The organism is Bradyrhizobium ganzhouense, from assembly GCF_049949285.1.
GTDB lineage: Bacteria > Pseudomonadota > Alphaproteobacteria > Rhizobiales > Xanthobacteraceae > Bradyrhizobium > Bradyrhizobium ganzhouense.
Map to the genome: position 1 here is coordinate 57,672 of NZ_CP181318.1, position 55,587 is coordinate 113,258.

Annotated in this window: 54 protein-coding genes and 1 tRNA gene (2 of these 55 running past the window's edge); 26 read left to right on the top strand and 29 right to left on the bottom strand. The window is 63.8% G+C overall.

What is annotated here, in order from left to right; translation table 11 throughout:
• The 3 genes in view from ACLFLU_RS00225 to ACLFLU_RS00235 are tightly spaced (at most 8 nt apart) and all read right to left on the bottom strand, a layout consistent with a single transcriptional unit that may run on beyond the window.
• Positions 1-21, bottom strand: partial view of a restriction endonuclease subunit S gene (locus ACLFLU_RS00225; RefSeq protein WP_426410387.1) — the 5' portion only. It extends 1,260 nt beyond the left edge of the window; only the first 21 of its 1,281 coding nucleotides appear in the window; the start codon lies at positions 19-21; its stop codon lies off the left edge, out of view.
• The gene (locus ACLFLU_RS00230; protein WP_426410388.1) at positions 11-1,537 is read right to left on the bottom strand and encodes an N-6 DNA methylase; all 1,527 of its coding nucleotides are present in this window, start codon (positions 1,535-1,537) and stop codon (positions 11-13) included. Before ACLFLU_RS00230 ends, ACLFLU_RS00225 begins: the two co-directional genes overlap by 11 nt.
• 8 nt (positions 1,538-1,545) lie before the next feature.
• Positions 1,546-2,175, bottom strand: a complete 630-nt coding sequence (locus tag ACLFLU_RS00235; RefSeq protein WP_426410389.1) for a restriction endonuclease subunit S — start codon at positions 2,173-2,175, stop codon at positions 1,546-1,548.
• A 231-nt stretch (positions 2,176-2,406) separates the two neighbouring features.
• Here ACLFLU_RS00235 and ACLFLU_RS00240 point away from each other — a divergent pair, with 231 nt between their 5' ends.
• Positions 2,407-2,592 carry a hypothetical protein gene (locus ACLFLU_RS00240; protein WP_426414234.1) on the top strand — a complete coding sequence of 62 codons (186 nt, stop codon included), beginning with the start codon at positions 2,407-2,409 and terminating at the stop codon, positions 2,590-2,592.
• A gap of 140 nt (positions 2,593-2,732) precedes the next feature.
• Positions 2,733-3,020 carry a DUF3892 domain-containing protein gene (locus tag ACLFLU_RS00245; protein ID WP_426410390.1) on the top strand — a complete coding sequence of 96 codons (288 nt, stop codon included), beginning with the start codon at positions 2,733-2,735 and terminating at the stop codon, positions 3,018-3,020.
• A gap of 139 nt (positions 3,021-3,159) precedes the next feature.
• Here the strand turns inward: ACLFLU_RS00245 and ACLFLU_RS00250 are convergent.
• Positions 3,160-3,249: transfer RNA gene (locus tag ACLFLU_RS00250), tRNA-Ser, on the bottom strand.
• A 198-nt stretch (positions 3,250-3,447) separates the two neighbouring features.
• On the opposite strand from ACLFLU_RS00250, the gene ACLFLU_RS00255 reads away from it, so the two are divergent.
• A complete protein-coding gene (locus ACLFLU_RS00255) occupies positions 3,448-4,311 on the top strand; it encodes an alpha/beta fold hydrolase (protein WP_426410391.1) in 864 nt (287 codons plus the stop codon).
• Between the two features lie 188 nt (positions 4,312-4,499).
• Here the strand turns inward: ACLFLU_RS00255 and ACLFLU_RS00260 are convergent, their stop codons facing one another.
• Complete coding sequence (locus ACLFLU_RS00260; protein ID WP_426410392.1) at positions 4,500-5,651, bottom strand: ROK family protein; 1,152 nt, start codon at positions 5,649-5,651, stop codon at positions 4,500-4,502.
• Between the two features lie 332 nt (positions 5,652-5,983).
• Here ACLFLU_RS00260 and rplU point away from each other — a divergent pair, with 332 nt between their 5' ends.
• The 3 genes from rplU (at position 5,984) to ACLFLU_RS00275 (ending at position 7,480) form a co-directional block, all read left to right on the top strand.
• Complete coding sequence (rplU, locus tag ACLFLU_RS00265) at positions 5,984-6,364, top strand: 50S ribosomal protein L21 (RefSeq protein WP_234684355.1); 381 nt, start codon at positions 5,984-5,986, stop codon at positions 6,362-6,364.
• A gap of 98 nt (positions 6,365-6,462) precedes the next feature.
• The gene (gene rpmA, locus ACLFLU_RS00270; protein WP_027533352.1) at positions 6,463-6,732 is read left to right on the top strand and encodes a 50S ribosomal protein L27; all 270 of its coding nucleotides are present in this window, start codon (positions 6,463-6,465) and stop codon (positions 6,730-6,732) included.
• 154 nt (positions 6,733-6,886) lie between these two features.
• A complete protein-coding gene (locus ACLFLU_RS00275) occupies positions 6,887-7,480 on the top strand; it encodes a GNAT family N-acetyltransferase (RefSeq protein ID WP_426410393.1) in 594 nt (197 codons plus the stop codon).
• Between the two features lie 193 nt (positions 7,481-7,673).
• Here ACLFLU_RS00275 and ACLFLU_RS00280 read toward each other — a convergent pair whose 3' ends face one another.
• The gene (locus ACLFLU_RS00280; RefSeq protein WP_426410394.1) at positions 7,674-8,588 is read right to left on the bottom strand and encodes a DMT family transporter; all 915 of its coding nucleotides are present in this window, start codon (positions 8,586-8,588) and stop codon (positions 7,674-7,676) included.
• Between the two features lie 118 nt (positions 8,589-8,706).
• On the opposite strand from ACLFLU_RS00280, the gene ACLFLU_RS00285 reads away from it, so the two are divergent.
• The 3 genes from ACLFLU_RS00285 (at position 8,707) to ACLFLU_RS00295 (ending at position 12,181) form a co-directional block, all read left to right on the top strand.
• Positions 8,707-9,189: a MaoC family dehydratase gene (locus tag ACLFLU_RS00285; protein WP_426410395.1), complete on the top strand. Its 483-nt coding sequence runs from the start codon at positions 8,707-8,709 to the stop codon at positions 9,187-9,189.
• Positions 9,190-9,274: 85 nt separating this feature from the next.
• Positions 9,275-10,315 carry a GTPase ObgE gene (gene obgE / locus ACLFLU_RS00290; RefSeq protein WP_426410396.1) on the top strand — a complete coding sequence of 347 codons (1,041 nt, stop codon included), beginning with the start codon at positions 9,275-9,277 and terminating at the stop codon, positions 10,313-10,315.
• A gap of 231 nt (positions 10,316-10,546) precedes the next feature.
• A complete protein-coding gene (locus ACLFLU_RS00295) occupies positions 10,547-12,181 on the top strand; it encodes an alkaline phosphatase family protein (RefSeq protein WP_426410397.1) in 1,635 nt (544 codons plus the stop codon).
• Between the two features lie 130 nt (positions 12,182-12,311).
• On the opposite strand, the gene ACLFLU_RS00300 is transcribed toward ACLFLU_RS00295, so the two are convergent.
• Positions 12,312-12,821, bottom strand: a complete 510-nt coding sequence (locus tag ACLFLU_RS00300) for a hypothetical protein (RefSeq protein ID WP_426410398.1) — start codon at positions 12,819-12,821, stop codon at positions 12,312-12,314.
• A gap of 27 nt (positions 12,822-12,848) precedes the next feature.
• A complete protein-coding gene (locus ACLFLU_RS00305) occupies positions 12,849-13,826 on the bottom strand; it encodes a Bug family tripartite tricarboxylate transporter substrate binding protein (RefSeq protein ID WP_426410399.1) in 978 nt (325 codons plus the stop codon).
• Positions 13,827-14,014: 188 nt separating this feature from the next.
• Here ACLFLU_RS00305 and proB point away from each other — a divergent pair, with 188 nt between their 5' ends.
• On the top strand, positions 14,015-15,136 hold the full coding sequence (gene proB / locus ACLFLU_RS00310; protein ID WP_426410400.1) for a glutamate 5-kinase: 1,122 nt from the start codon (positions 14,015-14,017) through the stop codon (positions 15,134-15,136).
• Positions 15,137-15,142: 6 nt separating this feature from the next.
• Here proB and ACLFLU_RS00315 read toward each other — a convergent pair whose 3' ends face one another.
• A complete protein-coding gene (locus tag ACLFLU_RS00315) occupies positions 15,143-15,439 on the bottom strand; it encodes a type II toxin-antitoxin system RelE/ParE family toxin (RefSeq protein WP_426410401.1) in 297 nt (98 codons plus the stop codon).
• Entirely contained in the window at positions 15,429-15,707 is a 279-nt protein-coding gene (locus tag ACLFLU_RS00320; RefSeq protein WP_426410402.1) for a type II toxin-antitoxin system ParD family antitoxin, read from the bottom strand. The genes ACLFLU_RS00315 and ACLFLU_RS00320 overlap by 11 nt, the downstream gene beginning before the upstream one ends.
• A gap of 194 nt (positions 15,708-15,901) precedes the next feature.
• On the opposite strand from ACLFLU_RS00320, the gene ACLFLU_RS00325 reads away from it, so the two are divergent.
• The 9 genes from ACLFLU_RS00325 (at position 15,902) to ACLFLU_RS00365 (ending at position 24,261) form a co-directional block, all read left to right on the top strand.
• The gene (locus tag ACLFLU_RS00325) at positions 15,902-17,197 is read left to right on the top strand and encodes a glutamate-5-semialdehyde dehydrogenase (protein ID WP_426410403.1); all 1,296 of its coding nucleotides are present in this window, start codon (positions 15,902-15,904) and stop codon (positions 17,195-17,197) included.
• 23 nt (positions 17,198-17,220) lie between these two features.
• Positions 17,221-17,865 carry a nicotinate-nucleotide adenylyltransferase gene (locus ACLFLU_RS00330; RefSeq protein WP_426410404.1) on the top strand — a complete coding sequence of 215 codons (645 nt, stop codon included), beginning with the start codon at positions 17,221-17,223 and terminating at the stop codon, positions 17,863-17,865.
• 198 nt (positions 17,866-18,063) lie between these two features.
• Positions 18,064-18,420 (top strand): ribosome silencing factor, encoded by a 357-nt coding sequence (gene rsfS, locus ACLFLU_RS00335; RefSeq protein ID WP_426410405.1) that lies wholly within the window; start codon positions 18,064-18,066, stop codon positions 18,418-18,420.
• Between the two features lie 91 nt (positions 18,421-18,511).
• Positions 18,512-18,994, top strand: coding sequence for a 23S rRNA (pseudouridine(1915)-N(3))-methyltransferase RlmH (gene rlmH, locus ACLFLU_RS00340; protein WP_426410406.1), 483 nt, complete (start codon positions 18,512-18,514; stop codon positions 18,992-18,994).
• A gap of 44 nt (positions 18,995-19,038) precedes the next feature.
• Positions 19,039-20,403, top strand: a complete 1,365-nt coding sequence (locus ACLFLU_RS00345) for a murein hydrolase activator EnvC family protein (RefSeq protein WP_426410407.1) — start codon at positions 19,039-19,041, stop codon at positions 20,401-20,403.
• The gene (locus tag ACLFLU_RS00350) at positions 20,400-21,761 is read left to right on the top strand and encodes a S41 family peptidase (RefSeq protein WP_426410408.1); all 1,362 of its coding nucleotides are present in this window, start codon (positions 20,400-20,402) and stop codon (positions 21,759-21,761) included. The genes ACLFLU_RS00345 and ACLFLU_RS00350 overlap by 4 nt, the downstream gene beginning before the upstream one ends.
• A gap of 141 nt (positions 21,762-21,902) precedes the next feature.
• Complete coding sequence (locus ACLFLU_RS00355) at positions 21,903-23,126, top strand: divergent polysaccharide deacetylase family protein (protein WP_426410409.1); 1,224 nt, start codon at positions 21,903-21,905, stop codon at positions 23,124-23,126.
• A gap of 64 nt (positions 23,127-23,190) precedes the next feature.
• Positions 23,191-23,697 carry an RNA pyrophosphohydrolase gene (locus ACLFLU_RS00360; protein ID WP_426410410.1) on the top strand — a complete coding sequence of 169 codons (507 nt, stop codon included), beginning with the start codon at positions 23,191-23,193 and terminating at the stop codon, positions 23,695-23,697.
• A gap of 63 nt (positions 23,698-23,760) precedes the next feature.
• Positions 23,761-24,261, top strand: a complete 501-nt coding sequence (locus ACLFLU_RS00365; protein ID WP_426410411.1) for an RNA pyrophosphohydrolase — start codon at positions 23,761-23,763, stop codon at positions 24,259-24,261.
• Positions 24,262-24,377: 116 nt separating this feature from the next.
• Here ACLFLU_RS00365 and ACLFLU_RS00370 read toward each other — a convergent pair whose 3' ends face one another.
• The 6 genes from ACLFLU_RS00370 to ACLFLU_RS00395 all read right to left on the bottom strand — a co-directional run bounded on the left by ACLFLU_RS00370 (position 24,378) and on the right by ACLFLU_RS00395 (position 31,287).
• Positions 24,378-26,027, bottom strand: coding sequence for an adenylate/guanylate cyclase domain-containing protein (locus tag ACLFLU_RS00370; RefSeq protein WP_426410412.1), 1,650 nt, complete (start codon positions 26,025-26,027; stop codon positions 24,378-24,380).
• 148 nt (positions 26,028-26,175) lie between these two features.
• Positions 26,176-26,583 (bottom strand): F0F1 ATP synthase subunit epsilon, encoded by a 408-nt coding sequence (locus tag ACLFLU_RS00375; RefSeq protein ID WP_426410413.1) that lies wholly within the window; start codon positions 26,581-26,583, stop codon positions 26,176-26,178.
• Between the two features lie 72 nt (positions 26,584-26,655).
• Positions 26,656-28,089: a F0F1 ATP synthase subunit beta gene (gene atpD, locus ACLFLU_RS00380; RefSeq protein ID WP_426410414.1), complete on the bottom strand. Its 1,434-nt coding sequence runs from the start codon at positions 28,087-28,089 to the stop codon at positions 26,656-26,658.
• An 86-nt stretch (positions 28,090-28,175) separates the two neighbouring features.
• On the bottom strand, positions 28,176-29,048 hold the full coding sequence (locus ACLFLU_RS00385; RefSeq protein ID WP_426410415.1) for a F0F1 ATP synthase subunit gamma: 873 nt from the start codon (positions 29,046-29,048) through the stop codon (positions 28,176-28,178).
• A 149-nt stretch (positions 29,049-29,197) separates the two neighbouring features.
• Positions 29,198-30,727, bottom strand: a complete 1,530-nt coding sequence (gene atpA, locus ACLFLU_RS00390) for a F0F1 ATP synthase subunit alpha (RefSeq protein ID WP_426410416.1) — start codon at positions 30,725-30,727, stop codon at positions 29,198-29,200.
• Complete coding sequence (locus ACLFLU_RS00395) at positions 30,727-31,287, bottom strand: F0F1 ATP synthase subunit delta (RefSeq protein WP_426410417.1); 561 nt, start codon at positions 31,285-31,287, stop codon at positions 30,727-30,729. The genes atpA and ACLFLU_RS00395 overlap by 1 nt, the downstream gene beginning before the upstream one ends.
• A gap of 655 nt (positions 31,288-31,942) precedes the next feature.
• Here ACLFLU_RS00395 and ACLFLU_RS00400 point away from each other — a divergent pair.
• Positions 31,943-32,428 (top strand): septal ring lytic transglycosylase RlpA family protein, encoded by a 486-nt coding sequence (locus ACLFLU_RS00400; protein ID WP_426410418.1) that lies wholly within the window; start codon positions 31,943-31,945, stop codon positions 32,426-32,428.
• A 314-nt stretch (positions 32,429-32,742) separates the two neighbouring features.
• Here the strand turns inward: ACLFLU_RS00400 and ACLFLU_RS00405 are convergent, their stop codons facing one another.
• A complete protein-coding gene (locus ACLFLU_RS00405) occupies positions 32,743-34,956 on the bottom strand; it encodes a primosomal protein N' (RefSeq protein WP_426410419.1) in 2,214 nt (737 codons plus the stop codon).
• Positions 34,957-35,079: 123 nt separating this feature from the next.
• Between ACLFLU_RS00405 and ACLFLU_RS00410 the strand changes: the two genes are divergently transcribed.
• Complete coding sequence (locus ACLFLU_RS00410) at positions 35,080-36,045, top strand: tyrosine recombinase XerC (protein ID WP_426410420.1); 966 nt, start codon at positions 35,080-35,082, stop codon at positions 36,043-36,045.
• Between the two features lie 102 nt (positions 36,046-36,147).
• The gene (locus ACLFLU_RS00415) at positions 36,148-36,741 is read left to right on the top strand and encodes a DUF4337 domain-containing protein (protein WP_426410421.1); all 594 of its coding nucleotides are present in this window, start codon (positions 36,148-36,150) and stop codon (positions 36,739-36,741) included.
• A 185-nt stretch (positions 36,742-36,926) separates the two neighbouring features.
• Here the strand turns inward: ACLFLU_RS00415 and ACLFLU_RS00420 are convergent, their stop codons facing one another.
• From ACLFLU_RS00420 to zapE, 10 genes are all read right to left on the bottom strand, one after another.
• Positions 36,927-37,457, bottom strand: a complete 531-nt coding sequence (locus tag ACLFLU_RS00420; RefSeq protein WP_426410422.1) for a hypothetical protein — start codon at positions 37,455-37,457, stop codon at positions 36,927-36,929.
• 34 nt (positions 37,458-37,491) lie between these two features.
• Complete coding sequence (lpdA, locus tag ACLFLU_RS00425; RefSeq protein ID WP_426410423.1) at positions 37,492-38,892, bottom strand: dihydrolipoyl dehydrogenase; 1,401 nt, start codon at positions 38,890-38,892, stop codon at positions 37,492-37,494.
• A 57-nt stretch (positions 38,893-38,949) separates the two neighbouring features.
• Positions 38,950-39,699: an SDR family oxidoreductase gene (locus ACLFLU_RS00430; protein ID WP_426410424.1), complete on the bottom strand. Its 750-nt coding sequence runs from the start codon at positions 39,697-39,699 to the stop codon at positions 38,950-38,952.
• A 67-nt stretch (positions 39,700-39,766) separates the two neighbouring features.
• A complete protein-coding gene (odhB, locus tag ACLFLU_RS00435) occupies positions 39,767-41,008 on the bottom strand; it encodes a 2-oxoglutarate dehydrogenase complex dihydrolipoyllysine-residue succinyltransferase (RefSeq protein ID WP_426410425.1) in 1,242 nt (413 codons plus the stop codon).
• A 181-nt stretch (positions 41,009-41,189) separates the two neighbouring features.
• On the bottom strand, positions 41,190-44,147 hold the full coding sequence (locus ACLFLU_RS00440) for a 2-oxoglutarate dehydrogenase E1 component (protein ID WP_426410426.1): 2,958 nt from the start codon (positions 44,145-44,147) through the stop codon (positions 41,190-41,192).
• Between the two features lie 136 nt (positions 44,148-44,283).
• Entirely contained in the window at positions 44,284-45,168 is an 885-nt protein-coding gene (gene sucD / locus ACLFLU_RS00445; RefSeq protein WP_426410427.1) for a succinate--CoA ligase subunit alpha, read from the bottom strand.
• A gap of 35 nt (positions 45,169-45,203) precedes the next feature.
• Entirely contained in the window at positions 45,204-45,683 is a 480-nt protein-coding gene (locus tag ACLFLU_RS00450; RefSeq protein ID WP_426410428.1) for a DUF1579 family protein, read from the bottom strand.
• Between the two features lie 4 nt (positions 45,684-45,687).
• Positions 45,688-46,884: an ADP-forming succinate--CoA ligase subunit beta gene (gene sucC / locus ACLFLU_RS00455; protein ID WP_426410429.1), complete on the bottom strand. Its 1,197-nt coding sequence runs from the start codon at positions 46,882-46,884 to the stop codon at positions 45,688-45,690.
• Between the two features lie 207 nt (positions 46,885-47,091).
• The gene (gene mdh, locus ACLFLU_RS00460; RefSeq protein WP_426410430.1) at positions 47,092-48,060 is read right to left on the bottom strand and encodes a malate dehydrogenase; all 969 of its coding nucleotides are present in this window, start codon (positions 48,058-48,060) and stop codon (positions 47,092-47,094) included.
• A gap of 262 nt (positions 48,061-48,322) precedes the next feature.
• On the bottom strand, positions 48,323-49,510 hold the full coding sequence (zapE, locus tag ACLFLU_RS00465) for a cell division protein ZapE (RefSeq protein WP_426410431.1): 1,188 nt from the start codon (positions 49,508-49,510) through the stop codon (positions 48,323-48,325).
• A 135-nt stretch (positions 49,511-49,645) separates the two neighbouring features.
• Here zapE and ACLFLU_RS00470 point away from each other — a divergent pair, with 135 nt between their 5' ends.
• Positions 49,646-49,900, top strand: coding sequence for a type II toxin-antitoxin system VapB family antitoxin (locus ACLFLU_RS00470; RefSeq protein WP_426410432.1), 255 nt, complete (start codon positions 49,646-49,648; stop codon positions 49,898-49,900).
• Between the two features lie 58 nt (positions 49,901-49,958).
• Here the strand turns inward: ACLFLU_RS00470 and thpR are convergent, their stop codons facing one another.
• The gene (gene thpR / locus ACLFLU_RS00475) at positions 49,959-50,495 is read right to left on the bottom strand and encodes an RNA 2',3'-cyclic phosphodiesterase (protein WP_426410433.1); all 537 of its coding nucleotides are present in this window, start codon (positions 50,493-50,495) and stop codon (positions 49,959-49,961) included.
• A 174-nt stretch (positions 50,496-50,669) separates the two neighbouring features.
• Complete coding sequence (locus ACLFLU_RS00480) at positions 50,670-51,305, bottom strand: arylesterase (protein WP_426410434.1); 636 nt, start codon at positions 51,303-51,305, stop codon at positions 50,670-50,672.
• A 55-nt stretch (positions 51,306-51,360) separates the two neighbouring features.
• Between ACLFLU_RS00480 and ACLFLU_RS00485 the strand changes: the two genes are divergently transcribed.
• From ACLFLU_RS00485 to ACLFLU_RS00495, 3 genes are all read left to right on the top strand, one after another.
• Positions 51,361-52,083 carry an ABC transporter ATP-binding protein gene (locus ACLFLU_RS00485; protein WP_426410435.1) on the top strand — a complete coding sequence of 241 codons (723 nt, stop codon included), beginning with the start codon at positions 51,361-51,363 and terminating at the stop codon, positions 52,081-52,083.
• Entirely contained in the window at positions 52,080-54,650 is a 2,571-nt protein-coding gene (locus ACLFLU_RS00490) for an ABC transporter permease (RefSeq protein ID WP_426410436.1), read from the top strand. The genes ACLFLU_RS00485 and ACLFLU_RS00490 overlap by 4 nt, the downstream gene beginning before the upstream one ends.
• A 271-nt stretch (positions 54,651-54,921) precedes the next feature.
• Positions 54,922-55,587, top strand: partial view of a Bax inhibitor-1/YccA family protein gene (locus tag ACLFLU_RS00495; RefSeq protein ID WP_092233985.1) — the 5' portion only. It continues 126 nt past the right edge of the window; only the first 666 of its 792 coding nucleotides appear in the window; the start codon lies at positions 54,922-54,924; its stop codon lies off the right edge, out of view.

Here is a 55,587-nt window from a genome sequence, read left to right on the forward strand (position 1 = left end):
CCATTGGCCGTTAGCCGACATAGCCCATCTCCTTGAGAAGGGCGTTCATGCGCGCGGCAGCATCGTCCCGCACCTTTTCAGCTGCCCAAAGCTTTCCAAGTTCCGTTTTTACGTCGATCGGCTTTTCGGGCTCCAGCGTGTCAATGTACCGAGAGATGTTGAGGTTGAAATCATTCTCCTCAATCTCTCGTATGTCGACGACGCGGCAGAACCGATCTTCGTCTTTCCACGCCTGAAAGGCATCGACGATGCGTGTAATGTTGTTCCCGCTCAAGATGTTCTTTTTCGGTCGCTCCTCGAATTCCTTCGCACCGTGGACGAACAGCACTTTGCCCTTGCGTTCAGGTGCTTTCGCCTTGTTGAGGATCAGCACCGTCGCAGGAATTCCAGTGCCAGCGAAGAGGTTTTCCGGCAGACCAATAATTGCCTCGAACAAATCTGTCTTCAGCATTCCCTCACGAATACGTCCGTCTCCAGATCCGCGAAACAGCACGCCATGCGGCATGACTACACCGCATACCCCCTTCGCGTTGAGCGTCGCTACCATATGCTGAACGAAAGCAAGGTCCCCCATGTTCTTGGGCGGAATACCGTAGATGAAGCGATTGTAACCCTTTTTCTCATTCTCACCGGACACATCCTCCGCACCCCAGGCATCGAGCGAGAATGGCGGATTGGCTATGACGCGATCATAAAGGATCAAGTTACCATCCGTATCGAGTAGACGCGGATTGCGGATCGTGTCGCCCTTTTCAATCCGGGCGTCGCTTAGCCCGTGCAGCAACAGGTTCATCTTTGCGATGGCCCAAGTGCCCAGGTTTTTTTCTTGTCCGTGGAGGGTGATGTTGATCGGCTGGCCGAGCCGTTTCCCTTCTAGCTGAGCTACGTGGTCTGCACTCTGGATCAACATGCCACCCGAGCCGCACGTGGGATCGCTGATGCGCATGCCGGGCTTTGGGTCCAGCAAATCGACGATCAGGCGCACGACATGGTAGGGCGTATAAAACTCCCCACCCTTCTTGCCGGCGTCATCGGCGAATTTGTCGATCAGATATTCGTACGCGCGCCCGAGCATGTCCGGCTCCGACAGCGCTGTATTAGAAAGATCGATCCTGGAAAAGTGATCGATCAGTCGCGCAAGCACACCCTCTCGGTTCTTCGCGTCGCCGAGACGCGATTCAGAATTGAAATCAATATTGGCAAGCACGCCCTCGATTGAGGGGTTGGCGTCTTCAATCGCCGCGCAAGCCTTGTTGAGCTGGTCGCCGATCCCAGTCGTCAGTTTTTTCAGTTCCGACCACCGGGCGCGTTCAGCAAGAAAGAACTCGTGCTCATCCGGGTCATTATAGGCAACGTCCGCCGGGAGCCCTGTGCGGATGCACTCTTGGGCCTCCTCCTCAAAGCGATCCGAAAGACGCTTCAAGAACAGGAAGCCAAAGATGTAGATCTTGTAGTCAGAGCTATCGATGGAGCCTCGCAAAATGTCGGCGGACCTCCAGAGATGGCTTTCGAGTTCAGCGCGTGTGAGCTTGGCCATTTTTTTCCTCAATGTTGTTGGTTGTCACCGAATAGGCGCGCATCGATCAGCCGCCGCACGAGGGTGCGTCGGATTTCAGCGGCTTCGATGGCGCTGCGGTATGCGGTCTGGGCGTCGCTGACGAGCGCGGCGATGCGTCGCTGCTCATCAAGAGGTGGCAAATCGATTTCGAGTTTCGCGAAATCCTTCGGGGATAGCGACAACAGCGTAGTCGCCCCTCGGCGTAGCATCTCGATCTTGGGACGAAACACCTCGCTCGATAGAATTGCGAAAAGCGCCCCACCAGTCGCGTCTGGCCCGGGACGGACGACGATGACATTGCCACTCGCGATCGCTCCGGCTGTAGCCTCGCCTACGAGACCAAACTTGAGCGCTGTGCCTCGGCCCGTGACAAGGACGTCGTCGATACGCACCGCGTAGGTATCGACCCGCCGCAGGTCTGCGAAAGTGACCCGGTCCAATCGATCAAGGGACGTGACATCGCCATCCAGAAGATCGCGAACGCCGATAACAGGCGATGTTTCGCCGGAGCGGCCCTTTGTCTCCTCACGAGAGACCCCGATCCCGGCAAAAACCTCTGCAACGTCGCCGAGGCGACGGCCAAACCCTGTTTTCCCTTGCAATCTGTGGTCCAGCATGGTCCTTTTGTGCGTACTTTTTCTACTGAAGTCAATACGAAATTGAAACGTAATAGACTACGACTTATAATTTCTAGATTTTCTATTGAAATTACCGAAATCTCTACCATCTTGTGCCAACCAGACCCTGAGTCTGGCTTTTGCAACCGGCCACAGGAGTGATTGATGGCTACACGAGCGGAGCCCAGCGGGCTCACACTGACGGCAGCGGATGCCGCGTTGATCAGAGGCATGATTGAGCGCGGCGACCGGCACCACGATATCGCAGCGTTTTTCGGTGTGAATCAGGGGCGGATCGCTGAAGTAAAAGGCGGCTCGCGGTTTCCGGGAGTTCCGGCTGCCGCCGCCAAGGACTTGCCGCCGAAGGGGCCCTACTTGGTTCCGAAGGTCGCATGGAAGGAAAACCGGCTGCGCTAACAGCCGGTTTTCCTAAACCTCGGGGCCGAAGCCCCGCTAGTCGTGTCTTGAACACCACGAATCTAGCTGGCCCCTTCCCAAAGATCAATGACCCGGCAGCTTCGGACGGGTCATCCTTATCTGATGAAAGGTGGCAGCCCATGGCTGACTACAGGATCGACTGCGTCAATAAACCGAACCGTAATAGCCCTCACGAGCACATTACTCATGTTGGCGGACCTAATCCGGATGGCTCAGGACAGTGGAAGGAAACTGTTCCGAACGTGGTCCGCTTCATCGAGCAGAAAACCCATCGCTTCTACACCGCCGAGGGCGGCGCGACAGCCTGGGTCGGCGTCCGGACGAGCGCCGCCGGAAATAAATTCCTCCAGACCTACGCTGACGGGATTTGGAAGGACAACCTGCTCGCTCTGAAAGAGTGCAGCTAACGGCAGCGGCACAGTAATTGAGCGAAAGGATCCGCGAGAAATCTCGCGGATCCTTTCGCTCGTCAGAGGAACCGTCACCTGTCCACTCGGAGAATTTTGGTGGCTCGCACCGGAGATCTCTAAGGAGAGCTGAATGTAATGGCGGAGAGGGAGGGATTCGAACCCCCGATAGGCTTGCACCTATGCCGCATTTCGAGTGCGGTGCATTCAACCACTCTGCCACCTCTCCTGAAGGCGCCATAGTAGGAGCAGGGCCCCTGTGGTTGGGGGCGTTAATAGGCGAGGATGGCGGGCCAGACAAGGCGCGAAAGGGGAAAATCCGCTGCCTCTTTCAGCCCCACACCAGCTCAATTCTTGCTTGACGCGTTTTCTTGACGCGAACCGGGGTCCACTTCGCTTGAAAACGCTTTGGACGGGAGGAACTGCCATGGAGCACCTGACGATCTCCGCCAATGGCGCCGAATTCCACGTGGTTCGCGCCGGACAGGGCAAACCGCTGCTTTTGCTGCATGGTTGGCCGGAATTCTGGCTGACCTGGGAGCCGGTGATATCCAGGCTTTCGGACCGTTTTGCGCTGATAGCGCCCGATCTGCGCGGCTTTGGCGACAGCGACAAGCCGGACGGGCCCTTTGGGCCGGAAGGCCATGCGGCCGACATGCAGGCGCTGATGGACGGACTCGGCATCGAGCGATTCGGGGTGGTCGGCCATGATGTCGGGGGCGCCGTGATGCAGCCGCTCGCGCGCCAGGCGCCCGAGCGGCTCGCCGGGTTGTTCTTCTTCGATTTCGTCTATCCCGGCATCGGGCCGCGCATGGCCGCGCCCGACCGGCTCAATCACATCTGGTACCAGTCCTTCCACCAGATGGAGATGGCGCCGGCGCTCGTCGGGGCGAGCCGCGAGAGCTGCCGACTCTATATTGCGCACTTCCTGCGGAATTGGGCCCATCGCAAGGACGCGTTCGACGACGTCCTCGACATCTTCGGCGACAAATTCTTTGAGGACGGCAATCTTGCCGGCGGATTTGCGCATTATCGCGCGTCGCATGCAGGCCGCGTCGCGATGATGAAGGGCGAAGCGCCGCAGCTGCCGCCGATCAACGTGCCAACCTGCGTGCGCTGGGCCGAGCACGATCCGCTGTTTCCCTATGCCTGGACCGACCGGCTGGGAGAGACGTTTGCCGAGCTCGATCTCGCGATGTTTCCGGGTGTCGGACACTTCCCGCATCGCGAGAATCCGGATCGCGCAGCGGCGGAAATCGCGGCGTTCTTTCAGCGGATCGGATGGAGCTGAATGACAGCAGGACAGTGGGAAGAACGGGTGGGACCGCCAGACGCGGTAAACACTGGCGGTCCCGTGCCGCTCATCGAAATGCTGGCCAGGAAGGGCGGCTTCGCAGGCCCGCTTGAGGCGACGATTCGACCCTAGCGGGCAGGCGGCTTCCCGCAACGCAATCCGTCCCTTAACCTAACCAGTCAAGGTTACTCCTTGTCGGCCTTGCTGTTTTCCTTATTGTTTTCCTTCGCCTTTTTCCCGTTCTCCTTGGAATCCCGGTCCTTGCCGTTGCCACCTTCCTTGCGGCGGTTGGTGAAGCGCGCATTGCCAAGGCCGGTGCCGATGGTGAGCACGCCCCAGCGGTCGACATCCTGCATGAACGGGACTTCGGAGAGGCCCTGAACCACGCCGTCATTGTGCATCAGGATCGCGGTGTCGTGCTCGCCGATCTGCGGAATGCCGTCGATCAAGCTCGCCGGCAGGTTGAATTTGCTGCTCTCCCAATTGCCGGGCAGGTTCTGCGCGCCCTTCTCGATCGAACCGTCCTCATTGATCACGCCGGGACAGGCGATGCCGATGAAGGGCGCGAGCTTGAGGCCTTCGGTCTCGGCTTCCGTGATCAGCCCCTTCAGCATTTTGATAAGACGCTTCACCGCGCCTTCGCGCGTCGGCTCGTCATCGGCATGGCGCCACAGCTCGGATTTGACGACCTTCGCCTTCGACAGATCCTTGGCCTTCTTCCAGCTCGTCTCCACCAGGCCGCAGCGGATGTTGGTGCCGCCGATATCGACGGCAAGGATGCTGTCGTGGGCCTCGAAAATCCAGGACGGCGCCAGATGCAGCGCACCGATCAGACCGGCCTCATCGGGATGGGCGCGGATCGGCACCAGGTCGATCTTGAAATCCTCGGATTTCAGGATGATTTCCGTGCGCGCGATCGCGAGCTCGCCGAGGCGGGAATCGCGAAAGCCGCCGCCGACCACGATGCGCTCGGTCTTGGCCCAGGCCTTGGTCTTGAGGAAGCGCCGCGTGACATAGGCGAGCTGCTGGGCAAATTCCTCGATGGCGCTGTGCACGATCGCGGACGCCTCGGTGTCGTCGCCGATCAGGATCGCATCCAGGGTCTTCTTGCTGATCTGGTCCGAGGGCTCGTCGCCGAACGGGTCTTCGCCGGATTTGCCCAAGGGCTTGCGCCAGCGGTCGAGCATCTCCCGGAACGCGCCCTTGCTGGCGCGGTCGCCGAGGAAGCCGTCCTCGTCCTTGATTTCGATGTTGAAGCTGTCGACATCGACCGACGGCAGCCGGCCCGCGCCGTGCTGCGCGATGCCCGTCGTCGCGACCAGTTCGTCCGTTGCCATGAGAGCCCTTGCCCGTGTCCAAATTCGCGGGGACAACGGCGCGGGAACCCGTTGGTTGCAGCGCGGGCCGAGATTCGCTTCCGGAGGTGGAAACGGCCCAAATCCTTCTAATCCGGGCGTTTTCCGGCGGTTTTCCTTGACTCTTCGGGCCTGGCGGCTATAAGTCCCACAACCGGCGCGGGGCGTTTCTCGCGCCGCTTGTTTTTGCGTGGGTTTTCAAAGGGATAACTCCCGCCCGCACAAAACTCGCATAAACCCATAGCGACTGACAAAAAGCCGGCCCCTGACGATCTTCGTCGTGAGGCCGGGATTGAACACGAAGGAAAACAACGATGTTCGCAGTCATCAAAACCGGCGGCCGGCAGTACCGCGTCGTTCCGGATGATGTCCTGGAAATTGGCAAGATCGAAGGCGAAGTCGGCACGATCGTGCAGCTGAGCGAAGTTCTGGTGGTCGGCGGCGACACGCCGGTGCTGGGCCTGCCGACGGTGGCCGGTGCGACCGTGGCCGTCGAGGTGCTCGACCACAAGCGCGGGCCGAAGGTCATCGCGTTCAAGAAGCGCCGCCGCAAGAATTCGCGCCGCAAGCGTGGCTACCGCGACGAGATCACGGTGGTGCGCATCAGCGAGATCCTGACGGACAATGCGAAGCCCACCAAGGGCCCGCGTCCGAAGCGGGAAAAGGTCGCGAAAGAAGAAGCAGCCGCCGCATAAAATCGATCACGCCAATTCACGAATTGATGCGTGAGAAGTTTTGAAATGATTCCGTCAAGGAATTGACCTAGACATACGCAGGATTTCGGAGACGAGCCATGGCTCACAAAAAAGCAGGCGGTTCATCGCGCAACGGTCGCGATTCAAAGGGTAAGCGCCTTGGCGTCAAGGTGTTCGGCGGGGAGCGCGTGATTCCCGGCAACATCATTGCACGTCAGCGCGGTACCACCTGGCATCCCGGCCTTAATGTCGGCATGGGCACCGACCACACTCTGTTCGCCAAGATCGAGGGCCGTGTTGAATTCCAGGCCAAAGCCAACGGCCGCACTTTCGTAGCGGTACTCCCGCTCGCAGAGGCTGCTGAATAGACGGTGGATCAATTTGGAGTCCGCCGGGTCCTTGACCGAACCGGCGGAGTCCTAGAGATCGAAAGATCAAAGGCTCCAGGGGAGGCAGGGAAACCGGCCTCCCCTTTCGTTTGACCAGTTCACTTTTCACTTAGTGACTTTGACGGAGCCGGACATGTTGCAGGACTTCTCGAGCGTGACCTTGCGTGAGGCGAGACCGAGCGTCGTCGCCACCGAACGGCTGACCTTGCGGCGGCCGACCCTCGCCGACGTCAGGACCATCGCCCGCCTCGCCAACGACCGCCGTGTCGCGGAAAACACCCGCCGTCTCCCCCATCCCTATTCGCAGGACGACGCCGTCGAATTCATCCGCGCCACCGCCGCGCTCGGCAGCGAGACCGTGTTCCTGATCGAGCACGACAGCGGACCGGTCGGCATGGTCGGTATCGACCGCTCCACGCCTGATAATGCCGAGCTCGGCTATTGGCTCGGCGTCGAGCATTGGGGCCGGGGCTTTGCCACCGAGGCCGCGCGCGGCGCGATCGACTTCTTCTTCGAGGAATTCGAGGATGACCATCTCTATGCGGGTGCGCGCGTCACCAATCCGGCCTCGCGCAACGTGCTGGAGAAGTGCGGCTTCCAGTGGAGCGGCGTGCAACTGCACCGTTTCCTGGCGCTGGGCTCGTCGACGCCCGTCGACTGCTTCCGCCTCTCGCGCGGGGTGTGGTCGTCGCTGAAGAGCTGGAGCAGCGCGCGCAGGATGAGGTAGGCCCAGCTCTCACCGCGTGTCGTCCCGGGGCGCGACGAAGTCGCGAGCCCGGGACCCATAACCACAGGAAGGAGTTGTCGGGCGAAGCTCCCACTCCGAGTCTTCGCCAAACTTCTCCCTGTGGGTATGGGTCCCGGATCTGCGCTCGCTTTGCTCGCTTGTCCGGGACGACGACCTTCTTGTGTCTTCCGCGTCAAACAGGCGGATTCACGTCCGCGCTCTCGCGCCCCAGATCGCGCTCACGCAAGTAGATGTAGAAACCGGCGCCGATGATGATCGCGGCGCCGACAATCGTGGCTATCGACGGCACATCGCCGAACACGACGAAGCCGAAGATCACCGCCCAGACGATCATCGAATACTGATACGGCACCACCACGCTCGCCGGTGCGAGCTTCAGCGACCGGTTGACGCAGAACAGCGCCGTCACCGAAATGACCCCCGCCAGCGCGAAGAACACGAGGCTGCCTGGGGTCGGCGGCACCCAGTGGAATGCCGACAGCACAGCGCCCAGCGAGAACGTGCCGATGAATTGCGAGGATGCCATCACGATATCGGGCGTCTTGCGCAGGCTGCGGGTGATCAGCATCAGCGTTGCAAACGAAAGACTGCCGCCGAGCGCGATCAGCGCCGGCAGGCTCACCGTTTGCGCCGACGGCCGCAGCGCGATCAACACGCCGCAGAAGCCGATCAGAATCGCCGTCCAGCGCCGCCAGCCGACCTTCTCGCCCAGGAAGATCGCCGACATCGCGGTGACGAAGATGGGACCGGCGAGATAATAGGTGATGACGTCGGCGAGCGGCAGATAGACGGTGGCGAGGAAGAAGGCGGCCACCTCGAGCGTTGACAGCACGACGCGAAACAGCTGCAGGCGCGGCCGCTCCAGTTGCAGGAACTGATGACGCTGCCGCCAGATCATCGGCGACAGCAGCAGCAGCGCCGCGCAGGCGCGCAGGAACAAGAGCTGCCCCACCGAATACGTCCCGACCAGGAACTTGCCCATGGCGTCGCCGAACGAGAACATGAAGATCGACAGCACCATGAGGGCGATGCCGGCCAGCCGTGCCGAGCGGTCGTCATAGGCGGAGAGATTTTTGAAGAAGGGCATTGGCGCCGTTTTAATCAAGCAGGCGCGCGCGACAAGCCCGCGCAAGCCGAATTGAACGGATTGTCGCACTCTTCGCGCCGCGGTAGCGATAGGGCGCCCACGAACAGAGAGCATTGAAATGACCGACTTCGACCCGGCCCAGCACCGCATGATCACCGCGCAACGCTGGTTTGAGGATTTCGTGGTCGGCGAGCGCTTCGTGCTGCCGAGCCGCACCCAGACCTCCGCGGTGTTCGCGGCCTTCCAGACCGCGAGCGGCGACACCCATCCGGTGCATTATGACGTGGAATATTGCCGCGCCCGCGGCATGCCGCATCTGCTCGCCCACGGCTTTCAGACGCTGATCCATACCGCGCCCGGCGCAGGCCTGTTTCCATTCATGGTCGAGGAATCCCTGGTCGGCTTTCTCGAGCAGTCGAGCCGGTTCCTTAAGCCCGTCTTCGCCGACGACACGATCTATCCGGCGCTTGAGGTCACCGAGCTCGTGCCGGGACGCACGACCGGTGCGGTGACGCTCAAGAGCACCGTGTTCAACCAGCGCAAGGAGCTGGTGCTTGAAGGCATGCAGAAATTCCTGATCCGCCGCCGCCCGAAGGGTTAAGCAAGGGGCCAAAATCGCGGAAATTCGGCCGATTTGCGGGTAAGTCCGGGTTGCCGCGGGGGACCGGCTGGCCTACCTATGGCCGATGAAATTCCTCGACGAAGCAAAGGTCTATATCCGCTCCGGTGACGGCGGGAACGGCTGCGTGGCGTTCCGCCGCGAGAAGTTCATCGAATTCGGCGGTCCCTCCGGCGGCAATGGCGGCCGCGGCGGCAGCGTCGTCCTCGAGGTCGCCGATGGCCTCAACACGCTGATCGACTACCGCTACCAGCAGCACTTCAAGGCCCAGAAGGGCGAGAACGGTTCTGGCTCGGACCGCCATGGCGCCAACGGCAAGAACATCGTGCTGAAGGTCCCCGTGGGCACGCAGATTTTCGACGAAGACCGCGAGACCCTGATCCACGACTTCACCAATGTCGGCGAAAAGTTCGTGCTGGCCGAGGGTGGCAATGGCGGCTTCGGCAACGCGCATTTCAAATCATCGACCAACCGCGCGCCGCGCAACGCCAATCCGGGCCAACCCGGCGAAGAGCGCTGGATCTGGCTGCGGCTAAAGCTGATCGCGGATGCCGGTCTCGTCGGCATGCCCAACGCCGGCAAGTCGACCTTCCTCTCCAAGGTCAGCGCGGCCAAGCCGAAGATCGCCGACTATCCCTTCACCACGCTGCATCCGCAGCTCGGCGTCGTGAACGCCGACGGCCGCGAATTCGTGCTCGCCGACATTCCCGGCCTGATCGAAGGCGCGCATGAAGGCACCGGCCTCGGCGACCGTTTCCTCGGCCATGTCGAGCGCTGTCGCGTGCTGCTGCATCTGGTCGACGCAACCTGCGAGCATGCCGGCAAAGCCTACAAGACGGTGCGCAAGGAGCTCGACGCCTATGGCGGGTTGCTCACCGACAAGATCGAGATCGTCGCGCTGAACAAGATCGACGCGGTCGAGCCGGATGAGCTGAAGAAGCAGAAGGACCGGCTGAAGCGCGCGGCCAAGAAGACGCCGCTGCTGCTCTCGGGCATCACCGGCGACGGCGTCAAGGAAGCGCTCCGCGCGCTGGTGGATGTGATCGGCGAGGCCCCGGTCTCGGCCAAGGCCAAGAGCGCAGCCGAAGCGGAGCCGTGGTCGGCGTGATCTCCGCTGTCGTCCCCGCGAACGCGGGGACCCATACCGCGTGATTTATCGGTTGGGGACGGTCGTGCTACCGAACAACGAGTCTTCGTCAAACCTCTCCCTGTGGTTATGGGTCCCTGCGTTCGCAGGGACGACAGCGGAGTGTGAGACCACGGGCGCGCGCATCACTGGCTTGTCTTCGCGCCCTCGATAGCGCAGCATCCATCAATCAAGAAACGACAGGGGCGAAGCATGGCGCGCGCGAAGAACGTTCTCTGGATCATGTGCGACCAACTTCGCTATGATTATCTCGGCTGCACCGGCCATCCCACGCTGAAGACGCCGAACATCGACGCCATGGCCAAGCGCGGCGTGCTGTTCTCGAAGGCCTATGTGCAGTCACCGATCTGCGGCCCGTCTCGGATGTCGTTCTACACGGGACGCTACATGCGCTCGCACGGCTCGCACTGGAACGGCTGGCCCTTACGCGTCGGCGAGCCGACGCTCGGCGATCACCTCAAGACAATCGGCGTGCGCAACGTGCTGGTCGGCAAGACCCACATGGCGCCTGACCTCGAAGGCATGAAGGCGCTCGGCATCCCGCCGGAATCGATGATCGGCGTGCACGTCGCCGAGTGCGGTTTTGAGCCTTATGAGCGCGACGACGGCCTGCACCCGACGGGCCGGCCGCGCCCGAAATACGACGAGTATCTGCGCCAGCAGGGATTTGAAGCGACGAACCCGTGGGAGCATTGGGCCAATTCAGGCGCCGCGGAAGATGGCTCGTTGCAGAACGGCTGGCTGCTGGTGCACGCCGACAAGGCCGCGCGCGTGCCGGACGAGCATTCCGAGACGCCCTACATGACGCGGCGCGCGATGGACTTCATCAGCGAGGCCGAGACCGACGGCCGGCCGTGGTGCCTGCATCTGTCCTACATCAAGCCGCACTGGCCCTACATCGCACCAGAGCCTTACGCGAGCATGTATTCGACCGATGACATGATCCCGGTGATCCGCTCCGAGCGCGAGCGGCAAAATCCGCATCCGGTGTTCGGCGCCTATATGGACATGCGCTACTCCCGCAACATGGCGCGCGACGATGCCCGCGAGAAGGTGATCCCGACCTATATGGGCCTGATCACCCAGATCGACGACCAGATGGGCGTGCTGATGAAGTTTCTGGAGGAACGCGACCTCCTGGAAACCACCATGATCGTGTTCACCTCCGATCATGGCGATTATCTCGGCGACCACTGGATGGGCGAGAAGGATCTATTCCATGAGCAGTCCGCAAAGATTCCGCTGATCATCATCGACCCCTCGAAGGAAGCCGACGCCACGCGCGGCACGCGCAGCGATGCGCTGGTGGAGGGAATCGACCTCGCGCCAACCTTCGTCGACTATTTCGGCGGCAAGGTGCCCGGCCACATCCTCGAAGGACGCTCGCTGCTGCCGCTTCTTCGCGGTCCGACGCCGGGCGATTGGCGCAAGGTAGCGTTCTCCGAATACGATTACGCCATGCAGGACGTGCGGCTGAAGCTCAACCAGCCGATCGAGCGCTGCCGCCTGTTCATGGTGTTCGACGGCCGCTGGAAGTACATCCACGCCTCCGGCTTCCGCCCGATGTTGTACGATCTCGAAACCGATCCGCAGGAATACGTCGATCGCGGCGATGATCCCGAATGCGCCGGCATCATCGCGCGGTTGCAGGCCGAGCTGTTCGACTGGGCGCTGCATCCCAACGACCACATCACCACGCCGCGCCAGAAGATCGCGAACTATGCCGACAACCAGCTCCAGGTGAGGGGCGGGATTTTGATCGGGATCTGGGATGAAGCCGAGCTTGCGGCCATCAAGGACGGGATCGCGCAGCGCGCGAAGATGTAGACTTCATGGTGAGGAGGCGCGACAGCGCCGTCTCGAATCATGCAGGCCCCGCTGCCACAGCCGGGCCTTCCATCCTTCGAGACGCGCGCAGGAGCGCGCTCCTCAGGATAAGAGATAGAGCACCGGCTAGCTAGCGATCAAGCACGCGCCCTTCAAATTCCGGCTTACCCCGCACCAGAAAGAGTCGGTACCACTCGATATCCTTTCGCTCGGCTATTTCGGCATCCGAGAATTTCGTCTTCTCGCCGAGACTCAACTGATCGATTCCAAGATTTTGCCCTGCCATATAGATTGCGTAATCGCCCCGCTCGACATCCGCGGTGATTGCCGCATTATTGTCGATCACCGACATGACGTGGATCCGTCCGCTTCCGGAATGGAAATGCACGCAGGTAATCCGCTGCCATTCGTCCGGCGAAGGCGGCTGATCGCTTGATATCAGCTCAATCCAATGATCATTGAGGTCCGCTTCCGTGCCGATCATCCGGAACGCGGGGACGCCGGCAAAACCGCGTTTGGATTTCGCAGCATCCCAGTTCCAGTCATCCTCGCTGCCAAGCGAGCTCAATGGATCGTCGCACACGACGAGCTGATAATTGCTGGCAAATAACCGGGCAGCACCGAGTAAGCGCTGCGTCATGTCCAGCACCTCAGTTAAGATCAGGCTTTAATTCTCGATCTTGTAACCCGTTGCCTTCACGATCGGCTGCCAGAACGCCGTGTTCGCTGCGAGCTCCCTGGTCAGCCCATCCGCGTTGCTGCCGACCGGGATCAATCCGATCGCCGTCAGCTTCTCCTTCACCTCGGGCTTGGCGAGCGCCGCACTTGCGGCCGCGCCAAGCTTGGTCGCAAACTCCGGCGGGCTGCCGGCGGGAAGCCACATGCCGTACCAGGCATCGGCGACGAGATCGATGCCGCTCTCCTTCAGCGTCGGAACATCAGGCGCGAACGGCGACCGCTCCGCGCTCGACACCGCAATGATGGTCACGCCCTTGGCGCGATACTGCGGCAGCGCGTCTGCCAGCGTGGTGATCCCAAAGGAAATGTGGCCGCCGATGATGTCGTTGAGGATCGGCGCGCTACCACGATAAGGCACACGCGTCAGCGGAATGCCGAGATCCTTCTCGAGCTTGGAGCCCATGAAATGCGGAATGGTGCCGTTGCTCGGGACGCCAAACGACGTCTTGTCAGGATGCGCTTTCAGCCACGCGACGAATCCCTTGAAATCGGAGGCATCGATCCCGGGGCCGATCACGACGGCGAACTCGAACCGCGCAAGCAGGGACACCGGCATGAAATCCTTCGCCGTATCGAAGCTCGGTGTCGTCTCCACCATCGGCAGCAGGTACATGGTCGGCCCTGTCGTCACCAGCACCATGCTGCCGTCGGGGCTTGCACCCTTCACGGATTTGATACCGATCAGCCCATCACCGCCGGTGCGGTTCTCGACCACGATGGTCCGTTGCAGCACCGGGGAGATTTCCTGCGCGATCAGCCGACACAGCGTGTCGCCGCCAGCCCCCGCCGCAAACGGGAAGATGATCTTTGTCAGCCCGGCCTGCGCTTGCGCCTCACCCGCCTGCGCCAGCAGCGGCAGGCCAAGATATCCCCCGAGACATCCGGCCATGAATTTGCGGCGATCCATACGCTTCCTCTTTCCAGCCCATTATGGTTGGGGCCATTAGAGCCAGCCCAGCCCGCGAGACAAGGCCGACGTTCGCCGTTTACCATCCAGGCCGCCTTGCGCCGGCCATCGTCCTGCTGCAAAAGCAGCCTCATCGGCGCCGCCCCTTTCGCTCCGCCGTTTTCCGAGCAATTCCGTCCCGTAGCGCCATGGCCAGCCCTGAACTCAGTCAATTCCGCCGCATCGTCGTCAAGGTCGGCTCCGCGCTGCTGGTCGATTCCGACAGGGGCGAGGTGCGGGCGTCCTGGCTCGCCGCGCTCGCCGACGACATGGCGAAGCTGCACAAGGAGGGACGCGACGTCCTCGTCGTCTCCTCCGGCTCGATCGCGCTCGGCCGCAGCCGGCTCAAGCTGCCGCGCGGGCCGCTGAAGCTGGAGGAGAGCCAGGCTGCCGCCGCCGTCGGCCAGATCGCGCTGGCGCGGATCTGGTCGGAGGTGCTCGGGGCTCACGGCATCGACGCCGGACAGATTTTGGTGACGCTGCAGGACACCGAAGAACGCCGCCGCTATCTCAACGCCCGCTCCACCATCGGCAAGCTGCTGGAATGGCGCGCGATCCCTGTCATCAACGAGAACGACACGGTCGCGACCAACGAGATCCGCTACGGCGACAATGACCGCCTCGCCGCGCGCGTCGCCACCATGGCGAGCGCCGACCTGCTCGTCCTGCTCTCGGACATCGACGGGCTTTACGACGCGCCGCCGAAGAACAATCCGAACGCCAAGCTCATTCCGGTCGTCGACAGCATCTCCTCCGAGATCGAGGCAGTGGCGGGAGACGCCGAGTCCGAACTATCGCGCGGCGGCATGCGCACCAAGGTCGAGGCGGCCAAGATCGCCACCACCGGCGGCACGCACATGCTGATCGCGTCCGGCAAGATCGAGCATCCCCTGCAGGCGATCGCCAATGGCGGCCGCTGCACTTGGTTCCTGACGCCCGCCAATCCCATCACCTCGCGAAAACGCTGGATCGCGGGCACGCTGGAGCCGAAGGGCACGCTGACCATCGACGCCGGCGCCGTGACGGCGCTCCGCGCGGGCGCTAGCCTGCTGCCGGCCGGCGTGATCAAGGTCGAGGGCCAGTTCGCCCGCGGCGACGCCGTGATCGTCCGCGGCCCCGACACCAGCGAGGTCGGCCGCGGCCTGATCGCCTACGACGCCGAGGTCGCCGAGCGGATCAAGGGCCGCTCGTCCCCAGATGTAATGACCATCCTCGGCATCAGCGGCCGGTCCGAGATGATCCACCGCGACGATCTGGTGGTGGGCGGGTAACGCCGGCTATTGCATGTCGTCGGCGCCGATATCCTGGCGGCCGTGCATCACGCGGATGATCTCGACACCATCGGGTAACGGGATATAGAAGATCACGTAGTTGCCGGCGGGAAAGCTGCGCAGGTTTGCTCGCAATTCTCGACGTTCGCGCCCAGCCAGCGGATTCTCCACAAGCATTTCGAATATCTCTCCGATGCGCGCGATCTGCTTGTCGGCGGCCCGAACGCTGTCGGCGGAAATGAAGTCCCAGATCGAATCGAGATCTTGGTCGGCTTGTGGAGCCTTGCGAAATCTATTCGCCACGTTTGCGCGCGGCCAGTCGCTGCCGTCCCCGCGCCTTGATGTCGTTCATCCATTCCTGGACATCGACCTCTTCCATCGGCCCGCTGTCAAAACCCTTCTGGATTTCCTCCCGTAGCGCCTCCAGCTTGACCTTGCGCCGTTCTTCACGCTCCTCGACGAGGCGCAGACCTTCGCGCATCACCTCGCTCGCGGTGGCGTACCGGCCGCTATCGACCAGATTGTCGATCAGCTCCTCGAAATGCTTTCCGATGCTGTAGCTGCTCGCCATTGGGAAGCTCCGTTATCAGATAATGATATTTATTGATATTTGAGCATCCCGCAAGGATCCGTCCGGCCTCCCAAACAACCAGGCCATTGGCCGACCCAGCGGCGCCAGCCGGGCCCCTGCCATACCTGTCCCGCCCTTCGCAAAAGCGGGATTTCCGTGCTAGGACACTGCCTTAGCAAAAGGTTGAACTCCCCATGGCCGCCCCCCTTAAAGCCGTTGACGGCAATGCCGATCTCCAGGCCCTGATGTCCGATCTCGCCACCCGTGCCCGCGCCGCCGCGCGCGTGCTGGCGCTGGCGCCGCCGGAGCAGAAGAACCGGGCGCTGGACGCCATGGAGCGGGCAATCCGCGGCAATGCTGCGGCGATCCTTGCCGCCAATGCCGAGGACGTCGCCGAGGCTCGCGCCTCCGGCAACGCCACCTCCTCCTTCATCGACCGCCTGACGCTGACGCCGGCGCGTGTCGAAGGCATGGCCGAAGGCATCGCCGTCGTGCGCGGCATCGCCGATCCCGTCGGCATCGTCACCGAGAGCTGGCAGCGGCCGAACGGCATGACCATCGAGCGCGTGCGCGTGCCGCTCGGCGTCGTCGGCGTGATCTTTGAGAGCCGGCCGAATGTTGCGGCCGATGCCGGCGTGCTGTGCCTGAAATCAGGCAATGCGGTGATCCTGCGCGGCGGCTCCGACAGTTTCCGCTCCTGCCGCGCCATCCATGAATGCCTGGTGCAAGGCCTGCGCGAAGCCGGCCTGCCCGAAGCTGCGATCACGCTGGTGCCGACGCGCGACCGCGCGGCGGTCGGCATGATGCTGTCCGGCCTCAATGGCGCCGTTGACGTGATCGTGCCGCGCGGCGGCAAGAGCCTCGTCGCGCGCGTCGAGCAGGAAGCGCGCGTGCCGGTGTTCGCGCATCTCGAAGGCGTCAATCACGTTTACATCGATGGCAGCGCCGATCTCGCCATGGCGAAGTCGATCGTCCTCAATGCCAAGATGCGCCGCACCGGTGTCTGCGGCGCGGCCGAAACCTTGCTGGTCGATCGCGCAGCGGCTGCAAAGACCCTGAAGCCGCTGGTCGAGATGTTGCTCGAGGCCGGCTGCGAGGTGCGCGGCGACGACGCCGTGCAAAAAGCCGACGCGCGCGTAAAACCTGCTAGCGAAGACGATTGGGACACCGAATATCTCGACGCGATCATCGCGGCGAAGGTGGTCGACGGCGTCGACGGCGCGATCGCGCACATCCAGGATCACGGCTCGCACCATACCGATGCGATCGTCAGCGAGAACGACGTGGCTGCGAAGAAATTCCTCAGCGAAGTCGATTCCGCGATCGTGCTGCACAACGCCTCGACGCAGTTCGCTGATGGCGGCGAGTTCGGCTTCGGCGCCGAGATCGGCATCGCCACCGGCCGCTTCCATGCGCGCGGTCCGGTTGGTGCCGAACAGCTGACGAGCTTCAAATATCGCGTTCACGGCACAGGGCAGACGCGGCCGTAAGGCATGGCGCGAGGCGTGGGGCATTGAGTAACAATTTCGTCGCGCCACGTTTCTTCGCGCAGGCCATCCCGCCCTACACTGAAGGCATGCGTATCGGCCTGCTCGGCGGCTCGTTCAATCCGCCGCACCAGGCCCATCGCGCGATCAGCCAGTTCGCGCTGAAGCGCCTTCAGCTCGATCGCGTCTGGTGGCTGGTGACGCCGGGCAACCCGCTGAAGGAGAACGGCAATCTGCATGAGCTCGGCGAGCGCATGCAGGCGGCGCGCGACGTTGCCAACGATGCCAGGATCGAGGTGAGCTGTCTCGAATCCGTCATTCGTACGCGCTACACTATCGACACGATCAACACGTTGCGCCGCCGTCTCAGTGGCTTGCGCTTTGTCTGGATTATGGGCGCCGACAACCTCGCTCAATTCCATCGTTGGCAGCACTGGCGGCGCATCGCCGACCAGGTGCCGATGGCGATCATCGATCGCCCGCCGCAGAGTTTTCGTGCCCTCGCCTCCCCCGCCGCCCAGGCGCTTGCGCGCTACCGCCTCCCCGAGAATAAGGCAGCATTACTTGCGGATCAGCCGGCGCCGGCCTGGGTCTTCCTGACCGGATTGAAACTCAACCTCTCCTCAACCCGGTTACGGAACCCGGACGGGAGCTGGAAAGGTACGAAGTGAGACAGAGTGTGGGGATTTACGGGCTCTCTGGCATATTGAAACCCTTAACCCCACATGATGTAGTGTAACCAGCGAGGACAGGATTCGGTCTTCGCGATACAGTGAAAGGAATGGTCCCTGGCCACGTCTGTATTGTCCAAGTCTGTTTTACCCAAGGCTACGAAACCGACGCGTAAAACATCGACCAAAGCTGCGGCCTTGAAGGCGCAACCCGACGCCGACAAGACGCTGAGCCTGATCCTCTCCCGCCTCGAGGACATGAAGGCGGAAGAGACGGTCATCATCGACCTTCGCGGCAAATCGGCATACTCCGACTACATGATCGTTACCACCGGCCGGGTTAACCGGCACGTTGGCGCGATCGCGGAGAACGTCAGCAAAAGCCTCAAGGAAAACGGCATCAAGAACATCCACGTCGAGGGCTTGCCCAATTGCGACTGGGTGCTGATCGATTCCGGCGATGTGATCGTGCACGTGTTCAGACCCGAGGTCCGTGAGTTCTACAATCTCGAGAGATTGTACACGCAGGGCCCAGGCGCGGCGAAGGCGATCTGACGACCTAGCCGATTTCGAATCGGCTGACGCGCATGCTAGCGTCGTGCGCGCGCGGATTGCGCGCGGTCTGGAAACGCGACCCTAAAACCTCATGCGTGTTGCTGTCATTGCGGTGGGCCGGCTGAAGCAGGGCCCCGAACGGGAGCTTGCCGACCGCTATTTCGAGCGGTTCGACGAGGCCGGCCGCAAGCTCGGATTCCGCGAGCTCACCATCCACGAAATCCCTGAAAGTCGCGCGCGCGACGCCGCGACGCGAATGACTGAGGAGGCCGCGGCGATCTCCGCGCATATTCCCGAAAAATCGGTTCTGGTGGCGATGGACGAGCGCGGCCAAAACCTCGATTCCACCGTATTCGCACGGAATCTCGGGCGCTGGCGCGACGAGGGCGCCGGTCATACTATCTTCGTGATCGGAGGGGCGGACGGACTTTCGCCCGAATTGCGCCGTAAGGCCAAGCTCGCGATCGCGTTCGGCTCCGCGACCTGGCCGCATCAAATGGTTCGCGTCATGCTTCTGGAACAGCTGTATCGGGCCGCCACCATTCTGGCCGGCCATCCCTATCATCGCGCGTGATTCGCGCCACAACGAGCACCTTGCCCAAGAACCTTGCCCGACAGATGCGAGCGCCGATCCTCAATTTGCTGCTGATTGCGAGCTGCGCCGGCGCAAGCCTCTTCGCTGAAGAAAGCCTCGCGCAAGCTCAGACGGCGGCACCGGCGCCGCAGACCGCGGCGATCTCGCCCGACGCCATCAAGCAGCGCGAGCAGGAGCTGGAAGCCGCGCGCGCAAGCAAGAAGAGCGCGGAGGAGGCGCAGGCCAAGCTGAAGGCCGAGATCACGTCGCTCGGCCAGGACCGCACCCAGCTCAATCAGCAGTTGATCGACACCGCCGCCAATGTCCGCGCCGTCGAGACCAAGATCGACGAGGCCGAAGCGCGGCTGAAAACTTTGAACGGCCGCGAGCAGGAGGCGCGCGCCTCGCTCGATTCACGCCGCGCCGACATCGTCGAGGTGCTGGCGGCCTTGCAGCGTGCCGGCCGGCGCACGCCGCCGGCGCTTTTGGTCCGGCCCGAGGATGCGCTGCAATCGCTGCGCACCGCGATGCTGCTCGGCGCCGTCGTGCCGGAATTGCGAGGCCGCGCCGAGAAGATTGCCAGCGAGCTCGGCGAGCTCGTGACCCTGCGCAAGAGCATCGCCGCCGAGCGCGACCAGCTCGCCTCCGACCGCGACAAAGTCCGCAGCGACCAGACCCGGCTCACCGCGCTCGTCGACGAACGGCAGCGGCAGCAGTCCTCGCGCGAAAAGGACCTCGACGCCGAGAATTCGCGCGCCATCGCACTGTCAAGGCAAGTCGGCGATCTCCAGGGGCTGATCGCCAAGATGGAGCAGGACCTGCAAAGCGCGGCCAAGGCGGCCGAGAAGGCGGCCGAGGCCGCAAAGCAGGCCGAGGCCAAGGAGGCCAAGGCAGCGGCAGACGCGGCCGCCAATGCCAAGCCCGGCCCGGCCGTGTTCAAGGACCGCTCCCGGACCAGCCCGGCGATTCTCTTTGCCTCAGCCAAGGGGCTCCTGCCGCTACCGGTTAACGGTAACAAGATCAGGGACTTTGGCGGTTCCGACGGGGTCGGCGGGGTCCAGAAGGGTATTTCGCTGGCAACCAAGCCCGGTTCGCAGGTCACAACGCCGTGCGACGGCTGGGTGGTCTATGCTGGCCCGTTCCGCAGCTATGGACAACTCTTGATCCTCAATGCCGGGGGCGGGTATCATGTCCTGATCGCCGGGATGGAGCGCATTTCGGTAAACATCGGACAGTTTGTGCTCACGGGGGAGCCGGTCGCGACCATGGGGTCGACATCTCAAGTCGCCTCCATTCTCGCCACCAACGCGAGTCAACCTGTGCTGTATGTCGAGTTCCGCAAAGACGGCACTCCAATCGATCCAGGCCCATGGTGGGCCGCAAATGAAGGCGAGAAGGTTCGCGGATGATGCGCAAGACTTCAGTTATCCTCCTCAGCGCTGCGACCGGTGCGGCGCTGACGCTGTTCGTGACCCAGCCGCGCGCGGTGTTCATGGGCTCCAGCGCGCGAGCCGCGACCGCTGACACCTATCGCCAGCTCAATCTGTTCGGCGACGTCTTCGAGCGCGTGCGCTCCGACTATGTCGAGAAGCCCGACGACACCAAGCTGATCGAATCCGCCATCAGCGGCATGCTCTCCGGCCTCGATCCGCATTCGAGCTACATGGACGCCAAGAGCTTCCGCGACATGCAGGTGCAGACCCGCGGTGAGTTCGGCGGCCTCGGCATCGAGGTCACCATGGAAGACGGCCTGATCAAGGTGGTCTCGCCGATCGACGATACGCCCGCCTCGCGCGCCGGCGTGATGGCCAACGACATCATCACCAATCTCGACGATGAAGCGGTGCAGGGCCTGACCCTGAACCAGGCCGTCGAGAAGATGCGCGGCCCCGTCAACACCAAGATCAAGCTCAAGATCATCCGCAAGGGCCAGGACAATCCGATCGACGTCACGCTGGTGCGCGACAACATCCGCGTCCGCTCGGTGCGCGCGCGCGTCGAGGCCGACGACATCGCCTATATCCGCATCACCACCTTCAACGAGCAGACCACCGAAGGCCTGAAGAAGGAGGTCGCCAACCTCTCGACCCAGATCGGCGACAAGCTCAAGGGCTACATCATCGACCTCCGCAACAATCCGGGCGGCCTGCTCGAGGAAGCCGTCACCGTCTCTGACTCGTTCCTGGAGAAGGGCGAGATCGTGTCGACCCGCGGCCGCAACGCCGAGGAAACCCAGCGCCGCACCGCGCATGCGGGCGACCTCACCAAGGGCAAGCCGGTCATCGTCCTCGTCAACGGCGGCTCGGCCTCGGCGTCGGAAATCGTCGCTGGCGCGCTGCAGGACCACAAGCGCGCGACCATCGTCGGCACGCGCTCGTTCGGCAAGGGCTCGGTGCAGACCATCATCCCGCTCGGCTCGGGCAACGGCGCGCTGCGCCTCACCACCGCGCGCTACTACACGCCGTCGGGCAAGTCGATCCAGGCCAAGGGCATCGTGCCCGACATCGAAGTGCTGCAGGACGTGCCGGACGAGCTGAAGTCGCGCACCGACACCAAGGGCGAGGCTTCGCTGCGCGGTCATCTCAAGAACGACGGCGACGAGAAGACCGGCTCGCAGTCCTACGTCCCGCCGGATGCCAAGGACGACAAGGCGCTCAAGATGGCCGACGATCTGCTCCACGGCATCAAGAACAGCGCCTCCGCGGCGCCGACGCCGGGGACCACCACCGACAAGGCGGCAGCCGATAAGCCCAAGGCAGCCAACTAAGCGCAGCCTCGGCAATCTATTGAAAGGGCGGCTCCAGGAGCCGCCCTTTTTGCTTGGAGCTCCTGGCGTCCCCGGCCTATCCCGGCCTGCCGCCGCTTGACCTCGGCGTGGTATCGTCGGTGGAGTGATTCGGGATCGCGCATGACTGAAACGGCCGATGATCTGAGCGCCCCGCTCGGACAGGACACGCCGCGCCGGAAACGGCGGCTGCGGCTGCCGTTCACGGCCATGCAGGCGCTGGCCGTGATGCTCGGCCTGTTCCTGGTCGCCTTTGCCGGCTTCGCCATCTTCAACAAGGACCCCCTTGGCGGCGAGCCGATGACGCGGATCGCGATCCGCGATTCCAAGGGCACCGACGAGAAGCCTGCCGCCGAGGCGGCCGCGGCCGGCCATGTTCAGGAGAGCAAGCAAGCCGCCAAGGAGGCGCCGAAAGAGGCCGCCTCCGGCGAGCAAAAGACCGTCACCATGATCGACGGCTCGACCGGCGCGCGCCACGACGTGGTGATCGGCGCAGGCGACGCCGCCGACAAAGGCGAGGCGGCGTCCGCAGCACCGGCCGTCATGGCCGGGATCGATCCAAAACTGCTGGAGAAATCCCGCTACGGCATGATCCCCGTGATCTCAGGTGATCTCAAGCCGTTCAACGTCTACGCAGCCGAGGCCGACCGCGCCAAGGCGGCGAAAATGCCGGTGGTGGCGATCGTGATCGGCGGCCTCGGCGTCGGCGCCGCCAAGACCACCGATGCGATCATGAAGTTGCCGGGCGCGGTGACGCTGGCCTTCACGCCCTACGGCGCCGATCCCGGCAAGCTCGCCGAGCGCGCCCGCGCCCAGCGCCACGAGATCTTCCTCCAGATCCCGATGGAGCCCTACGACTTCCCGGACAATGATCCAGGGCCGCAGACGCTCTTGACCTCGCTCACCACCGACCAGAACACCGACCGCCTGTACTGGCACCTGAGCCGGATGCAGGGCTATGCTGGTATCACCAATTTCATGGGCGCCCGCTTCATCGCGACCGAGGCGGCGATGCAGCCGATCATCCGCGAGGCCTCCAAGCGCGGGCTCGGCTTCTTCGACGACGGCTCCTCGCCCCGCAGCATCGCGCCGCAGGCCGCAGGCAGCCTCGCAGTTCCGTTCGGCAAGGGCGACATCGCGCTCGACGCGGTGCCGACCCCGACCGAGATCGACCGCGCCCTGAACAAGCTGGAATCGGTGGCGCGGGAACGCGGCGTTGCCGTCGGCACCGCCTCTGCGCTGCCCGTCTCGATCGAGCGGGTCGGCGCCTGGATCAAGACATTGAGCGACCGGGGTATCCTTTTGGTGCCATTGACAACCGCGATGCTGAAATCAAAATCCAGCTAAATCAACGAATTGGTACGGCACGGGCCCAACAGCCCTGCCGGCAGCACGCAAGGGGTTTGGCGGAATGGCGCGTTACGAGGATCTGCCCTACCGAACCTGCGTCGGTGTCATGCTCATCAATGCGAAGGGCCTGGTGTTCATCGGTCGTCGTGCCGGCGGTATCGAGCATGTCGACGACAGCCATGTCTGGCAGATGCCGCAGGGCGGGGTCGATCCCGGCGAGGACAATTGGGACGCGGCCAAACGCGAGCTCTATGAAGAGACCAGCGTGCGCTCGATCGAGCGGCTCGGCGAGGTTCCGGACTGGCTGATCTACGACATCCCGCGCACGGTGGCGGGGCGCGCCTGGAAGGGCCGCTACCGCGGCCAGCGCCAGAAATGGTTCGCGGTCCGCTTCACCGGCAAGGACAGCGAGATCAACGTCGAGAAGCCCGGCGGCGGCGGCCACAAGGCCGAATTCGTCAGCTGGCGCTGGGAGCCGATGAAGAACCTGCCCGAGCTGATCATCCCGTTCAAGCGCCCGGTCTACGAGCGCGTGGTGAAGGAATTTTCAGCGCTGGCGGATGACTAAATCAAATTGTCATCCCGGCTTTGGTGCTAAGGCATCGCCGGGCTGACAACGAGAGAGCCACGCGTGACGACTGAAAAACCTTACCGTCCCAATGTCGGGATCGCGCTGTTCAATGCCGATGGCCGTGTGCTGATCGGGCACCGCTTCAAGGGCGACGGCCCCGAGATCATCTTGCCGGGGCTCGACTGGCAGATGCCGCAGGGCGGCGTCGACGAGGGCGAGGTCTTGCGCGATGCCGCCATGCGCGAGCTCTGGGAGGAAACCAGCGTCGTCAGCGCCGACTATCTCGGCGAGACCGACTGGCTCACTTACGAATTCCCGCCCTATGACGGACCGCAGACGCATCGGCTGGCAAAATTTCGCGGCCAGCGCCAGAAATGGTTCGCGCTGCGCTTCACTGGCAAGGATGACGAGATCGATCCGCTGACGCCACGCAACGACCAGCCCGCGGAGTTCGACGCGTGGCGCTGGGAGCGGCTCGACCGCGTTGCCGACATCGTGGTGCCGTTCCGCCGCGAGGTTTATCAAGCCGTCGCGAAGCAGTTTGCGCCCTTCGCAAACTGAAAACGCGAAAACAACCCCATGCACAGTAGCCGGCGGTTTTCGGCGCGGTGCGCGGTGATCTCTACGAAGCCGCTGAGACGTCAGGCGAAATCAGCGAAAGCGAGCAGCGTTCGCCGCTAATTCGTCGGCCCGACCGTAAACGGGCCGATCGCGATCACGCGGCAGTCGCTGTCGTGCTTGACGCAGTCGGCCAGCGCACCGTTGATCGCGGTGTGCTCATCGGCGGCCTTCAGGCCGAGGCCGGGACGGCCTGCGGTGCCGACGGCAACCGCGTTCCAGCCCATGCCATCGCCGAGCTTGCGCACCACCTCGTCGCGCGCATCGGCCACGATCGAGGAATTGGTCGCGGCGTGGAAGAAGCCGTTGGGCTTGAGCAGGGTCGGGATCGGCACGACGAAATTGTCGTCGATAGCCACGATCATGCAGGCCGCGCCCGCGAACGCGCCGCAGGATTCCAGCGAACGCCGCGCCGACTCGTCCACGGTTGATGCGCCCAAAACCATGAAATACTGACCGCCCGGACCGAGCGCAATCGACCGGGATTTCGCGGCCGGCGCGAACATGTTCTCGAGGCGGACTTTGGCCTGGTCGCGCAGCATCGGAAAGTCCTTCGACGCGAACGCTCGCTCGGTCACAGTGTCCTGCCGAACCCAGGGCTGTGGCGGCATCGGCGGCTTGCCGTGCGCGTAGAGGACATTGTTGCCGACCGCATAGAGCTCGCAGCGCCGCGGCGATTGCGCGGCGTCGGCGCGCTGCTGGCACTGATCGAGCGCGGCATTGCGCGCGGCTTCTTCATTCAGCTGATTGAGCGCAGTACCGGTGAAGCCGGCGATGTTGAGGGCGAAGGCCTTGTAATCGCCGGCTGTGGCATATTCGTTGCTGAGATAGGTGCGCTGGCGCTCGCTGATGAAGGGCACCATATCCGCGGGGAAATTGCCGCCTGAGGCGGCCGGGGGCGACGGCATTGGCATCGGTGTCGCAGCGGCCATTTGTGTCGGCGTCGACGTCGGCATCGGCGCTTTCGCGGCCATCGTGGGCGTTGAGTTGGGCGCCGAAGCAGCAACGGGACTCGGCGCGGGCGCCGCCGCGGTGGACGACAGCTGAGTGGTCTCGAGCTTGGTGAAATAGAGGAAGCCGCTAACACCGATGGCGACGACGGAGACCACGCCGACCACCAGCGGCCACATCCAGTTCGGCGCGGGCGCCGCCTTGATGACCTTCTTCACCTGGGGCGTGGAATAGGTCCCGTCCTCGCGCCGCATCGCCACCATATAGGCGTGCACCGGCGTCGGGATGTTCTTCACTTCCTGCGCACCGATATCGGCGAACTGCACCGACAGCTTGTTGGCGACCTGCTCGTGCACGGCACGCGAGACGCAGATGCCGCCGACTTCCGCCAGCCCCTCGAGCCGGGCTGCGATGTTGACGCCGTCACCGAGAAGATCGCCGTCGCGCTCGACCACGTCGCCGATGGTGATGCCGATGCGGAACGACATCTGCCGGCTCGGCGGGTAGGCCATGTTGCGGGTTCGCAAGGACTCCTGAATGTCGATCGCGCAGCGCACCGCGTCGACCGCGCTCGGGAATTCCGCGAGCACGGCATCGCCTGCGGTGTTGAAAATCCGGCCGTTCGCCTTTGCGATGAAATCGTCGATGACTTCGCGATAGGAGGCCAGACGCCGCAGCGTCTCTTCCTCGTCTTCCGCGACCAGCCTTGAGTAACCGGCAATATCGGCCGCGAAAATCGCCGCGATCTTGCGTTTCATCTGCTACCCGCCCCGGAACAAAATTCGCGAGCGCAGAATGCCGTTATCGGCGGCGCGGTGCAACAAAGTTTCAGCGCCCGCCACCATCGTGACGAGCGCTGAACTTGTTCAGGAATTTCTCGTGAGCCCCGAAGCGATGCCCCGGGGCTTAATGCATAGCCGTCGAGCTGAGCTGCTGCTGGATGCTCTTGTAGTGATCGAGCCGCTCGAGGGCCTGGTCGAGCTCGTTGCCTTCGTGCTCCTTCAGCCCCTCTTCCATCTCCGAGATGGTCTCGGCGAACTGGGCGCGATCGAGCTCGTCCAGCGAGGTCGCGACGTCGGCGAGCACGGTAAGGCCCTTTTCGGAGACTTCGGCGAGGCCGCCGAGCACGATGATCTTCTCGTGCTTGCCGCTGGTGGTGATGGTCAGGATGCCGGGGCGGATCGCAGCCACGACCGGCGCATGACCGGCCAGCACGCCGAAATCACCCTCGACGCCGGGAATGTCGACCTGGTCGACTTCGCCCGAGAATGCGAGCTTTTCCGGAGAGACGAGATCGAAGTGGAAGGTGGCCATAACAAACCTGCGAGTGGTGAGTGGCAAAAGAGGGAGCAGCTTTTCGCCACTCCCTATTCGCTAGTCGTGAGCTTAGGCAGCTTCCGCCGCCAGCTTCTTGCCCTTCTCGACCGCCTCTTCGATGGTGCCGACCATGTAGAAGGCGGCTTCCGGCAGGTGGTCATACTTGCCTTCCACTAGGCCCTTGAAGCCCTTGATGGTGTCGGCGAGGTCGACGAACTTGCCCGGCGAACCCGTGAAGATTTCGGCGACGTGGAACGGCTGCGACATGAAGCGCTCGACCTTGCGGGCGCGGGCCACGGTCAGCTTGTCCTCTTCCGAGAGCTCGTCCATGCCGAGAATGGCGATGATGTCCTGGAGCGCCTTGTAGCGCTGCAGCACCTGCTGGACCTGACGGGCGACCGCGTAATGCTCCTCGCCGACGACCAGCGGGGAGAGCATGCGCGAGGTCGAGTCGAGCGGATCGACCGCCGGATAGATGCCCTTTTCAGCGATCGAGCGCGACAGCGTGGTGGTCGCGTCCAAGTGGGCGAACGAGGTCGCGGGCGCCGGGTCGGTCAAGTCGTCGGCCGGAACGTAGATGGCCTGCACCGAGGTGATCGAGCCCTTCTGCGTGGTGGTGATGCGCTCCTGCAGCGCGCCCATGTCGGTCGCGAGCGTCGGCTGATAACCCACGGCCGAAGGAATACGACCGAGCAGCGCCGACACTTCCGAGCCGGCCTGGGTGAAGCGGAAGATGTTGTCGACGAAGAACAGCACGTCCTGGCCCTTGTCGCGGAAGTCCTCCGCGATGGTCAGACCCGTGAGCGCGACGCGGGCGCGGGCGCCTGGGGGCTCGTTCATCTGGCCGAACACCAGCGCGCACTTCGACTTCACGCTCGGATCCGGATTGTGCGGATCGGCGTTGACCTTGGACTCGATGAACTCGTGATAGAGGTCGTTGCCCTCGCGGGTCCGCTCGCCGACGCCGGCGAACACGGAGTAACCACCGTGCGCCTTCGCAACGTTGTTGATCAGCTCCTGAATCAGCACGGTCTTGCCGACGCCGGCGCCGCCGAACAGGCCGATCTTGCCGCCCTTCGCGTAGGGAGCCAGAAGGTCGACGACCTTGATGCCGGTGACGAGAATTTCAGCTTCGGTCGACTGGTCGGTGTAGAGCGGCGCCTCCTGGTGGATCGCGCGCAGGCCTTCCGACTTGACCGGGCCGGCTTCGTCGATCGGCTCGCCGATGACGTTGATGATGCGACCGAGCGTGCCTTCGCCGACGGGAACGCGGATCGGCGAACCGGTGTCGGTCACTTCCTGGCCGCGGACCAGACCTTCGGTGGTGTCCATCGAGATGGTGCGGACAGTGGACTCGCCGAGATGCTGGGCGACTTCCAGCACCAGGCGGTTGCCGCCGTTCTTGGTCTCGAGCGCGTTGAGAATGGCCGGGAGGTGGCCTTCGAACTGCACGTCGACGACGGCGCCGATGACCTGAGTGACGCGACCGGACTGGGCTGCCATTGAATGTCTCCTTCGATCCGAACTTCTAGACCACGATCAGCTTGTTGATCGGGATGTTGCGTTTGACGGGTATTGAAGCGCCTTGATCAGACGGCCTCGGCACCCGAGATGATTTCGATCAGTTCCTTGGTGATCTGCGCCTGACGCGTACGGTTGTAGACCAGCGTCTGCTTGCGGATCATTTCGCCGGCGTTGCGCGTCGCGTTGTCCATCGCGCTCATCTGAGCGCCGTAGAACGAGGCGTTGTTCTCGAGCAGCGCGCGGAAGATCTGGACCGCGAGATTGCGCGGCAGAAGACGGGTGAGAATCTCGTCCTCTTCCGGCTCGTATTCGTAAGACGTCGTGTTGGCGGCAGCGCCCTCCTCGACGACCAGCGGGATGATCTGCTGGGCGGTCGGGATCTGCGCGATCACCGAGCGGAAGCGCGAGTAGAACAGCGTGCAGACGTCGAACTCGCCGCCATCGAACCGCGCCAGAATCTTCTTGGCGATGTCCTCGGCATTGACGAAGCCGAGCTGGCGGACGCTGCGCAAATCGAGATGCTCGACGATCTGCTTGTCGAACTGGCGGCGAAGCTGCTCGTAACCCTTGCGGCCGACGCAGAAGAATTTCACTTCCTTGCCCTGGCTCATCAGGGTCAGCGCGCGCTCGCGGGCGAGACGCACGATCGACGAGTTGAAGGCGCCGGACAGGCCGCGCTCGCCGGTGCAGACCAGCAGCAAATGAACCTGGTCGCGGCCGGTGCCGGCCAGCAGCGTCGGCGCGCCGGGCGAACCCGCGGCCGCGCTGGCGATGTTGGAGATCACCGCGCTCATCTTGTCGGCATAGGGACGTGCAGCTTCCGCGGCGGTCTGCGCACGGCGCAGCTTCGAGGCCGCGACCATCTGCATGGCCTTGGTGATCTTTTGCGTCGCCTTGGTGGAGGCGATGCGGACGCGCATGTCTTTAAGTGACGCCATTCTTCGTCCCCGACGGTTCGATCCCTTGCGGTCAAACCGCTAGCCTATCTCTTTCGTCATGCCCGGGCTTGTCCCGGGCATCCACGCCTTCGTCTCCACGCGGTAGCACGTGGATGGCCGGGACAGGCCCGGCCATGACGGTTCTTTATTTACGCGAAGCTCTTCGCGAAACCTTCGACCACCGACTTGAGCTTGGCAGCGGTGTCGTCGGTGAGGTCGCGGGTGTCGCGGATCGAGTTGAGAATGTCGGCGTTCTTGCCGCGCAGCAGCGACAGCAGACCGTCTTCGAACGCGCGCACCTTGTTGACCGGGAGCGGATCGAGATAGCCGTTGGTGCCGGCCCAGATCACGCAGACCTGCTCTTCCATCTTCAGCGGCGAGAACTGCGGCTGCTTCAGCAGCTCGGTCAGGCGCGAGCCGCGGTTCAGCAAGCGCTGGGTCGAGGCATCGAGGTCGGAGCCGAACTGCGCGAACGCCGCCATTTCGCGGTACTGCGCGAGCTCGCCCTTGATCTTGCCGGCGACCTTCTTGGTGGCCTTGGTCTGCGCCGACGAACCCACGCGCGACACCGACAGACCGACGTTCACCGCGGGACGGATGCCCTGGAAGAACAGGTCGGTTTCCAGGAAGATCTGGCCGTCGGTGATCGAGATGACGTTGGTCGGGATGTAGGCCGACACGTCGTTGGCCTGGGTTTCGATGACAGGCAGAGCGGTCAGCGAGCCCGAGCCATGGTCCTTGCTGAGCTTCGCCGCGCGCTCGAGCAGGCGGGAGTGCAGATAGAACACGTCACCCGGATAGGCTTCGCGGCCCGGCGGACGGCGCAGCAGCAGCGACATCTGGCGGTAGGCGACGGCCTGCTTGGAAAGGTCGTCATAGATGATGACCGCGTGCATGCCGTTGTCGCGGAAGAATTCGCCCATGGTGCAGGCAGTAAAGGGGGCAATGTACTGCATCGGCGCCGGATCCGACGCGGTGGCGGCGACGACGATCGAGTATTCGAGCGCGCCCTGCTCTTCCAGCACCTTCACGAACTGGGCGACGGTCGAACGCTTCTGGCCGACCGCGACGTAGACGCAATACAGCTTGATGTTCTCGTCGGGCTGCGCGTTGAGCGGCTTCTGGTTCAGGATGGTGTCGAGCGCGATCGCGGTCTTGCCGGTCTGACGGTCGCCGATGATCAGCTCGCGCTGGCCGCGGCCGATCGGGATCAGGGCGTCGATCGCCTTGAGGCCGGTCGCCATCGGCTCGCTCACCGACTTACGCGGAATGATGCCGGGGGCCTTGACGTCGACGCGCATGCGCTTGTCGGCCTGGATCGGACCCTTGCCGTCGATCGGGTTGCCGAGCGCGTCGACGACGCGGCCGAGCAGGCCCTTGCCGACCGGCGCGTCCACGATGGCGCGGGTGCGCTTGACGGTCTGGCCTTCCTTGATCTCGCGGTCGGCACCGAAAATAACGACACCGACGTTGTCGGTTTCGAGGTTCAGCGCCATGCCGCGGGTGCCGTTCTCGAACTCGACCATTTCACCGGCCTGGACGTTGTCCAGACCATAGACGCGGGCGATGCCGTCGCCGACGGACAGCACCTGTCCGACTTCGGAGACTTCAGCTTCCTGGCCGAAATTCTTGATCTGGTCCTTGAGGATCGCGGAAATTTCCGCGGCGCGGATGTCCATCAGCCTGCCTCTTTCATCGCGTGCTTGATCGAATTGAGTTTGGTGCGAAGCGAACTATCGATCATGCGGCTGCCAAGCTTCACGACGAGGCCACCGATGATCGAGGGATCGATCTTCACGTTGAGCGCGACGTCCTTGCCGGTCACCGACTTCAGGGCAACCTTGAGGGCGTCGAGATTCTTGTCCGAGAGCGCTTCCGCGACCGTGACATCCGCGGTCGCCTCGCCCTTGAACTTGGCGACGAGAGCGCGGTAGGCGCGGATGACGTCAGTCACCGCGAACAGGCGGCGATTGGCGGTCAGCACTTTCAGGAAATTGGCGGAGATGCCGGCGATGCCCGCCTTGTCCAGGACGGCCGAGAGGGCCTTGGACTGGGCGTCAGCCGCGAAAACCGGGCTGCGAACGAGGCGCTTGAGATCAGCGCTTTCATTGAGCAGACCCTCGAACCTCTCGAGATCGGCTTTGACCTCGTCGACCACCTTCTGGTCGCGGGCCAGTTCAAACAAGGCCGTTGCATAACGGCCCGACACACCGGAAACGGACGTATCTTCTGCAGCCACAGACGCGCTCTTTTAGCTGTCAAATTCGCAAGGGAAAAACCGTCGCCACAAAGCGGCGCCTAGCGATCCAAGCCCTTGGAATTCAAGCGGGACTTTGATTCTCGGCCGACACGGGACGTGCCGGGTCCGTTAAAATCGCGGCTTTGCTAACATAGCAGGCGCGCACGTGCAACATGACGGCAACTTAAAGGCTCTGCTGTTTCTCGCCAGTTCGTCGCACGCGGCGATCATCGATCGCGGACCTGCAAGGAAGCTTCCTGAACCTGCCATGCCACGGAATTGCCGCGACCGTTGCGTCGGCAACCGGCCCATTCGTTCCTGCCCTCAGCGCATGGCGGCCATGAACACGGATCGCTGAGGCGTGACTGCGATCGCGCTAGCCTCGCGAGCCGAATACTTTCCCAATTCTAAATGCGAAGAATAACAACTTATCTTTACAGTATTACAAAGTAATAGATCAGTTAACGAATCGTTAAAGCGAAAGATTACGGAATATCGCCTGATTAGCGATTCAGATCACAAGATATTTCATCCCGACATTGAACGGATTTACTGCCCAATTCACGCCTCATTGGGAATCGAAACGCCAAACCGCTCACAAACTGATGGGGGCTCCATTTGCCACACATGTGGCAATACTAGTAGGGACCATTAAATGCTGTCTTTGAAGACGCTGGGCACTGTGACCCGGCCTCGTACGGCGATCGCTTTCGTCGCCGCAACTCTCATCGTTGGGGGAACTGCCACCGAAGCTTCCGCCAAATCCCGGCATCACCGGCACCACCACGCCGCCCAGAATGATTCCGGCTCCGATTGGCGCAACGCCAATGCATCGATGACGCCGTCGTCGGGCACGGGCCGCAGCTTCTCGGGCATGGCCTCCTATTACGGCAACGAGTCCGGCAGCCGCACCGCGTCGGGCCAGCGCTTCAACCAGAATGCCATGACCGCGGCGCACCGTTCGCTGCCGTTCGGCACCAAGCTGCGCGTCACCCACGGTGGCTCGAGCGTCATCGTCACCATCAATGACCGTGGCCCGTTCGTGCGCGGCCGCGTGCTTGACCTCTCCACGGGCGCTGCCCGCGCCATCGGCCTCACCGGCGCCGGCGTCGGCCGCGTCACCGCGGAAGTGGTGTCCTAACGGCGCTCAGCGCCTCAAGCGCAGCAATGTCATTGTCCGCAGGGACGTGAGCGGCATGCTGCGTGGGTAAAGCAAAGCCCGCTGTCTTGGGGGACAGCGGGCTTTTTGATTCCTGCGGTCAGTGCGATGACGTGAATGAAGCACACCGCTGCGTTCCCTCCCCGCTTGCGGGGGAGGGTTAGGGAGAGGGGTTCACACGGGGACTCCCTCCATCGCGTCAAATATCTCGCGACACGTACTCACACCGCTTGCTGGGCTACCCCTCTCCCCCGCCCTCCCCCGCAAGGGGGGAGGGAGCGCAGTGTGCCCGCTCGCTACAAAAAACTCTGCGGATCGACATCCACTTCGAGCTTCTGATTGCCCTTCGGCTTCGGACACACCGCGAGCCAGTTGCGCAAATAGTCGGACAGATCGAAACCGCGCGCCGATTTCACCAGGATGCGGAAACGGTAGCGGCCCTTGATCACGGCGAGCGGGGCTTCCGCCGGGCCGAGCACCACCACGCGCTCGTCGCGCGGCGCGAGCGCAACGAGACGGCGGCCCAGGCCTTCTGCGCTCGGACGATCGCCCGCCGAGATGATCAGGCTCGCGAGCCGGCCGAACGGCGGATAGAGCGTGCGCTCGCGCAAGTCGATCTCGCTGTCGTAGAAGGCCTCGCGGTCGCAGGCGATCAGCGCCTTCATTACGGGATGATCCGGCTGATGGGTCTGAAGATAGCCGACGCCGCGGCCCTGCTCGCGCCCCGCACGCCCGATCACCTGGTTGAGCAATTGCCAGGTGCGTTCCGCCGCGCGCGGATCGCCATTGGAAAGACCGAGATCCGCATCGACCACGCCGACCAGATTGAGCCGCGGGAAATTGTGGCCCTTTGCGACGAGCTGCGTGCCGATGATGATGTCGACGCGGCCCTCGGCGATCTCGGCAAGCTCGCTGCGCATCGTCTCGATCGAGGTGATGAGGTCGCTCGACAGCACCATGGTGCGCGCATCCGGGAACAGCGCGGCCGCCTCTTCCTGCAGGCGCTCGACGCCGGGCCCCACCGCGACAAGCGATTCCTCCGCCGCGCAATGCGGGCAGGTCTGCGGACGCGGCATCGAGAAGCCGCAGTGGTGACAGACCAGCCGCTGGCGAAACCGGTGATCGACCAGCCAGGCATCGCAGATGGTGCAGGCGAAGCGATGGCCGCAGGCCCGACAAAGCGTCAGCGGCGCATAGCCGCGGCGATTGAGGAACAGCAGCGCCTGCTCGCGCTTTTCGATCGCGATTCTGATCTGGCCGGCCAACCGCGGCGAAATGAACCGGCCGCGCGCGGGCGGCTCGCGGCGCATGTCGATCGCCTCGATATGCGGCATGTGCTGGCCGCCGAAGCGCGACGGCAGCGCGATGCGTTGATAGCGGTTCTTGCGCGCATTGACCTCGGACTCGACCGACGGCGTCGCGGAGGCCAGCACGATCGGGATTTTTGCGATATGCGCGCGCACCACCGCCATGTCGCGGGCGTGATAATGCACGCCCTCGTCCTGCTTATAGGCCTGGTCATGCTCTTCATCGACCACGATCAGGCCGAGATTGCCGTAAGGCAGGAACAGCGCCGAGCGCGCGCCGACCACGACCGGCGCTGAGCCTTCCGAAATCGCGGCCCAATTGCGCGCTCGGGTACGCGGCGTGAGCTCGGAGTGCCACTCGATCGGCCGCACGCCAAAACGTTGCGCGAAGCGGTCGAGAAACTGGCCGGTGAGCGCGATCTCCGGCATCAGGATCAGCGTCTGCTTGCCGCGGCGGATCGCCTCCGCGACGGCTTCGAAATAGACCTCGGTCTTGCCCGAGCCGGTGACGCCGTCGAGCAGCGCGACGTGGAAGGTGCCGTTGGCCGCGAGCGCGCGCATCGCATCGACGCCGGCACGCTGCAGCGGCGAAAAATCCGGCCGGCCGAAATCCGGATCGGGCGCCGGCGGCGGAGGCGGCGGCGGCATCGGCTCGACCGTGAGCGTGCCTTCGTCGACCAGGCCGTCGATCACGCCGGCCGACACGCCGGCTTCCTTGGCGGCCTCGGACTTGGCGTGCAGCAGCCGGTCCGACAGCACCTCCATCACACGCTGACGTGCCGGCGTCAGCCGCCGCGGGGGATCGCCGGCCAGGCGCACGCCGGCGCGCACGCGCTCGGGGCCGAGGTTCTCGCCCATCCGCAGGCACATGCGCAGCACCATGCCGCGCGGGCTCAGCGTGTAATTGGCGACCCAGTCGACGACGGAACGCAACTCCGGCTTGAGTGGCGGAAGATCGAGCTTCTCGCTGACCTCCTTGAGGCGATTGTGCAGGCGCGGATCGGGATTGGCGTTTTCCGCCCAGACCACAGCGAGTACCTCGCGCGGCCCCAGCGGCACACTGAGGAGATCGCCGGCCTTCAGCTCCATGCCGCGGGGCACCTTGTAGGAATAGGTCTGGTCGAGCGCGACCGGCACCAGCACGTCGACCATGCGGGTCGCGTTGGCGGGGGCGGCGGTCGAGCTGCGCGACGAATGATCCATCAATGGTCTTTGGGTGGAGAATCGGAACCTTGGGGCCTCGAGGCTAGCCGCCCGAGGCCGCCTTAGCGAACAGTAAACGGGTGTGATGCGATATACTGTGCGGAATCATTACGTCCAGAGCGCATGAGCAAAGCGGCCGCCCTACAAATCGAGCTCGCCAGCGCCGACCCGTCGATCGCGCAGGAGATGACGCGCTGGCTGGCGCATCTCGGCGCCGAGCGGCGGCTGTCGCCGAAGACGCTGGAGGCCTATGGCCGCGACTTGCGGCAGTGCCTGGATTTCCTGTGCGGCCACTGGGGCGAACGCGTGACGCTGGCCCGTTTTGCGTCGCTGGAAGCCACCGACATCAGAGCCTTCATGGCGATGCGGCGCGCCGACGATATTGCCGGCCGTTCCCTGATGCGCGCGCTCGCGGGCCTGCGCTCTTTCGGCCGCTTCCTGGAGCGCGAAGGCAAGGGCAAGGTCGGCGCACTCTCCGCCATCCGCGCGCCGAAGGTGGCCAAGACCTTGCCGAAACCGCTGCCGATGGCGTCGGCAAAACGCCTGGCCGACGCCGACGAGCGCGCCGGCGAGGACCGCGAGACCTGGATTTTGGTGCGCGACGCCGCCGTGATGGCGCTGCTCTATGGATCGGGCCTGCGCATCTCCGAAGCGCTCAGCCTGAAGCGCCGCGAGGTGCCGAGGGCAGGCGAAGGCGACGTGCTTGTTGTCACCGGCAAAGGCAACAAGACGCGCATGGTGCCGGTGCTGCAAAACGTGCTCGCGCTGGTGCATGAATATGTCTCGATGTGCCCGCATACGCTGCCACAGGACGGGCCGATCTTCGTCGGCGCGCGCGGCGGTCCGCTGAGCCCGCGCATCATCCAGCTGGCGATGGAGCGGCTGCGCGGCGCGCTCGGGCTACCCGACAGCGCCACGCCGCACGCGCTGCGGCACTCCTTCGCCACGCATCTGCTCTCGCGTGGCGGGGACTTACGCGCAATCCAGGAATTGCTCGGCCATTCCTCGCTGTCGACCACGCAGATCTATACCGGGATCGATTCTGAACGACTGCTGGAAGTCTATGCGAGCGCGCATCCGCGCCGGTGAAGAGCCCATCGTTTCCTGACATCAAGCTGTCATCGCGCGCATGCCTCTTGCGCAGGCCGCGCGGTTCGGTCAATCGTGGGGAACCGACACAGGAGGGGATTCATGAGCGCACAAGAAAGCATGGAGCATGCGGAGCATGCCGAGCACGCATCCGGCGAGAACAAGAAGATCGCCCTGCTGATCGCAGTGCTGGCGCTGTTCCTGGCGATCTCGGAAACGCTCGGCAAGGGTGCCCAGACCGAGTCGATCAGCAAGAATGTCGAGGCCTCCAATCTCTGGGCGTTCTTCCAGGCCAAGAGCATCCGCCGCACGGTCGTGCAGACCGCCGCGGACCAGGGCAAGCTGACGCTGGGCGCCGCCACCGACGACGCCATGAAGGCCGCGGTGCAGAAGCAGATCGACGACTGGCAGAAGACCGCGGCGCGCTACCGCTCCGAGCCCGAGACCGGCGAAGGCACCGAGCAGCTCTCCGAGAAGGCCAAGGAGGCCGAGCACGCGCGCGACGAGGCGACCGCGAAATATCATCACTTCGAGCTGGCGTCGGCCGCGTTCCAGATCGGCATCGTGCTGGCATCGGCCACCATCATCACCGGCATGCTGCCGCTCGCCTGGGTCGCGGGTCTCTTGACGCTCGCCGGACTCGGCATGACCGTGCTCGGCGCATGGGCGCCGCATGTGTTGCATCTGCACGGGTGAAGGGACTGCAAACGACGTCGGTGCTAACTCCGTCATCCTGAGGTGCGAGGAGCGCGGTGCATCAGCGCTGCGCTCGGAGCCTCGAAGGATGAACGGCCGAGATGCAGCCGGGCCGTCGCCCTTCGAGGGCCGCTGAAGAAGCGGCCACCTCAGGGTGACGGTGAAAGATAATGGCCAAGGAGCGCTCAGCGCGCCTCGTGCACGCTCTTGCGAAAGCGCTGGATCAGACGGAACGTGCGCGAGGACCAGCCTTCGCCGTTGCCCGTGATCAGCTCGCGGATGCGCCGCTTGACCGGCTCGACCAGCTCGGTCGCCTTGGCGCGCATTTTCAGCACCAGCTCGTAGAGCCGCTCGAACCAGTGCATCTCCAGAAGCTTGTCGCGCGTGACGTCGAACACGAAGGCGGTCACGCCGACGCCGAGCATCTTTGCGAACAGGATCGTGAAGACCGCGCTGGTCCAGTATTCATGCGTGAGCAGCCACAGGCCGACCAGCTTGAGCGGAAACAGCGGGATGATCGGAACGGCGAAGACGATCAACGTCATCGCCGGGGAGAGTGCGTCGACGCGCTCCGACAGCCATGCCTTGAACCGGGCGAGCGGGATCAGTGCGACAACCCGCGCGACGATCGGTTCGAGGTGGTCCCATAGCCAGGCTTCGATCAAAAAGATGATCGCCAGCAGGACCCAGACCGGTTGAAGAAGGCGGCGCAGCATATGTTTCCCGCCCGATTCGGCTCTGGGCGCGAACCTACATATGGATGGCCCGCTTGCCGACTGCAAGCGCGGCTTCCTTGACGGCCTCGGAGCGGGTCGGATGCGCGTGGCAGGTGCGGGCGAGATCTTCCGCACTGCCGCCGAACTCCATGAGAACGCAGGCTTCATGGATCATTTCGCCGGCCTCGATGCCGATGATGTGCACGCCGAGCACGCGGTCGGTCTTCGCATCTGCGAGAATCTTCACGAAGCCGTCGGTGGTCTGGTTGACCTTGGAGCGGCCGTTGGCGGTAAAGGGAAACTTCCCGACGGTATAGGCGACGCCGGCCTGCTTCAGCTCTTCCTCGGTCTTGCCGACCGAGGACACTTCCGGGGTGGTATACACCACGCCTGGGATAACGTCGTAGTTCACGTGGCCGGCCTGGCCTGCGATGATCTCGGCGACCGCCACGCCTTCATCCTCGGCCTTGTGCGCGAGCATGGGGCCCGCGACGACGTCGCCGATGGCATAGACGCCCTTGAGGCTGGTGGCGAAATGCGGATCGATCTGCACGCGGCCGCGAGGATCGAGCGCAACGCCGGCTTCCTTCAGACCGAGACCATCCGTGTACGGCACGCGGCCGATGCAGACGAGCACGACGTCAGCCTCTAACGTCTCGGCAGCGCCGCCGGCGGCCGGCTCGATGGTCGCCTTCAGCGTCTTGCCTGACGTGTCGACCGCGGTGACCTTGGCGCCGAGCTTGAACGCAAAGCCCTGTTTCTCGAGGATACGCTGGAATTGTTTTGCAATTTCGCCGTCCATGCCGGGCAGGATGCGGTCGAGGAATTCGACGACGACGACTTCAGCACCGAGCCGCTTCCACACCGAGCCGAGCTCGAGGCCGATCACGCCGGCGCCGACGATGAGAAGCTTGCCAGGGACCTTGTCCAGCGACAGCGCGCCGGTCGACGACACGATGCGCTTCTCGTCGATCTCGATGCCCTTGAGACGCGCGATGTCCGAGCCGGTGGCGATGACGATATTCTTGGTCTCGATCACCTGCGACTTGCCGTCGGCGGAGACTTCAACCTTGCCGGTGCCAAGAATCTTGCCGGTGCCCTTGAGCACGTCGACCTTGTTCTTCTTCATCAGGAACTCGACGCCCTTGACGTTGCCGTCGATGCCCTGCTGCTTGAAGTTCATCATCGCCGGCAGCTCGAGCTTCGGCGCGGAGACGCTGATGCCCATCTTGGCGAAGGAATGCCCGGCTTCCTCGAACATCTCGGAGGCGTGCAGCAGCGCCTTCGACGGCATGCAGCCGACGTTGAGGCAGGTGCCGCCGAGTGTTGCGTTCTTTTCGACCACGGCGACTTTCATGCCGAGCTGGCTGGCGCGCACCGCGCAGACATAACCGCCAGGTCCAGTGCCGATGACGACGAGATCGTAGGTAGCCATGAGAGAAAGTCCCGTGAGTTTAGCGTGGTGAGGATGTGTCAGCGTCCGCGCGGCGCGTCAGCGTCCGCCGGACACATCGAGAATGGCTGAGGTGACGTAGGAGGCATCGTCCGACATCAGCCAGGCGATGGCATTGGCGATTTCATCCGCGGTGCCGACGCGCTTCATCGGCACCATATGGGCCAGACGATGGTGCCGATCGGGCTCACCGCCGGAGGCGTGGATGTCGGTGTCGATCAGGCCGGGGCGAATGCCAGCGACGCGAATGCCTTCGGCCGCGACTTCATAGCCGAGGCCGATGGTGAAGGAATCGATCGCACCCTTGGACGCGGCGTAATCGACATAAGTGTTGGGCGCGCCGAGCTTGGCAGCAACCGATGACAGATTGACGATGACGCCGCCCTTGCCACCATGCTTGGTCGACATCCGCTTCACGGCTTCGCGTGCGCAGAGGATCGAGCCTGTGACATTGACCGCCATCACGCGCTGGATGCGCTCGGCCGACATCTCGTCGACGCGCACGCCGCTCTGGCCGACGATGCCGCCATTGTTGACGAGTGCGGCAAGCGTGCCGAACCTGTCCGCCGCCTTGAACAGATCGACGATATCGCTTTCCTCGGCGACATCGCATTTCACAGCAATCGCCTTGCCGTTGCCGGCCTCGATCTCGGCGACCACCTCGTCGGCAGCCTTTTTGTTGCTGGCATAGCCGACCACGACGCGGTAGCCGCGCGCGGCCGCCGCAAGCGCGGTTGCCCGCCCGATGCCGCGGCTGCCGCCGGTGATGACAACGACTTTATCGGTCAAGCGCGCCTCCAAGGTTCGACACACGCCGTCGCGTAAAAGGGCGACGGCGCTTGCAGAGCATCAGGGATCAGAGGTCCAGCACCAGGCGCGCCGGATCTTCCAGGCTCTCCTTGACGCGAACCAGGAAGGTGACGGCTTCCTTGCCGTCGATCACGCGGTGATCGTAGGACAGCGCCAGATACATCATCGGGCGGGCCTCGATCTTGCCGCCGACGACCATCGGACGCTCCTGGATCTTGTGCATGCCGAGGATGCCGGACTGCGGCGCGTTCAGGATCGGGGTCGACATCAGCGAGCCGTAGATGCCGCCATTGGTGATGGTGAAGGTGCCGCCCTGCATCTCGTCGATCTTGAGCTGGCCGTCACGGGCGCGGCGGCCGAAATCGGCGATGCTCTTCTCGATGTCGGCGATCGACTTCTGGTCGCAGTCGCGCACGACGGGCACGACCAGGCCCTTGTCGGTGCCGACGGCGACGCCGATGTGGTAGTAGTTCTTGTAGATCAAATCGGTGCCGTCGATCTCGGCGTTGACGGCCGGGATGTCCTTCAGCGCCTGCACGACGGCCTTGGTGAAGAAGCCCATGAAGCCGAGCTTGACGCCGTGCTTCTTCTCGAACGCATCCTTGTAGTGCGCGCGTAGCGCCATGACGTTGGTCATGTCGACCTCGTTGAAGGTCGTCAGCATCGCCGCGGTGTTCTGCACGTCCTTGAGGCGGCGCGCGATGGTCTGGCGCAGCCGGGTCATCTTCACGCGCTCTTCGCGCGCGGCATCATCGGCCGGCGACGGCGCGCGCACCTGAACGGCGGCAGCGGGCTGGCTGATCGGGGTCGGCGCGGAGGCCGCGCGCTCGATCGCGGCAAGCATGTCGCCCTTGGTGACGCGGCCGTCCTTGCCGGAGCCCGGAACGGTCGAGGCGTCAACGCCGGTCTCGGCCGAGAGCTTGCGCACGGAGGGAGCGAGCGGCGCATCGGCCGGCGGCGCTTTCGCGGCGGGAGCAGCAGCCGGAGCCGCGGCGGCGGGCGTTGGAGCGGCAGCGGGCTTGGCAGGCGCGGCGGCGGGCTTCGCAGCACCGGCACCGTCGGTGATCTGGCCGAGCAGCGCGCCGACCGCGACGGTCGTGCCATCGGCGGCGATGATCTCGCTCAGCGTGCCGGCGGAGGGCGCCGGGACTTCGATGGTGACCTTGTCGGTCTCGAGCTCCACCAAGGGCTCGTCGACGGCGACGGCATCGCCCGCCTTCTTGAACCAGCGGCCGATGGTGGCCTCGGTGACGGATTCGCCGAGCGTCGGCACACGAATTTCAGTCATGGTCTTTTCCTTAAGGAGATCGCCAATGCGGTCGTGAATTTTACAGGTGTCATCGCCCGCCTGATGCGCAGTTGGGCACGGGGGCGGGCGATCCAGTACGCCGTGACCTTCGTGATCAGAACGAACGCCGCGGAGTACTGGATGCCCCGCTTTCGCGGGGCATGACTCAGTCCAAAGTTGCTTAGCTCAATGCTTCGTCCAGGAACGCCTTCAGCTGCGCCTGATGCTTGGACATCAGACCAGTGGCGGTCGCGGCGGAAGCGGCGCGGCCGACATAACGCGGACGCCGGCTCGCACCGTTCACCTGGTTCAGCACCCATTCCAGATAGGGCTCGATGAAGTGCCACGCACCCATGTTGCGCGGCTCTTCCTGGCACCAGATCACTTCGGCCTTCTTGAAGCGCGACAGCTCGGCCACCAGCGCCTTCAGCGGCACCGGATAGAGCTGCTCGACGCGCATCAGGTAGATGTCGTCGATGCCGCGCTTCTCGCGCTCCTCGTAGAGATCGTAATAGACCTTGCCTGAGCACAGCACGATGCGGCGGATCTTGTCGTCCGGAACGAGCTTGATGGCCTCGTTCGGCAGCATCTGGGCGTCATCATAGAGGATGCGGTGGAACGTCGTTCCCTTCGCGAGCTCCTCCAGACGCGACACCGCGCGCTTGTGACGCAGCAGCGACTTCGGCGTCATCACGATCAGCGGCTTGCGGATCTCGCGATGAAGCTGGCGGCGCAGCACGTGGAAGTAGTTCGCCGGCGTGGTCGGATAGACCACCTGCATGTTATCTTCCGCGCACATCTGCAGGTAACGCTCCAGACGCGCCGAGGAATGCTCCGGTCCCTGGCCCTCATAGCCGTGCGGCAACAGGCAGACGAGGCCGGACATGCGCAGCCATTTGCGTTCGCCCGAGGAGATGAACTGGTCGAACACGACCTGCGCACCGTTGGCGAAGTCGCCGAACTGGGCTTCCCACAGCGTCAGCGTGTTCGGCTCGGCGAGCGAATAGCCGTATTCGAAGCCGAGCACCGCCTCTTCCGACAGCAGCGAGTTGATGACCTCGTAATGGCCCTGCTCGTGACCGAGATGGTTGAACGGCGTGTAGCGGCTCTCGTCCTCCTGGTCGATCAGGACCGAGTGGCGCTGCGAGAAGGTGCCGCGCTCCGAGTCCTGGCCGGACAGGCGGACGTGGTGGTTCTCGTTGAGCAGCGTGCAGAACGCCAGCGCCTCGCCGGTCGCCCAGTCGATGCCGGCGCCGGTGTCGATCGCCTTCGAGCGGTTCTCGAGGAAACGCTGGATGGTGCGGTGGACGCGGAAACCGTCCGGCACCTTGGTGATCTTGCGGCCGATGTCCTTCAGCTCGTTGATGTCGACGCCGGTGACGCCGCGCCGTGCATCCTCTTCCTGGTCGGCGATCTTGAAGCCGGACCACTTGCCGTCGAGCCAGTCGGCCTTGTTCGGCTTGTAGGAGGTGCCGGCCTCGAACTCGGCATCGAGCCTCGCGCGCCAGTCGGCCTTGGCCTTGTCGACCTCGCCCTCGGTCATCACGCCTTCGCTGATCAGGCGGCGGGCGTACAGCTCGAGCGTCGACGGATGCGCCGCGATCCTCTTGTACATCACCGGCTGGGTGAACGCCGGCTCGTCGCCCTCGTTATGGCCATGCCTGCGGTAGCAGAACATGTCGATGACGACGGGCTTGTGGAATTTCTGCCGGAATTCCGTCGCGACCTTGGCCGCGAACACCACGGCTTCCGGATCGTCGCCATTCACGTGGAAGATCGGCGCGTCGATCATCTTCGCCACATCCGACGGATAGGGCGAGGAGCGCGAGTAACGCGGATAGGTGGTGAAGCCGATCTGGTTGTTGACGATGAAGTGCACGGAGCCGCCGGTGCGGTAGCCCTTCAGGTCCGACAGACTAAAGCATTCCGCGACCACGCCCTGACCGGCGAACGCCGCGTCGCCATGCATCAGCAGCGGCATCACCGAGATACGCTGGTCCGGCGGATCGCCATGCTGGTCCTGCTTGGCGCGGACCTTGCCGAGCACGACGGGATCGACGATCTCGAGATGCGAAGGGTTTGCGGTCAGCGACAGATGGATGCGGTTGCCGTCGAACTCGCGGTCCGAGGACGCGCCGAGGTGATATTTGACGTCGCCCGAGCCTTCGACGGCGTCGGGATTCGCCGAGCCGCCCTTGAACTCGTGGAACAGCGCGCGATGGGCCTTGCCCATCACCTGCGTCAGCACGTTGAGGCGGCCGCGATGCGGCATGCCGACCACGACTTCCTTCACGCCGAGATTGCCGCCGCGCTTGATGATCTGCTCGAGCGCAGGGATCAGCGATTCGCCGCCGTCGAGACCAAAGCGCTTGGTGCCGGTGAACTTGGTGTCGCAGAACTTCTCGAAGCCTTCGGCTTCGACCAGCTTCATCAGGATGGCGCGGCGACCTTCGCGGGTGAACGAGATCTCCTTGTCCGGCCCCTCGATGCGCTCCTGGATCCAGGCCTTCTGCGCAGCATTGCTGATGTGCATGAACTCGACGCCGAGCGTCTGGCAGTAAGTGCGCTCGCAGATCGCGGTGATTTCGCGCAAGTTCGCGTATTCGAGGCCGAGCACGTGATCGAGGAAGATCTTGCGGTCGAAATCGGCTTCGCTGAAGCCGTAGGTGCGGGGGTCGAGCTCTTCGCGGTTGCGCGGGGCTTCGATGCCGAGCGGATCGAGCTTGGCGTGGAAGTGACCACGCATGCGGTAGGAGCGGATCAGCATCAGCGCGCGGACCGAGTCGCGCGTGGCCTGGAGCACATCAGCGGAAGAGACTTCCGCGCCCTTGGTCTGCGCCTTGGCGGCGATCTTGGCACCGACCGCCTTCTCGACTTCGGCCCAGTTGCCGTCGAGCGCGGAGGTCAGGTCGTCCTTCGGCGTCAACGGCCAGTTGTCGCGCTCCCAGGACGGGCCTTCGGCGTTCTTGCGGACGTCAGCAGGCTGGTCGTTGAGGCTCTTGAAGAACTCCCGCCACTCGGCGTCGACCGAGGACGGGTCCTTCTCGTAGCGGGCGTAGATTTCGTCGATGTAGGTGGCGTTGGTGCCCTGCAAAAAGGATGAGAGGGCAAAGGCTGCGTTCGCGTCCTGGCGAGACATACTTGAGTTCCTGGCGATTTCGGTTCGCGCATAACAAACGGCGCTGGCGTCGAGCTCCCGGCAGAGGCTCGACGCGACAGGCACCATTTACCCTATTTGCTGCGAAACTTCGCCCGGAAAAGTACGAAGGAGTGAATTAGCCCTTCAATATTTCGGCAAGCGTATGGCCGAGGCGGGCCGGAGACGGCGACACTGTAATCCCAGCGGATTTCATCGCGTCGGTCTTGGAACCGGCATCGCCCTTGCCGCCCGAAATGATCGCGCCGGCATGGCCCATGCGGCGGCCGGGAGGTGCGGTCACGCCGGCAATGAAACCGACCATCGGCTTCTTGCGGCCGCGCTTGGCCTCGTCCTTGAGGAACTGGGCAGCGTCTTCCTCGGCGGAACCGCCGATCTCGCCGATCATGATGATCGATTCGGTCTTGGGGTCGGCCAGGAGCATCTCAAGGACGTCGATGAACTCGGTGCCCTTGACCGGGTCGCCACCGATGCCGACCGCGGTGGTCTGGCCGAGGCCTTCCTGCGAGGTCTGGAACACGGCTTCATAGGTCAGCGTGCCGGAGCGGGAAACGATACCGACGCTGCCGGTCTTGAAGATGTTGGCCGGCATGATGCCGATCTTGCATTCGCCGGCGGTCATGACGCCCGGGCAGTTCGGCCCGATCAGGCGCGACTTGGAGCCGGCGAGCGAGCGCTTCACGCGCACCATGTCGAGGACCGGAATGCCCTCGGTGATGCAGACGATCAGCGGGATCTCGGCGTCGATGGCTTCGCAGATCGCGTCCGCAGCACCCGGCGGCGGCACGTAGATCACCGACGCATCGGCGCCGGTCTTCTCGCGGGCCTCGCGGACGGTGTCGAACACCGGCAGGCCCAGATGCGTCGCGCCGCCTTTGCCGGGCGAGGTGCCGCCGACCATCTTGGTGCCATAGGCAATCGCGGCTTCGGAATGGAAGGTGCCGTTCTTGCCGGTGAAGCCCTGGCAGATGACCTTGGTGTTCTTGTCGATCAGGATGGACATGAGGACTGCTTTCGCGAAACTAACAGAGTGAGAGGTCAGTGGATGCGGCGGTAGACGCCGGTGAGAACGTCAGCCCAGCCTTCCGCGTCCGGCGAGAACTGGATCTTCAACGCGTAGGAATTGTCGTCGATGATCTCGTAGACGTGGCGCGCATTGCCGCGGAGCGAGCCGCGCACCAGCGTCAGGGTCTTGCCGACCCAGCCGCCGGAGGCGGGCGAGGGCGGCGTGTAGCCGAGCGAATCGTACCAGAACAATTTGTAGGTCCGGTCGTCGCGGTCGTAGGTGAAGATGCCGTGGGTGGCGAAGATCTCCTTGCCGTCGCGCATCTGGACACTGTCCTGGATCAGGTAGAATCCGTTCAGGTCCATGCGCGCGACGACGTGCGAGGTGGCCGACCCGCCCTCCGTCCAGCGCGACGGGAAGACCACCTCTTCGCCATTCCATTCGCCGGCGAACACGGCGAGACGCGCATGCTCTGCGAGTGGAGATGATGCGGCGAGATGGTCTTGGGTCATGGCCTTAGCCTCCCTTGACGGCCTTCACGATCTTCTGCGCGGCGTCGTCGAGATTGTCGGCGGGCACCACGTTCAGGCCGGATTCACGGATGATCTTCTTGCCGAGCTCGACATTGGTGCCTTCGAGGCGGACCACCAGCGGCACGTTGAGACCCGCTTCGCGCACCGCCGCCGTGACGCCTTCGGCGATGACGTCGCACTTCATGATACCACCGAAGATGTTGACAAGAATGCCCTTCACGTTCGGGTCGGCGGTGATGATCTTGAACGCGGCCGTGACCTTCTCCTTGCTGGCGCTGCCGCCGACGTCGAGGAAGTTCGCCGGCGCCATGCCGTAGAGCTTGATGATGTCCATCGTCGCCATGGCGAGACCGGCGCCATTGACCATGCAGCCGATATTGCCGTCGAGGGTGACGTAGTTGAGGTCGTATTTCGACGCCTCGATTTCCTTGGCGTCTTCCTCGGTCTCGTCGCGCAGCGCGAGCACGTCGGGATGACGGAACAGCGAATTGTCGTCGAACGACACCTTGGCGTCGAGCACGCGGAGCTGGCCCTGCTTGGTCACGACCAGCGGGTTGATCTCCAGCATCGACATGTCCTTGGCAACGAAGGCCGCATAGAGCTGCGCGGTGAGCTTCTCGGCCTGCTTGGCGAGATCGCCGGACAGTTTCAGAGCGTTCGCGACGGTGCGGCCGTGATGGCCCATGATGCCGGTCGCGGGATCGACCGAGAAGGTCACGATCTTCTCAGGGCTGTTGTGCGCGACGTCCTCGATGTTGACGCCGCCTTCGGTGGAGACGACGAACGAGACGCGCGAGGTCTCGCGGTCGACCAGGATCGAGAGATAGAATTCCTTGTCGATGTCTGAGCCGTCCTCGATGTAGAGGCGGTTGACCTGCTTGCCGGCGGGGCCGGTCTGGATCGTCACCAGCGTGGCGCCGAGCATCTGCTTGGCGAATTCGGTGACCTCAGCGGCCGACTTGGCGATGCGGACGCCGCCCTTGTCGCCAGCGGAGGCTTCCTTGAACTTGCCCTTGCCGCGGCCGCCGGCATGGATCTGGCTCTTCACCACCCAGACCGGGCCCGGGAGGGCCTTGGCGGCAGCTTCCGCGTCAGCGGCCTTCAGGACCGGAACGCCCTTCGAGATCGCCACGCCGAACTCGTTCAGCAGCGCTTTGGCCTGATATTCATGGATATTCATATGGTCGCTCCCTGAACCCGCGGGCGGAGACCCCTAGGGGCCCACCTCAGTCTTGTGGCTGGCATACCATATACCACAGGAACTGCAACCCGGATTCTTTGACATCGAAATCGCGGAACCGGAACTCGCCCAACAAGGATTGCAGCCGGGGTCCGGAAATGAAACCGCCGAAGACCGGGTTTCGATCTTCGGCGGGATTGTTTGCCTTTAGTGGCCGAGAAGATCGGGTGCGATCTTCTTGCAGGCATCGACAAGGCCCTGCACCGCGCCGACCGACTTGTCGAAGGCCTCGCGGTCCTTGCCGGCGAGCTCGATCTCGACCACGCGCTCGACGCCCTTGGAGCCGATCACGACGGGCACGCCGACATACATGTCCTTCACGCCGTATTCGCCGTTCAGGTACGCGGCCGAGGGCAGCACGCGCTTCTTGTCACGCAGATAGCTCTCGGCCATCGCGATCGCGGAGGCGGCGGGCGCATAGAAGGCCGAGCCGGTCTTGAGCAAATTGACGATCTCGGCGCCGCCGTTGCGGGTGCGGTCGACGATCTCGTCGAGGCGCGCCTGCGAGGTCCAGCCCATCTTGACGAGGTCGGGCAGCGGGATGCCGGCGACGGTAGAGTACTTCACCAGCGGCACCATGGTGTCGCCATGGCCGCCGAGCACGAAGGCGGTGACGTCTTCGACGGAGACGTTGAACTCGTCGGCCAGGAAGTAGCGGAAGCGCGAGGAATCCAGCACGCCGGCCATGCCGACGACCTTCTTGTGCGGCAGGCCCGAGGCCTTCTGCAGCGCCCAGACCATGGCGTCGAGCGGGTTGGTGATGCAGATGACGAAGGCGTCGGGAGCGTACTTCTTGATGCCGGCGCCGACCTGCTCCATGACCTTGAGATTGATGGAGAGGAGATCGTCGCGGCTCATGCCGGGCTTGCGCGGCACGCCGGCGGTGACGATGCAGACCTTGGCGTTATCGAGCGCCTCGTAGGAATTGGCGCCGGTGTAGTGCGCGTCAAAACCGTCGACCGGCGAGGACTGCGCGATGTCGAGCGCCTTGCCCTGCGGCACGCCCTCGGCGATGTCGAACATCACGACGTCGCCCAGTTCTTTCAGGCCGATGAGGTGAGCCAGCGTTCCGCCGATCTGACCGGAGCCAATCAAAGCAATCTTGTCGCGCGCCATGTGAACCTGTCCTTTAGACACGTGAGGAGGGAAAACTGATGGGTGGTTATCCCTTTCGCTTCCCCCGTTCAAGTCGCTGGGTGCCCATTTGTCGGGCTTGGCGCGATACCAGCCAAGCATACCCGCTCCGTCATTCCGGGATGCGCCGAAAGGCGCAGACCCGGAATCCATCGGGCGGCAGAGTTGGTGGCGCAATGGATTCCGGGCTCGCGACTTTCGTCGCGCCCCGGAATGACAGCGGTACCTTGGACTGGAATAGGACTTAAGTCTCCACAAGGCCCTTGGTCGACCCGCTGGCGGTAGAATCCTTGCGGCCGTGAGGCAGCGCCAGATAGGATTCCGAGCTCATTTCGATCAGGCGCGACGCCGTCCGCTTGAACTCATTGGCCTCGTTGCCCTCGTCAGCGAGATAGAGCGAGATCGGGTTGGCATCGGCCGAGGCCATCAGCTTCACGGCATTGTCATAGAGCGTGTCGATCAGCGTGATGAATCGCTTGGCGGCGTTACGCTGGGAAAAGTCCATCACTGGAATATGGTCGACCAGGATGGTGTGATAGTCGTGCGCCAGCCTCAGGTAGTCGGATGCCCCGAGCGGTTTCTCGCAGAGATCGGCGAAGGCAAAGCGTGCCACACCATGGGCCGAGCACGGCACGTGCAGGATGCGACCCTTGATCGAAATGTCGCGCGACTTGCATTTGGCACCGCCGGTCATCTTCGACCAGGCGCGGTCGAGCGCGGCGCCGGCATCGCCGTCCGCCGGCGTCAGCCACATCGGTACGCCCTGAAGTTTTTCGAGCCGGAAATCGGTGCGCGCATCGAGCCGCCGCACGTCCATGTGGTCGGTGATCTGCTTGATGAAGGGCACGAACAGCGCGCGGTTCAAGCCACCCTTGTAGAGATCGTCGGGCGCAACGTTGGAGGTCGCGACCACGACGGTACCGAGCTCGAACAGCTTTGCGAACAGGCGGCCGAGGATCATCGCGTCGGCGATGTCGGTGACGTGGAATTCGTCGAAGCAGAGCAGCCAGCTCTCCTCGAAGATCGCATGCGCGGTCAGCGCGATGACGTCGCCGTCGGCGGTCTCGCCGCGCGCGATGCTCTGGCGATAGTCGTAGATGCGCTCATGCACATCCGCCATGAATTCGTGGAAATGCGCGCGCCGCTTGTGCTCGACGGTGGAGTGCTGGAAGAACAGATCCATCAGCATGGTCTTGCCGCGGCCGACCTCGCCATGGACGTAGAGCCCGCGCGGCGCATCGTCCTTGTCGCCGTTGCTGAACAGACGGCGGAGCAGGCCCTGCTTGCGCTGCGGCTTGTAGTTCGCGAGCCGCAGGTCGAGCGCCGCATAGGCCTCGGCCACGTCGGCTTGCGCGGCATCGGGCTCGATCGCGCCGGAGGCGATCTGGGTCTGATAGGCTTCGCTGAAGGAGGAGTTTTGGGTGGAGAGCATGGCTCTTTACCGCCAGAGACCGGCGGAAATTGCAACGGTATATTGGCGCAAGGGGCGTATGCGCTTACCGTCATCCACGTGTATGCGGGCGGATGAATGATTAGAGGGTTAAGCGGCTACTTTGAGGTTCCTGACATGGCTCTCAGTATCGAGGACTCCGAGACCGAGCATCTCGCGTGGAGGCTGGCGCAACTCACCGGCGAGACCGTCGCGATCGCGACGAAGCGAGCTATCGAGGAACGGCTTAGCCGGATCGACAATCAGCATCGCAAGACTGCGCTATTGAACGATATGGCCGCGATCCGCCGACGCTGGAGCGAGCTTCCTGTGGTCGCCGACCTGACGACAGACGAAATTGTTGTGTACGACAAACACGGGTTGCCATTCTGACCGGGATAGACGCTACGCGTCTACGCGCCATATGGCCCCATTTTCTTGCGAGCCAAGCTCACTCACACAGCTCGTAGGCGTCCTCGACCACATAGGGGCCGCCGCCGGTCGATGCGCGCGACGAGAACAGCACGAACCGTTCGGCCATGAACACCTTGCTCGGGAAATAGCCGCGGATCGAGAGATAGTCTGCGACGTCGCGGTCGGTGGCGTCATGCAGCCGGGCCAGCGTGACATGCGGAATGAATTTGCGGCCTTCGGGATCGAGTCCGATCCGCTGCATCATGCGTTCGAGCTCGGCCTGCAAATCCATCAGCGGCTTGCTCGGTGCGATGGTGGCGACCACCGCGCGCGGCTTGCGGCCGCCGAAGCTTTGCAAGCCCTGCACTTTCACCTCGAAGGGCTTGCGGTCGACGCGAAACAACATCGATGCGATCTCGTTGGCGGAGACGCCGTCGATGTCGCCGATGAAGCGCAGGGTGACGTGATAATTTTCGGGATCGATCCAGCGGGCGCCTGGAAGGCCACCTCGCAAATTGGAAAGCGTCTGGCAGACCTCTGCCGGGATTTCCAGACCAGTGAACAAACGCGGCATCGTTTCGCACTCCCGATGCTTGGGCATGACCCCTGGGAAGGATCATATCCAAATTTTAGAGCCGGCGACGAATCATCTGTACTGTAATTCCTATCGCAGTTGTGTGACTCTGCGAAGAGTGCGCAAGGCTACACCGGGAAAACCCTGGGTGTTAGGGTTAGCGTTGCCTGCTTTTCAACGGCGTTGCTCGCCGATCGCGCGCAGGAATGCCTCGACCGTGGGCAGCATGTTGTTGACGACGATGTCGACGCCTTCAGCGGTCGGGTGAATGCCGTCGGCCTGGTTGAGCTTGGCGTCGGCCGCGACACCGTCCAGGAAGAACGGATAGAGCGGCAGATCGAACTGCTTTGCCAGATCCGGATAAATCGAATTGAAGCGCGCGCCATAGTCCGCGCCGAAATTCGGCGGCGCCAGCATGCCACACAGCATCACGGCGATCTTGCGCGCCTTGAGTCGCGTAACGATGTCGGTCAGCGCGGCGCGCGTCAAGTCGGGGTCGATGCCGCGCATCGCGTCGTTCGCGCCGAGCTCGATGATCACGCCCTCGGTTCCCTCTGGCACCGACCAGTCGAGCCGGTCGCGGCCGCCGGATGAGGTGTCGCCCGACACGCCGGCGTTGGTCATGTCCACGGCTATACCTTTGGCCTGCAAGGACTTTTGCAGCTTGGCCGGAAACGCGTCCTGGGCCGGAAGGCCGAGACCGGCACTCAAGGAATCGCCCAAAACGACAAGCTTGATCGGTTTGGTTGTTTCCGCCCAAGCCGGATTGGCGACCGTCATCAAAGCGAGCATCAACACGGCTATGTGCATGAAGAATCCGTAACGCCTCTCGACCGCGCGTGCGGATTTGCCATATGACCGGACCATGGACACTCGTATCTCTCCCTCGTCGCTCGCCGGCACCGCGCCGGACACCATCGCCATCTCCAACGTCAATCTCTCATTGGGGTCGGGGGCGGCACGCGTTCACATCCTCAAGGATATCAGCTTGCGCGTCGGCTCGGGGGAGACGATCGGCCTGATCGGCCCGTCAGGCTCGGGCAAATCCACGCTGCTGATGGTGATGGCGGGGCTGGAGCGTCCTGATAGCGGAGAGGTGGTGGTGTCAGGAACGCCTTTCAATGCCCTCGACGAGGACGCGCTCGCCCGCTTCCGCGGCCGACAGGTCGGCATCGTCTTCCAGTCCTTCCATCTGATCCCGACCATGACGGCGCTGGAGAACGTCGCCGTGCCGCTCGAGCTCGCCGGCAATCCCGATGCCAACAAGCGCGCAGCCGAGGAGCTGCAATCGGTCGGGCTCGGCGAGCGCCTGCATCATTATCCGACCCAGCTCTCCGGCGGCGAGCAGCAGCGCGTCGCGCTTGCGCGCGCGCTGGCGCCCGATCCCGCCATCCTCGTCGCCGACGAGCCGACCGGTAATCTCGACGAGACCACCGGCAAGCAGATCGTCGATCTGCTCTTCACCAAGCATGCCGAACGCGGCATGACGCTGGTGCTGGTGACGCACGATTCCTCGCTGGCGCATCGCTGCGATCGCGTGATCCGCCTGCGCTCGGGCCGCATCGACACGCAGACGACCAAAGCATGAGCATAGCTGTCGAACCGTTTGCGAAGCCGAACGGCGTCGCGCTGTCGCTGCGCTATGCGCTGCGCGAATTGCGCGGAGGCCTGCGCGGCTTCTACGTCTTCATCGCCTGCATCGCGCTCGGCGTGATGGCAATTGCCGGCGTCGGCTCGGTGTCGGCGAGCCTGAGCGACGGCCTCGCGCGCGAGGGGCGCACGCTGCTCGGCGGCGACGTCTCCTTCGTGCTGTTCCAGCGCGAGGCGAAGCCGGAGGAAGTTGCCTTCCTGCGTTCGCGCGGCACCGTCTCCGTGGCCTCTACCTTGCGCGGCATGGCGCGCTCGGCCGAGGGCAAGCTGGCGCTGGTCGAGATGAAGGCGGTCGACGACACCTATCCGATGCTCGGCCAATTGACGCTGGCGCCGCAACTGCCGTTGACCGATCTGCTCGCGGAGCGCGACGGCGCATTCGGCGCCGCCGCCGATCCGACCCTTCTTGCGCGTCTCTCCCTCAAGATCGGCGACCGCGTCACCATTGGCTCTGCGACCTTCCAGATCCGCAGCAGCGTCGAAGCCGAGCCCGACAAGCTCGCCGGCGGCATCGGTTTTGGTCCGCGCTTCCTGATCAGCGAGGCGGCCTTGCGCGCCACCGGGCTGGTCCAGCCCGGCAGCCTGGTGCGCTGGGTCTACCGCGTCAAACTGCCTGACACCGCCAACAGCGACCGCGCCACCGACGCCTTCATCGCGGATGCGCGCAATGCCGCGCCGCAGGCCGGCTGGGAGGTCCGCAGCCGCTCCAATGCCTCGCCGCAGCTCGAGCGCAATATCGGCCGCTTCACGCAATTCCTGACCCTGGTCGGCCTCGCCGCACTTCTGGTCGGCGGCGTCGGCGTCGCCAACGCCGTGAAGAGCCATATCGACCGCCGGCTCGAGGTGATCGCGGCCCTCAAGGCCGTCGGCGCCACGGGGCGCGACGTATTCGGCATCTATCTCGCGCAGGTCGTCCTGCTCGCGGCGATCGGCTCGGTCATCGGCCTGGCGCTCGGCGCGGCGATGCCGTTTGCCATCGTCGGCCTGTTCGGAAAACTGTTGCCGCTGCCGGTGATCCCGGCCGTGCATGCCGACGAGCTCGCGCTATCCTTTGTTTACGGTCTCTTGACCGCACTCGCCTTCGGCCTGTGGCCGCTCGGACGCGTGCACGACGTGCCGGTCGCGGCACTGTTCCGCGACACCATCAGCGCTGAATGGCACCGGCCGCGCTGGAGCTATCTTGTTTTCATGAGCGTCGTCGTCGCGCTGCTGGTTGCGGTCGTGATCGGCCTGTCCTTCGACAAGCGCATCGCTGCGGTGTTCGTGGTCTCCTCCGTCGTCGTGTTCGCCGTGCTGCGCGGCGTCGCCGCCGTGCTGATGGCCATCGCGCGACGGCTGCCGCGCACGCGCTTCACGATGCTGCGGCTTGCGATCGCCAACATCCACCGGCCGGGCGCGCTGACGCCTTCCGTCGTGCTCTCGCTCGGCCTCGGCCTCGCGGTGCTCGTCACCATCACCCAGATCGACGGCAATCTGCGCCGGCAGTTCCTGGCGGCGCTGCCCGAGCACGCGCCGGCGTTCTACTTCATCGACATTCCGAGCACCCAGGCCGCCCCCTTCGACGACTATCTGCGCCAGATCGCGCCGGGCGCAAAGATCGAGGACGTGCCGATGCTGCGCGGGCGCATCGTCGCCGCCCGCGGCGTCCGCGCCGAGGACCTCAAGCCCACCACCGATTCCGAATGGGTGCTGCAGAGCGACCGCGGCCTGACCTATACCGGCGAGCTGCCGAAGGGCTCCAAGGTGGTCGAGGGCGAATGGTGGGGCGCCGACTATTCCGGCCCGCCGCTGGTCTCGATGGAGAAGAAGATCGCCGACGGCCTCGGCCTCAAGCTCGGCGACGAAATCGTGGTCAACGTGCTCGGCCGCGACATCCCGGCGAAAATCGGCAATCTCCGCACCATCGACTGGCAGGGGCTCGGCATCAATTTCGTGCTGGTGTTCTCGCCGAACGCCTTCAAGGGCGCGCCGCATACCCACATCGCCACGCTGACGGAAGCCGGCGGCGATGCGACCGGCGACGGCAACATCATCAAGCAGGTCGCGGATGCTTACCCGATGGTGACGAGCGTGCGCGTGCGCGAGGTGATGGAGACGGTCGGCGCGGTCGTGACCAACCTCGCGCTCGCGATCCGCGGCGCCAGCGCCGTGACCCTGATCTCGGCGATCCTGGTGCTGGGCGGCGCGCTCGCCGCCGGCCATCGCCACCGGGTCTATGATGCGGTGATCCTGAAGACGCTGGGCGCCACGCGGCTGCGACTGCTCGGCGCCTATGCGCTCGAATATCTGCTGATCGGGTTTGCCACCGCGGTGTTCGGCGTGGTCGCCGGCAGCATCGCGGCCTGGATGATCGTGACGCGGCTGATGACGCTGACCTTCGTCTGGCAGGCCGGCAGCGCGGCCGGCGTGGTGGCCGCCGCCCTGGTCGTCACCGTCGGGCTCGGGCTCGCCGGCACGCTGCTGGCGTTGAACAAAAAGCCCGCCACGGTGTTGCGGAATTTGTGACAAAAGGTAGCGGAGAGCTGCACGGGACCGGAATCGCACGATTCCTGCGATTAACCACGCCTGCTCGCCAGGATTGCGCGCCAAGGGCGACATTCAGCCGCGCGTGGACGGTTGCAGCGAATGTGTTAGTTTCCCACATATCGGATGGGTTCGGAGCCCCGATTGTTAGCCAAAATTAATGTCGGCAGACATCGGTATCCGAGATAGAATTTGACGAACCGGCGGCATGGCAACCCTCGTGCCGGACCGGGCAACCAACGGGAATTCGACCATGTCGGACCTTGACCGCAATTACGCTTCTCCTTTCGGCCGGGCCGCCGGGCGTGTTGACGCCGCGACGGTCGACGCCGGTCTGCGCGCCTACATGCTGCGCATCTACAATTATATGAGCATTGGCCTGGCCATCACCGGCCTGGCCGCGCTCGGCGTCTACATGGCTGCCGTGACTGACGTTCCGACCGCGGAAGCGGTCCGCGTCGGCAAGCTGTTCCTGACGCCGTTCGGCTACGCGATGTTCGTGAGCCCGCTGAAATATCTGTTCATGCTGGCGCCGCTCGCCATGGTGTTCGTGATCTCGGCCGGCATCAATCGCCTCGCCCCCTCGACCGCCCAGATCCTGTTCTGGGTGTTCTCGGCGCTGATGGGCATCTCGCTGTCCTCGATCTTCCTGGTGTACACGCACACCTCGATCGTACGGGTGTTCTTCATCACCGCGGCGACCTTCGGCGCGCTGAGCCTCTACGGCTACACCACCAAGCGTGACATGAGCGGCATGGGCTCGTTCCTGTTCATGGGCCTGATCGGCATCATCATCGCGAGCCTGGTGAACCTGTTCCTGGCCAGCACGGCGCTGCAGTTCATCGTGTCGGTGGTCGGCGTGCTGGTGTTCGCGGGCCTCACCGCCTGGGATACGCAGCGGCTGAAGAACGACTACATC

Coding starts and splice junctions, on each gene's coding strand:
- atpA (WP_426410416.1), bottom strand. CDS start 30,727: ATGGACATCCGCGCCGCGGAAATTTCCGCGATCCTCAAGGACCAGATC.
- ACLFLU_RS00305 (WP_426410399.1), bottom strand. CDS start 13,826: ATGGATCGCCGCAAATTCATGGCCGGATGTCTCGGGGGATATCTTGGC.
- rpmA (WP_027533352.1), top strand. CDS start 6,463: ATGGCTCACAAAAAAGCAGGCGGTTCATCGCGCAACGGTCGCGATTCA.
- ACLFLU_RS00325 (WP_426410403.1), top strand. CDS start 15,902: ATGGCCGCCCCCCTTAAAGCCGTTGACGGCAATGCCGATCTCCAGGCC.
- ACLFLU_RS00405 (WP_426410419.1), bottom strand. CDS start 34,956: ATGGATCATTCGTCGCGCAGCTCGACCGCCGCCCCCGCCAACGCGACC.
- obgE (WP_426410396.1), top strand. CDS start 9,275: ATGAAATTCCTCGACGAAGCAAAGGTCTATATCCGCTCCGGTGACGGC.
- mdh (WP_426410430.1), bottom strand. CDS start 48,060: ATGGCGCGCGACAAGATTGCTTTGATTGGCTCCGGTCAGATCGGCGGA.
- ACLFLU_RS00410 (WP_426410420.1), top strand. CDS start 35,080: ATGAGCAAAGCGGCCGCCCTACAAATCGAGCTCGCCAGCGCCGACCCG.
- ACLFLU_RS00275 (WP_426410393.1), top strand. CDS start 6,887: ATGTTGCAGGACTTCTCGAGCGTGACCTTGCGTGAGGCGAGACCGAGC.
- ACLFLU_RS00300 (WP_426410398.1), bottom strand. CDS start 12,821: ATGACGCAGCGCTTACTCGGTGCTGCCCGGTTATTTGCCAGCAATTAT.
- ACLFLU_RS00375 (WP_426410413.1), bottom strand. CDS start 26,583: ATGGCCACCTTCCACTTCGATCTCGTCTCTCCGGAAAAGCTCGCATTC.
- sucC (WP_426410429.1), bottom strand. CDS start 46,884: ATGAATATCCATGAATATCAGGCCAAAGCGCTGCTGAACGAGTTCGGC.
- ACLFLU_RS00345 (WP_426410407.1), top strand. CDS start 19,039: ATGCGAGCGCCGATCCTCAATTTGCTGCTGATTGCGAGCTGCGCCGGC.
- sucD (WP_426410427.1), bottom strand. CDS start 45,168: ATGTCCATCCTGATCGACAAGAACACCAAGGTCATCTGCCAGGGCTTC.
- proB (WP_426410400.1), top strand. CDS start 14,015: ATGGCCAGCCCTGAACTCAGTCAATTCCGCCGCATCGTCGTCAAGGTC.
- ACLFLU_RS00360 (WP_426410410.1), top strand. CDS start 23,191: ATGGCGCGTTACGAGGATCTGCCCTACCGAACCTGCGTCGGTGTCATG.
- ACLFLU_RS00385 (WP_426410415.1), bottom strand. CDS start 29,048: ATGGCGTCACTTAAAGACATGCGCGTCCGCATCGCCTCCACCAAGGCG.
- ACLFLU_RS00370 (WP_426410412.1), bottom strand. CDS start 26,027: ATGAAACGCAAGATCGCGGCGATTTTCGCGGCCGATATTGCCGGTTAC.
- ACLFLU_RS00230 (WP_426410388.1), bottom strand. CDS start 1,537: ATGGCCAAGCTCACACGCGCTGAACTCGAAAGCCATCTCTGGAGGTCC.
- odhB (WP_426410425.1), bottom strand. CDS start 41,008: ATGACTGAAATTCGTGTGCCGACGCTCGGCGAATCCGTCACCGAGGCC.
- ACLFLU_RS00245 (WP_426410390.1), top strand. CDS start 2,733: ATGGCTGACTACAGGATCGACTGCGTCAATAAACCGAACCGTAATAGC.
- ACLFLU_RS00320 (WP_426410402.1), bottom strand. CDS start 15,707: ATGGCGAGCAGCTACAGCATCGGAAAGCATTTCGAGGAGCTGATCGAC.
- ACLFLU_RS00355 (WP_426410409.1), top strand. CDS start 21,903: ATGACTGAAACGGCCGATGATCTGAGCGCCCCGCTCGGACAGGACACG.
- ACLFLU_RS00240 (WP_426414234.1), top strand. CDS start 2,407: ATGATTGAGCGCGGCGACCGGCACCACGATATCGCAGCGTTTTTCGGT.
- rplU (WP_234684355.1), top strand. CDS start 5,984: ATGTTCGCAGTCATCAAAACCGGCGGCCGGCAGTACCGCGTCGTTCCG.
- ACLFLU_RS00470 (WP_426410432.1), top strand. CDS start 49,646: ATGGCTCTCAGTATCGAGGACTCCGAGACCGAGCATCTCGCGTGGAGG.
- ACLFLU_RS00255 (WP_426410391.1), top strand. CDS start 3,448: ATGGAGCACCTGACGATCTCCGCCAATGGCGCCGAATTCCACGTGGTT.
- rlmH (WP_426410406.1), top strand. CDS start 18,512: ATGCGTGTTGCTGTCATTGCGGTGGGCCGGCTGAAGCAGGGCCCCGAA.
- ACLFLU_RS00400 (WP_426410418.1), top strand. CDS start 31,943: ATGCTGTCTTTGAAGACGCTGGGCACTGTGACCCGGCCTCGTACGGCG.
- ACLFLU_RS00295 (WP_426410397.1), top strand. CDS start 10,547: ATGGCGCGCGCGAAGAACGTTCTCTGGATCATGTGCGACCAACTTCGC.
- ACLFLU_RS00420 (WP_426410422.1), bottom strand. CDS start 37,457: ATGCTGCGCCGCCTTCTTCAACCGGTCTGGGTCCTGCTGGCGATCATC.
- ACLFLU_RS00415 (WP_426410421.1), top strand. CDS start 36,148: ATGAGCGCACAAGAAAGCATGGAGCATGCGGAGCATGCCGAGCACGCA.
- zapE (WP_426410431.1), bottom strand. CDS start 49,510: ATGCTCTCCACCCAAAACTCCTCCTTCAGCGAAGCCTATCAGACCCAG.
- lpdA (WP_426410423.1), bottom strand. CDS start 38,892: ATGGCTACCTACGATCTCGTCGTCATCGGCACTGGACCTGGCGGTTAT.
- ACLFLU_RS00485 (WP_426410435.1), top strand. CDS start 51,361: ATGGACACTCGTATCTCTCCCTCGTCGCTCGCCGGCACCGCGCCGGAC.
- ACLFLU_RS00260 (WP_426410392.1), bottom strand. CDS start 5,651: ATGGCAACGGACGAACTGGTCGCGACGACGGGCATCGCGCAGCACGGC.
- atpD (WP_426410414.1), bottom strand. CDS start 28,089: ATGGCAGCCCAGTCCGGTCGCGTCACTCAGGTCATCGGCGCCGTCGTC.
- ACLFLU_RS00480 (WP_426410434.1), bottom strand. CDS start 51,305: ATGCACATAGCCGTGTTGATGCTCGCTTTGATGACGGTCGCCAATCCG.
- thpR (WP_426410433.1), bottom strand. CDS start 50,495: ATGCCGCGTTTGTTCACTGGTCTGGAAATCCCGGCAGAGGTCTGCCAG.
- ACLFLU_RS00285 (WP_426410395.1), top strand. CDS start 8,707: ATGACCGACTTCGACCCGGCCCAGCACCGCATGATCACCGCGCAACGC.
- ACLFLU_RS00490 (WP_426410436.1), top strand. CDS start 52,080: ATGAGCATAGCTGTCGAACCGTTTGCGAAGCCGAACGGCGTCGCGCTG.
- ACLFLU_RS00450 (WP_426410428.1), bottom strand. CDS start 45,683: ATGACCCAAGACCATCTCGCCGCATCATCTCCACTCGCAGAGCATGCG.
- ACLFLU_RS00280 (WP_426410394.1), bottom strand. CDS start 8,588: ATGCCCTTCTTCAAAAATCTCTCCGCCTATGACGACCGCTCGGCACGG.
- ACLFLU_RS00440 (WP_426410426.1), bottom strand. CDS start 44,147: ATGTCTCGCCAGGACGCGAACGCAGCCTTTGCCCTCTCATCCTTTTTG.
- ACLFLU_RS00235 (WP_426410389.1), bottom strand. CDS start 2,175: ATGCTGGACCACAGATTGCAAGGGAAAACAGGGTTTGGCCGTCGCCTC.
- ACLFLU_RS00350 (WP_426410408.1), top strand. CDS start 20,400: ATGATGCGCAAGACTTCAGTTATCCTCCTCAGCGCTGCGACCGGTGCG.